59 protein-coding genes and 2 pseudogenes (2 of these 61 only partly in view) are annotated in these 54,711 nt (G+C 60.4%); 23 read left to right on the top strand and 38 right to left on the bottom strand.

All coding sequences use genetic code 11. The features are described from left to right. Together AC07VV_RS21160 and AC07VV_RS21165 are read left to right on the top strand one after the other, a co-directional pair. Positions 1-77: the 3' end of a glycerophosphodiester phosphodiesterase gene (locus tag AC07VV_RS21160; RefSeq protein WP_495037389.1), read on the top strand. 1,048 nt of this gene lie to the left of the window's left edge; only the last 77 of its 1,125 coding nucleotides appear in the window; its start codon lies off the left edge, out of view; it ends in the stop codon at positions 75-77. Beyond that, on the top strand, positions 77-760 hold the full coding sequence (locus AC07VV_RS21165) for a helix-turn-helix transcriptional regulator (RefSeq protein WP_495037390.1): 684 nt from the start codon (positions 77-79) through the stop codon (positions 758-760). Before AC07VV_RS21160 ends, AC07VV_RS21165 begins: the two co-directional genes overlap by 1 nt. Before the next feature lies 1 nt (position 761). Here the strand turns inward: AC07VV_RS21165 and AC07VV_RS21170 are convergent, their stop codons facing one another. Continuing rightward, positions 762-1,640 carry a sterol desaturase family protein gene (locus AC07VV_RS21170; RefSeq protein ID WP_495037391.1) on the bottom strand — a complete coding sequence of 293 codons (879 nt, stop codon included), beginning with the start codon at positions 1,638-1,640 and terminating at the stop codon, positions 762-764. Positions 1,641-1,793: 153 nt separating this feature from the next. Between AC07VV_RS21170 and AC07VV_RS21175 the strand changes: the two genes are divergently transcribed. Beyond that, positions 1,794-2,099: a PepSY domain-containing protein gene (locus tag AC07VV_RS21175; protein ID WP_065259299.1), complete on the top strand. Its 306-nt coding sequence runs from the start codon at positions 1,794-1,796 to the stop codon at positions 2,097-2,099. 60 nt (positions 2,100-2,159) lie between these two features. Here AC07VV_RS21175 and AC07VV_RS21180 read toward each other — a convergent pair whose 3' ends face one another. The 3 genes and pseudogenes from AC07VV_RS21180 to AC07VV_RS21190 form a co-directional block, all read right to left on the bottom strand. Next, entirely contained in the window at positions 2,160-2,603 is a 444-nt protein-coding gene (locus AC07VV_RS21180; protein ID WP_096818166.1) for a hypothetical protein, read from the bottom strand. A 112-nt stretch (positions 2,604-2,715) separates the two neighbouring features. Continuing rightward, positions 2,716-3,483, bottom strand: a complete 768-nt coding sequence (locus AC07VV_RS21185; protein ID WP_371859721.1) for a methyl-accepting chemotaxis protein — start codon at positions 3,481-3,483, stop codon at positions 2,716-2,718. 165 nt (positions 3,484-3,648) lie between these two features. Continuing rightward, positions 3,649-4,338, bottom strand: a pseudogene (locus AC07VV_RS21190) (methyl-accepting chemotaxis protein); the annotation flags it as partial. A 276-nt stretch (positions 4,339-4,614) separates the two neighbouring features. Here AC07VV_RS21190 and AC07VV_RS21195 point away from each other — a divergent pair. Together AC07VV_RS21195 and AC07VV_RS21200 are read left to right on the top strand one after the other, a co-directional pair. Next, on the top strand, positions 4,615-5,637 hold the full coding sequence (locus tag AC07VV_RS21195; RefSeq protein WP_495037392.1) for a transporter: 1,023 nt from the start codon (positions 4,615-4,617) through the stop codon (positions 5,635-5,637). Between the two features lie 253 nt (positions 5,638-5,890). Then, a complete protein-coding gene (locus AC07VV_RS21200) occupies positions 5,891-7,504 on the top strand; it encodes an inorganic phosphate transporter (RefSeq protein ID WP_096818172.1) in 1,614 nt (537 codons plus the stop codon). Positions 7,505-7,556: 52 nt separating this feature from the next. On the opposite strand, the gene AC07VV_RS21205 is transcribed toward AC07VV_RS21200, so the two are convergent. Then, a complete protein-coding gene (locus AC07VV_RS21205; RefSeq protein WP_007951094.1) occupies positions 7,557-8,453 on the bottom strand; it encodes a LysR family transcriptional regulator in 897 nt (298 codons plus the stop codon). A gap of 120 nt (positions 8,454-8,573) precedes the next feature. On the opposite strand from AC07VV_RS21205, the gene AC07VV_RS21210 reads away from it, so the two are divergent. Continuing rightward, entirely contained in the window at positions 8,574-9,329 is a 756-nt protein-coding gene (locus AC07VV_RS21210; RefSeq protein WP_495037393.1) for an SDR family NAD(P)-dependent oxidoreductase, read from the top strand. Positions 9,330-9,477: 148 nt separating this feature from the next. Here the strand turns inward: AC07VV_RS21210 and AC07VV_RS21215 are convergent, their stop codons facing one another. Beyond that, entirely contained in the window at positions 9,478-9,915 is a 438-nt protein-coding gene (locus tag AC07VV_RS21215; RefSeq protein WP_495037394.1) for a multidrug/biocide efflux PACE transporter, read from the bottom strand. An 88-nt stretch (positions 9,916-10,003) separates the two neighbouring features. Here AC07VV_RS21215 and AC07VV_RS21220 point away from each other — a divergent pair, with 88 nt between their 5' ends. Next, on the top strand, positions 10,004-10,858 hold the full coding sequence (locus AC07VV_RS21220) for a LysR family transcriptional regulator (protein ID WP_273535660.1): 855 nt from the start codon (positions 10,004-10,006) through the stop codon (positions 10,856-10,858). A gap of 4 nt (positions 10,859-10,862) precedes the next feature. Here AC07VV_RS21220 and AC07VV_RS21225 read toward each other — a convergent pair whose 3' ends face one another. Then, positions 10,863-11,696, bottom strand: coding sequence for a LysR family transcriptional regulator (locus AC07VV_RS21225; RefSeq protein ID WP_495037395.1), 834 nt, complete (start codon positions 11,694-11,696; stop codon positions 10,863-10,865). Between the two features lie 111 nt (positions 11,697-11,807). Between AC07VV_RS21225 and AC07VV_RS21230 the strand changes: the two genes are divergently transcribed. Next, positions 11,808-12,533 carry an SDR family oxidoreductase gene (locus tag AC07VV_RS21230; protein WP_119427906.1) on the top strand — a complete coding sequence of 242 codons (726 nt, stop codon included), beginning with the start codon at positions 11,808-11,810 and terminating at the stop codon, positions 12,531-12,533. Between the two features lie 11 nt (positions 12,534-12,544). Here AC07VV_RS21230 and AC07VV_RS21235 read toward each other — a convergent pair whose 3' ends face one another. The 3 genes from AC07VV_RS21235 to AC07VV_RS21245 are packed head-to-tail and all read right to left on the bottom strand — an operon-like array spanning position 12,545 to position 14,592. After that, the gene (locus AC07VV_RS21235; protein WP_495037396.1) at positions 12,545-13,789 is read right to left on the bottom strand and encodes an RNA polymerase sigma factor; all 1,245 of its coding nucleotides are present in this window, start codon (positions 13,787-13,789) and stop codon (positions 12,545-12,547) included. Continuing rightward, on the bottom strand, positions 13,782-14,126 hold the full coding sequence (locus tag AC07VV_RS21240) for a YciI family protein (RefSeq protein WP_007951101.1): 345 nt from the start codon (positions 14,124-14,126) through the stop codon (positions 13,782-13,784). The genes AC07VV_RS21235 and AC07VV_RS21240 overlap by 8 nt, the downstream gene beginning before the upstream one ends. Before the next feature lie 40 nt (positions 14,127-14,166). After that, positions 14,167-14,592, bottom strand: a complete 426-nt coding sequence (locus AC07VV_RS21245) for a YybH family protein (RefSeq protein WP_495037397.1) — start codon at positions 14,590-14,592, stop codon at positions 14,167-14,169. A 141-nt stretch (positions 14,593-14,733) separates the two neighbouring features. Here AC07VV_RS21245 and AC07VV_RS21250 point away from each other — a divergent pair, with 141 nt between their 5' ends. Together AC07VV_RS21250 and AC07VV_RS21255 are read left to right on the top strand one after the other, a co-directional pair. After that, positions 14,734-15,219, top strand: coding sequence for a GNAT family N-acetyltransferase (locus tag AC07VV_RS21250; protein ID WP_085683640.1), 486 nt, complete (start codon positions 14,734-14,736; stop codon positions 15,217-15,219). Between the two features lie 17 nt (positions 15,220-15,236). Further along, positions 15,237-15,842, top strand: a complete 606-nt coding sequence (locus AC07VV_RS21255) for a pyridoxamine 5'-phosphate oxidase family protein (protein WP_493065985.1) — start codon at positions 15,237-15,239, stop codon at positions 15,840-15,842. Between the two features lie 5 nt (positions 15,843-15,847). On the opposite strand, the gene AC07VV_RS21260 is transcribed toward AC07VV_RS21255, so the two are convergent. From AC07VV_RS21260 to AC07VV_RS21270, 3 genes are all read right to left on the bottom strand, one after another. Further along, a complete protein-coding gene (locus AC07VV_RS21260; protein ID WP_495037398.1) occupies positions 15,848-16,336 on the bottom strand; it encodes a GNAT family N-acetyltransferase in 489 nt (162 codons plus the stop codon). Between the two features lie 316 nt (positions 16,337-16,652). Then, entirely contained in the window at positions 16,653-17,147 is a 495-nt protein-coding gene (locus AC07VV_RS21265) for a GyrI-like domain-containing protein (protein ID WP_096818199.1), read from the bottom strand. Positions 17,148-17,216: 69 nt separating this feature from the next. Further along, positions 17,217-17,879, bottom strand: a complete 663-nt coding sequence (locus AC07VV_RS21270; RefSeq protein ID WP_096818201.1) for a LysE family translocator — start codon at positions 17,877-17,879, stop codon at positions 17,217-17,219. Between the two features lie 139 nt (positions 17,880-18,018). On the opposite strand from AC07VV_RS21270, the gene alaC reads away from it, so the two are divergent. After that, the gene (gene alaC / locus AC07VV_RS21275; RefSeq protein ID WP_102621307.1) at positions 18,019-19,227 is read left to right on the top strand and encodes an alanine transaminase; all 1,209 of its coding nucleotides are present in this window, start codon (positions 18,019-18,021) and stop codon (positions 19,225-19,227) included. 63 nt (positions 19,228-19,290) lie between these two features. On the opposite strand, the gene AC07VV_RS21280 is transcribed toward alaC, so the two are convergent. Then, entirely contained in the window at positions 19,291-20,643 is a 1,353-nt protein-coding gene (locus tag AC07VV_RS21280; protein WP_096818205.1) for a GntP family permease, read from the bottom strand. Between the two features lie 82 nt (positions 20,644-20,725). Next, complete coding sequence (locus AC07VV_RS21285; protein WP_007951121.1) at positions 20,726-21,259, bottom strand: gluconokinase; 534 nt, start codon at positions 21,257-21,259, stop codon at positions 20,726-20,728. 216 nt (positions 21,260-21,475) lie between these two features. Between AC07VV_RS21285 and gntR the strand changes: the two genes are divergently transcribed. Then, the gene (gntR, locus tag AC07VV_RS21290; RefSeq protein ID WP_495037399.1) at positions 21,476-22,507 is read left to right on the top strand and encodes an HTH-type transcriptional regulator GntR; all 1,032 of its coding nucleotides are present in this window, start codon (positions 21,476-21,478) and stop codon (positions 22,505-22,507) included. 70 nt (positions 22,508-22,577) lie between these two features. On the opposite strand, the gene AC07VV_RS21295 is transcribed toward gntR, so the two are convergent. Continuing rightward, a complete protein-coding gene (locus AC07VV_RS21295) occupies positions 22,578-23,450 on the bottom strand; it encodes a LysR family transcriptional regulator (RefSeq protein WP_495037400.1) in 873 nt (290 codons plus the stop codon). Between the two features lie 121 nt (positions 23,451-23,571). On the opposite strand from AC07VV_RS21295, the gene AC07VV_RS21300 reads away from it, so the two are divergent. From AC07VV_RS21300 to AC07VV_RS21315, 4 genes are all read left to right on the top strand, one after another. After that, positions 23,572-24,012, top strand: coding sequence for a PACE efflux transporter (locus AC07VV_RS21300; protein ID WP_096818211.1), 441 nt, complete (start codon positions 23,572-23,574; stop codon positions 24,010-24,012). A gap of 125 nt (positions 24,013-24,137) precedes the next feature. Then, positions 24,138-25,562, top strand: coding sequence for an MFS transporter (locus AC07VV_RS21305; protein ID WP_495037401.1), 1,425 nt, complete (start codon positions 24,138-24,140; stop codon positions 25,560-25,562). Between the two features lie 152 nt (positions 25,563-25,714). After that, positions 25,715-26,281 carry a hypothetical protein gene (locus AC07VV_RS21310; protein ID WP_495037402.1) on the top strand — a complete coding sequence of 189 codons (567 nt, stop codon included), beginning with the start codon at positions 25,715-25,717 and terminating at the stop codon, positions 26,279-26,281. Between the two features lie 175 nt (positions 26,282-26,456). Beyond that, positions 26,457-26,831, top strand: a complete 375-nt coding sequence (locus AC07VV_RS21315; RefSeq protein WP_495037403.1) for a hypothetical protein — start codon at positions 26,457-26,459, stop codon at positions 26,829-26,831. A gap of 97 nt (positions 26,832-26,928) precedes the next feature. Here AC07VV_RS21315 and AC07VV_RS21320 read toward each other — a convergent pair whose 3' ends face one another. The 6 genes and pseudogenes from AC07VV_RS21320 to AC07VV_RS21345 form a co-directional block, all read right to left on the bottom strand. Next, positions 26,929-27,468, bottom strand: a complete 540-nt coding sequence (locus AC07VV_RS21320) for a methyl-accepting chemotaxis protein (RefSeq protein ID WP_371320920.1) — start codon at positions 27,466-27,468, stop codon at positions 26,929-26,931. A gap of 9 nt (positions 27,469-27,477) precedes the next feature. Further along, positions 27,478-28,248, bottom strand: a pseudogene (locus AC07VV_RS21325) (PAS domain-containing protein); the annotation flags it as partial. Positions 28,249-28,765: 517 nt separating this feature from the next. After that, positions 28,766-29,779 (bottom strand): ABC transporter substrate-binding protein, encoded by a 1,014-nt coding sequence (locus AC07VV_RS21330; RefSeq protein WP_096818220.1) that lies wholly within the window; start codon positions 29,777-29,779, stop codon positions 28,766-28,768. Next, positions 29,776-30,321 (bottom strand): sigma-70 family RNA polymerase sigma factor, encoded by a 546-nt coding sequence (locus AC07VV_RS21335; protein WP_495037404.1) that lies wholly within the window; start codon positions 30,319-30,321, stop codon positions 29,776-29,778. Before AC07VV_RS21335 ends, AC07VV_RS21330 begins: the two co-directional genes overlap by 4 nt. 127 nt (positions 30,322-30,448) lie before the next feature. Further along, positions 30,449-31,240: a phosphate/phosphite/phosphonate ABC transporter substrate-binding protein gene (locus tag AC07VV_RS21340; RefSeq protein ID WP_495037405.1), complete on the bottom strand. Its 792-nt coding sequence runs from the start codon at positions 31,238-31,240 to the stop codon at positions 30,449-30,451. Positions 31,241-31,247: 7 nt separating this feature from the next. Beyond that, the gene (locus AC07VV_RS21345; RefSeq protein ID WP_495037406.1) at positions 31,248-32,189 is read right to left on the bottom strand and encodes a fatty acid desaturase; all 942 of its coding nucleotides are present in this window, start codon (positions 32,187-32,189) and stop codon (positions 31,248-31,250) included. Between the two features lie 336 nt (positions 32,190-32,525). Between AC07VV_RS21345 and AC07VV_RS21350 the strand changes: the two genes are divergently transcribed. Then, positions 32,526-32,945 (top strand): GNAT family N-acetyltransferase, encoded by a 420-nt coding sequence (locus AC07VV_RS21350; protein WP_102621298.1) that lies wholly within the window; start codon positions 32,526-32,528, stop codon positions 32,943-32,945. Here AC07VV_RS21350 and def read toward each other — a convergent pair whose 3' ends face one another. The 3 genes from def to AC07VV_RS21365 form a co-directional block, all read right to left on the bottom strand. Next, complete coding sequence (gene def, locus AC07VV_RS21355) at positions 32,946-33,485, bottom strand: peptide deformylase (protein WP_115078954.1); 540 nt, start codon at positions 33,483-33,485, stop codon at positions 32,946-32,948. It lies immediately after the preceding gene. Positions 33,486-33,487: 2 nt separating this feature from the next. After that, positions 33,488-34,438, bottom strand: a complete 951-nt coding sequence (locus AC07VV_RS21360) for a YihY/virulence factor BrkB family protein (protein WP_096818226.1) — start codon at positions 34,436-34,438, stop codon at positions 33,488-33,490. Between the two features lie 177 nt (positions 34,439-34,615). Next, a complete protein-coding gene (locus tag AC07VV_RS21365) occupies positions 34,616-34,807 on the bottom strand; it encodes a CsbD family protein (protein ID WP_096818227.1) in 192 nt (63 codons plus the stop codon). Between the two features lie 198 nt (positions 34,808-35,005). Between AC07VV_RS21365 and AC07VV_RS21370 the strand changes: the two genes are divergently transcribed. Further along, positions 35,006-35,383 (top strand): hypothetical protein, encoded by a 378-nt coding sequence (locus tag AC07VV_RS21370; protein ID WP_007951149.1) that lies wholly within the window; start codon positions 35,006-35,008, stop codon positions 35,381-35,383. A 48-nt stretch (positions 35,384-35,431) separates the two neighbouring features. Here the strand turns inward: AC07VV_RS21370 and fadD1 are convergent, their stop codons facing one another. Beyond that, positions 35,432-37,129 (bottom strand): long-chain-fatty-acid--CoA ligase FadD1, encoded by a 1,698-nt coding sequence (gene fadD1, locus AC07VV_RS21375; RefSeq protein WP_096818229.1) that lies wholly within the window; start codon positions 37,127-37,129, stop codon positions 35,432-35,434. A gap of 351 nt (positions 37,130-37,480) precedes the next feature. Next, positions 37,481-39,169, bottom strand: a complete 1,689-nt coding sequence (gene fadD2 / locus AC07VV_RS21380) for a long-chain-fatty-acid--CoA ligase FadD2 (RefSeq protein ID WP_493158067.1) — start codon at positions 39,167-39,169, stop codon at positions 37,481-37,483. A 249-nt stretch (positions 39,170-39,418) separates the two neighbouring features. Between fadD2 and AC07VV_RS21385 the strand changes: the two genes are divergently transcribed. Both AC07VV_RS21385 and AC07VV_RS21390 read left to right on the top strand, forming a co-directional pair. Then, positions 39,419-40,363, top strand: a complete 945-nt coding sequence (locus AC07VV_RS21385; protein WP_495037407.1) for an alpha/beta hydrolase — start codon at positions 39,419-39,421, stop codon at positions 40,361-40,363. Between the two features lie 42 nt (positions 40,364-40,405). Continuing rightward, a complete protein-coding gene (locus AC07VV_RS21390) occupies positions 40,406-40,876 on the top strand; it encodes a MaoC family dehydratase (protein WP_003227420.1) in 471 nt (156 codons plus the stop codon). A 69-nt stretch (positions 40,877-40,945) separates the two neighbouring features. On the opposite strand, the gene AC07VV_RS21395 is transcribed toward AC07VV_RS21390, so the two are convergent. Beyond that, on the bottom strand, positions 40,946-41,413 hold the full coding sequence (locus AC07VV_RS21395) for a ferritin-like domain-containing protein (RefSeq protein WP_495037408.1): 468 nt from the start codon (positions 41,411-41,413) through the stop codon (positions 40,946-40,948). A 206-nt stretch (positions 41,414-41,619) separates the two neighbouring features. Between AC07VV_RS21395 and AC07VV_RS21400 the strand changes: the two genes are divergently transcribed. Beyond that, entirely contained in the window at positions 41,620-41,856 is a 237-nt protein-coding gene (locus AC07VV_RS21400; RefSeq protein ID WP_003213031.1) for a DUF3820 family protein, read from the top strand. Between the two features lie 30 nt (positions 41,857-41,886). Further along, complete coding sequence (locus tag AC07VV_RS21405) at positions 41,887-43,068, top strand: aminotransferase class V-fold PLP-dependent enzyme (protein WP_495037409.1); 1,182 nt, start codon at positions 41,887-41,889, stop codon at positions 43,066-43,068. On the opposite strand, the gene AC07VV_RS21410 is transcribed toward AC07VV_RS21405, so the two are convergent. The 4 genes from AC07VV_RS21410 to zwf all read right to left on the bottom strand — a co-directional run bounded on the left by AC07VV_RS21410 (position 43,065) and on the right by zwf (position 46,845). Continuing rightward, entirely contained in the window at positions 43,065-43,781 is a 717-nt protein-coding gene (locus AC07VV_RS21410) for an intradiol ring-cleavage dioxygenase (protein ID WP_495037410.1), read from the bottom strand. The genes AC07VV_RS21405 and AC07VV_RS21410 overlap by 4 nt on opposite strands. A 214-nt stretch (positions 43,782-43,995) precedes the next feature. Beyond that, positions 43,996-44,661 (bottom strand): bifunctional 4-hydroxy-2-oxoglutarate aldolase/2-dehydro-3-deoxy-phosphogluconate aldolase, encoded by a 666-nt coding sequence (locus AC07VV_RS21415; RefSeq protein ID WP_011335602.1) that lies wholly within the window; start codon positions 44,659-44,661, stop codon positions 43,996-43,998. Positions 44,662-44,678: 17 nt separating this feature from the next. Continuing rightward, positions 44,679-45,392 carry a 6-phosphogluconolactonase gene (pgl, locus tag AC07VV_RS21420; protein WP_495037411.1) on the bottom strand — a complete coding sequence of 238 codons (714 nt, stop codon included), beginning with the start codon at positions 45,390-45,392 and terminating at the stop codon, positions 44,679-44,681. Continuing rightward, on the bottom strand, positions 45,379-46,845 hold the full coding sequence (gene zwf, locus AC07VV_RS21425) for a glucose-6-phosphate dehydrogenase (protein ID WP_495037412.1): 1,467 nt from the start codon (positions 46,843-46,845) through the stop codon (positions 45,379-45,381). The genes pgl and zwf overlap by 14 nt, the downstream gene beginning before the upstream one ends. A 226-nt stretch (positions 46,846-47,071) precedes the next feature. Between zwf and AC07VV_RS21430 the strand changes: the two genes are divergently transcribed. Beyond that, entirely contained in the window at positions 47,072-47,932 is an 861-nt protein-coding gene (locus tag AC07VV_RS21430) for a MurR/RpiR family transcriptional regulator (RefSeq protein WP_169842436.1), read from the top strand. Between the two features lie 100 nt (positions 47,933-48,032). On the opposite strand, the gene AC07VV_RS21435 is transcribed toward AC07VV_RS21430, so the two are convergent. The 6 genes from AC07VV_RS21435 to AC07VV_RS21460 all read right to left on the bottom strand — a co-directional run. Then, entirely contained in the window at positions 48,033-48,887 is an 855-nt protein-coding gene (locus AC07VV_RS21435) for a D-hexose-6-phosphate mutarotase (protein ID WP_495037413.1), read from the bottom strand. Between the two features lie 116 nt (positions 48,888-49,003). Further along, positions 49,004-50,353 (bottom strand): carbohydrate porin, encoded by a 1,350-nt coding sequence (locus tag AC07VV_RS21440; RefSeq protein ID WP_102621292.1) that lies wholly within the window; start codon positions 50,351-50,353, stop codon positions 49,004-49,006. Positions 50,354-50,455: 102 nt separating this feature from the next. Further along, positions 50,456-51,616 (bottom strand): ABC transporter ATP-binding protein, encoded by a 1,161-nt coding sequence (locus AC07VV_RS21445; protein ID WP_085709655.1) that lies wholly within the window; start codon positions 51,614-51,616, stop codon positions 50,456-50,458. A 2-nt stretch (positions 51,617-51,618) separates the two neighbouring features. Continuing rightward, positions 51,619-52,464 (bottom strand): carbohydrate ABC transporter permease, encoded by an 846-nt coding sequence (locus AC07VV_RS21450; protein WP_495037414.1) that lies wholly within the window; start codon positions 52,462-52,464, stop codon positions 51,619-51,621. Further along, positions 52,457-53,365, bottom strand: a complete 909-nt coding sequence (locus AC07VV_RS21455) for a carbohydrate ABC transporter permease (protein ID WP_085697145.1) — start codon at positions 53,363-53,365, stop codon at positions 52,457-52,459. Before AC07VV_RS21455 ends, AC07VV_RS21450 begins: the two co-directional genes overlap by 8 nt. A 93-nt stretch (positions 53,366-53,458) precedes the next feature. Continuing rightward, positions 53,459-54,711: the 3' portion of an ABC transporter substrate-binding protein gene (locus AC07VV_RS21460; protein ID WP_096818251.1), read on the bottom strand. The gene runs 49 nt beyond the window's last position; the window shows 1,253 of its 1,302 coding nt (coding positions 50-1,302); its start codon lies beyond the right edge, outside the window; the stop codon is at positions 53,459-53,461.

A 54,711-nucleotide genomic window follows, 5' to 3' on the forward strand; every position in this document is an offset into this window, starting at 1 on the left:
CCAGCGAACTGCTGAAGTTCTACAAACGCCCGGCCGCCGCCAGTGTGGATCAGGTGTTGAAGAACAACGGTTTCTGATGCAACCGGACACCCCGTGGACAGGCCGCCTCTGGCTGGGGCACGACTATGGCCTGATCCACGGGATGTCGGGGCGCACCGCGCCCCACTCCCACTACGCTCACCAACTGATTCTTGCGCCTGACCGGCCGTTGACTGTTCTGGTCGAGGGCACACCCGTCACCACTTCCCGACTGCTGATTACGTCCCAGACTCGCCATGCGATTGTCGAAGCACCGGACCCCGTGTTCACCGTGTACGCCGAACCGTTGCGGTTTGAGGCCCAGACGTTGCGCGATGCGCTGTTCGACGTTGAGTTGTCGCTGACCGCACTGGATCACGCCATTGGCCAATGCCCACGCCGCGAGCTGAGCGATCCGCGAATCGAACGCGCCCTCGCCACCGTCGATGCCTCGCTGTCGAGCAAAGTCGCCGCCAGCGCCGTGGCCGATTCCGCCCACGTGTCCATGAGCCAGTTGCAACGGTTGTTCGTCAGCCAGGTCGGCCTGCCCGTGCGGCGACTCGTCTTGTGGCGACGATTGCGACTGGCGATGGCTTTGATACTCGCCGGCAGCCCGGTGACCGATGCCGCCCACGCTGCCGGGTTTGCTGACTCCGCTCACTTCTCCCGCAGCCTGAAAAAACTCTTCGGTGTTACCGCGCGCCAGGCATTGCAACACATCGAATTGCGTCTGCTGGACTGACTCAACGTCTCAAGCCGTCCGGCACTTTCGGTTCCTTGCCCAGCGTTGCCGGTTCGAACGGATCGAGCAATTGCGCCACATAGTCCCGTGGAAAATCCGGGCGACTGCCGATGCCCAGATCGCCCGCGCCGATCCGGTAATTCTCCGTGTAAAAACCGGTGCCCAGCAGCCAGTCCCATAGCGTGAAGAACAGTCCGAAATTGACGTCTCCGGCGCGCCCGTACTTCATGTGGTGAAACCGGTGCAGCGGCGCCCAGGCGAAGATCCAGCGCAACGGGCCGACGCGCATGTCGACGTTCGAATGCTGCAGCAACAGTTGGATCGCAATGGCGAACGCCAGCAACACCGCCACCTCGGACGGAATGCCCAGTACCAGCAGCGGCAACAATCCTGCCGTCGCCTCCAGCAGTTGATGCAGCGGATGTTTCATCAAACCGTTGAAACCGTAGAGCCGCTCGACGCTGTGATGAATCGCGTGCAGCCGCCACATCCACGGCACGCGATGGCTGGCGTAATGCATCAGGCTCACGCAGGCATCGGCGATAAAGATCGCCAGGCCGACCTGCAGCCACAGCGGCCAGTTCAACGGCCATGCCCCGTCAATCGCCAGCAGAGCCACTAGCCCCGGCAACGCCAGCAGGCCGATGGCGTTCAGCGCTTCGTTGATCAACGCGTGGAGCATGTCCCGACGACGATCGCCGGCCGGGCGGTTCCAGTTCACTTCATAGGGCAGCAGCCATTCGGCCGCGAACGACACCGCCAATGCCATAGCAAACAGCGGCACCAACCACAGTAGCGAATGCCCCGCCAAGCCTATCCCGCCGCCAATAAATCCCCCCCAGAACAACGGCGCATACAACCACGAAAAGATGTGTTTCATGTCCACCTCCATTAATCGAAGGCTGAGCATGAAAGTTGCCCGCGAACGGCGATTGAACAAACGGCGCAAACACCCACGGCGTTTTTTAAGGGTGAATTAAGTTGCGGTGGCTAACCTGAACTCACTTGAACGAATCACCCAAAGGAATAACCGATGAAAACCTTGACTGCCCTGTTTACCGCTGCTGCCCTGACCCTCACCGCTGGCCTGGCCCAGGCTGACGTTCGCGTCGATCAGATCCCTGAGCTGGTCAAGTCCGGCAAGATCAAGCCACTGGAAGAGCTGAACAAGATTGCCCTGGCCCTGCACCCGGGCGCGACCATCGTCGACACCGACCTGGACAACCACTTCAATGGCTATGAGTACGAAGTCGAGCTGCGTACTGCCGATGGCAAGGAATGGGACGTGGATCTGGATGCGGCGACCGGCAAGGTCCTGAGCAACAAGCAAGATCACTGATTGCCCCACACGACAAAGCCGCACGATTTTCGGATCGCGCGGCTTTTTTGTGTCCGACAGTTATGCCGAGGTACTGACCAGCGAACCCGACGTACTCGAATCAGATTGCTGCAACGCCGCCAACAACGCCGCCGTCGCCGTCTGCAACGAAGCCGAAGTCGTAGCAATCTGCGATTGCGCAGCCGCAACATCCGCCGCCTTGGCATCCTGACTTTCCTGCTTCGCCTGAGCCGCTTGCAGCGCCTGTTGCTGTTCCTGCAATTGCTTTTGCAGCTCGGCGATCTGCTTGCGCAGCTCTTTCACCGTATCCGATTCATCGCTGCTGGAGCTGCTGTCACCCGACGGTGCAGCGCCGCCGCCCGCTGCCACTTTGCTGGTGTCGGCCTTCACACCGGTACTGGCCGCCGCCGTGGTCGAGGTGTCATCGCCCGTGTCGGCAATCGATGTTTTGCTGGTAGGCGTGGTGACGGTCTGATTGATGGAAACAGACGTGATGCTGACCATGGGAATTCTCCAATGACGGTTATGAATAACCGGCCATCGGCGGCGGTCTGCACGAATTGAGATCGACTGTGTACCGACTCGGTAACCGGGCCGGTACACAGTCACTGGCGGGTCAGACGCTCAGGCGAGCGGTGACGTCGTTCAGTTGGCCGGAGAGGCCGTGCAGGTTCTGGCTGGCGCTTTCGGTGCGCTGCACGTTGTCGAGGTTGGTGCTGGCAATCGAGGTGATCTCGGTCAGGTTGCGCGAGATGTCTTCGGCCACCGAGGTCTGCTCTTCAGCCGCTGTGGCGATCTGACGGTTCATGTCGCGAATCGCTTCCACCGCGTGGGTGATGCGCTCCAGCATGGCACCGGCCTGGGTCACTTGCTCGACGCTTTCATCGCTGCGGGTCTGGCCGCTGTCGATCGCGTGGGCCGCATCCACCGCGCCGGTCTGTACGCTCTGGATGATCTGGTTGATCTCGATGATCGACTCCGCCGTACGCTGCGCGAGGTTGCGCACCTCATCGGCGACCACCGCAAAACCACGCCCCGCTTCACCGGCACGAGCCGCTTCGATGGCGGCGTTGAGCGCCAGCAGGTTGGTCTGTTCCGCGATCCCGCGAATCACTTCCAGCACCTTGCCGATGCGACCGCTGTCGGCTTCCAGACGACGGATGACCGTGGCGGTGTTGGCGATTTCACCGCGCATCTGGGTGATGCTGTGGATGGTGCTCTGCATGACCTTTTCACCCTGCTGGGCGGACTGGTCGGCATCGTCGGCAGCACGTGCCGCGTCGGCCGCATGACGGGCGACTTCCTGGGCGGTGGCGGACATTTCGTTCATCGCCGTGGCTACCTGATCGGTGCGGTTGAACTGCTCGTTGGTGCCGCCGGCCATCACGGTAGCGATGGCGTTCAACTCGCCGCTCGCGCTGTCCAGATCCTTGGCGCTGCGCTGCAGATGGTTGAAGGTTTCGGCGAGGAAGTCGCGCAGGGTGTTGGCCGCGGCGGCCAGGTTGCCCAGCTCGTCCTGACGGTCGCTGGACACACGCTCGACCAGACGGCCCTTGCTCAGTTGGGTGACGTAGTCGATGAGTTTGCGGATCGGCTCGACCAGGTTGCGGTTGACCAGCCACAGGCTCAGCAGACCGATCAACAGACCGGACGCGAGCATCACCAGAATCCCCAGCATTACAGTGCGATCGGCGCCAGCACTGATCAGCGCCGACTGTTCGGTGCCCTGCTTGCGCAGTTCGCCCACCAGTTCGCTCATCTGGTCGCTGGCGGCGCGGTCGACGCCTTTGACGGCGGTGTCGCCCGCAGTCGGATCGGCACCGGCAGCTACGTAGGCATCGCGACCTTTCTGGTAGGCGCTGCCGAGCAGACGATGTTCTTCACGCAGACGTTCGATGCGGGTTTTCAGCGAAGGCTCAAGGCCTTTCTGATTGGCCAGCTCACCGAGGATGTTCTGCACATCGCGCTGGCGATCTTCGAACTGGCCCCAGTATTTGGCCAGGTCTGCCGGTTGTTTGCCGCGCAGCAGGACGTTTTTCCACTCCTGCACCTGCACCTTGAATTGCAGGTTGGCTTCGTCGATCAGTTGCGACGTGTGCAAGGGGCCGGCGATCAACTGGCTGTAGTTCTGCACGCCGTTGGACAGGAAATGAAAGCAGGCCAGCGCGATCAACAGCATCGCCAACAGACTGCCGCTCAGCAGGGCGAGAATTTGCGCTCTCAGGGATTTTTGCAACATCGCAGGTACTCATGACAGGGATGAGGCACGTCCGGTAAGACGTGAATTGTGGCCGGACATCCGTGTCGGCGAACCTTGGCTCTTGGCCGAAGGCGCGCAACCTAACTCATGCGTGATCGGCGTGCCAGAGGGCTTCTTGAGAAAAATCCGACCGCCGGTAAGGCATTGATTCTGGCGTCATTTAGCTGTCACCAAAACGTCATACTGCATTGCAATGATGCGGCTCAGGTGAATCTGCAAATCCCGCGACAGACGCCCTCCTCCCAGCGAGACTTCATGAACCACAGCCTCGATATCAGCCATCGCGATCCAGACCTGTTCGGCTTGCTCTACGGTTTTCGTTTTCGTCCCGGCGAGCGTGGTCGCGAAGTCGACTCGGCGACTGCTTTGCGCTGCCTGCAAGACGACAACGATGGCGATGAGTTTCTCTGGCTGCACCTGAACCTGGCGCACGCCGCTTGCGAGCGCTGGATGAAAAGTCATCTGCAATTACCCGAAGAGTTTTTCGAAGCGCTGCATGAAGGCTCGCGCTCGACCCGTATCGAGCATGTCGATTCGGCGTTGCTGGCGGTGGTCAACGACGTGGTGTTCAACCTCAGCAGCATGGTGTCGTCGGACGTGTCGACGCTGTGGGTCTGCGTGCGCAGCAAACTGATCGTCAGTGCGCGCCTGCAACCGCTGCACTCGGTGGACAAGCTGCGTTCGTCGGTGAAGGCCGGCGAGTGCTTTCGCTCGCCGTCGGAACTGCTCGTGCACCTGCTGCGCGACCAGGGCGAAGTACTGACCCAGATCGTGCGCAAGACCAGCATGAGCGTCGATCAGGTCGAGGACGAATTACTCTCCTCGCGACTGTCGACCAACCGCGCCGAACTCGGTGCCAACCGTCGGGTGCTGGTGCGCCTGCAACGGCTGCTGGCGCTGGAGCCGGGTTCGCTGCTGCGCCTGCTCAACAGGCCGCCGCCCTGGTTGCAGAAAGAAGACGTGAAGGAGCTGCGCAAGTCCACCGAGGAGTTCGCGCTGATCATCAACGACCTCACGGCCCTCGGCGAGCGGATCAAGCTGTTGCAGGAAGAGATCGCCGCCAACCTCAACGAGCAGAGCAACCGCACGCTGTTCACCCTGACCGTGGTGACGGTGCTGGCGCTGCCGATCAACATCATTGCCGGTTTCTTCGGCATGAACGTCGGCGGTGTGCCGCTGGCGACTGATCCGGAAGGGTTCTGGATTCTGGTGGCGCTGGTGGTGACGTTTACCGTGATCGCCGGGCGCTGGGCGTTTCGCAAGCGCGGGGATTACTGATCCACCTGTGGTGAGGGAGCTTGCTCCCGCTCGGCTGCACAGCAGTCGCAGAGCTCTTGGGGGCGGGTTGCCTTAAAGATTGCGATAAACGGCTCGGGGGCGCTTCGCGCCCCAGCGGGAGCAAGCTCCCTCGCCACAGTGCATCCGTATCAATGTCGGGCTAATCCGCCAAACACTGACCTGCCGCAGTCTCTCTGTAATATTTAGCAACGATCATGGGCGACACTCCTTCCCCGCTCAGGATTGTCCTCCCATGGCTACTCCCTCCCTGACCGCCAGCCCGGCCTCCGCCCCCAGCGGCAGGCCGGCGCTCGATAAAAAAACCGGCCCCTTCACTTACGTGGTGTTCTTCGCCGTACTGGCCATGGGGATGCTGTTCACCGCCTACAGCCTGATGCACGACATGCACGAGCTCGGCACGGTGGTCACCACCTGGACCCCGTTCCTGCTGCTCGGCGTGGCGCTGTTGATTGCGTTGGGCTTTGAGTTCGTCAACGGTTTCCACGACACCGCCAACGCCGTGGCCACGGTGATCTACACCCACTCGCTGCCGCCGAATGTGGCCGTGGTGTGGTCGGGTTTCTTCAACTTCCTCGGGGTACTGCTTTCGAGCGGCGCGGTGGCGTTCGGCATCATCGCCCTGCTGCCGGTCGAGCTGATTCTGCAAGTCGGCTCGTCCGCCGGTTTCGCGATGATCTTCGCCCTGCTGATCGCCGCGATTCTGTGGAACCTCGGCACCTGGTGGCTGGGCCTGCCGGCCTCGTCGTCGCATACGCTGATCGGTTCGATCATCGGCGTTGGCGTGGCGAATGCCCTGATGCACGGTCGCGATGGCACCAGCGGTGTGGACTGGGCCCAGGCGACCAAGATCGGTTACGCACTGCTGCTGTCGCCGCTGGTGGGTTTCGGTTGTGCGGCGCTGTTACTGCTGGCGCTGCGCGCGTTCGTGAAAAACCGTTCGCTGTACAAGGCGCCCGAAGGCAACACACCGCCGCCGTGGTGGATTCGCGGTCTGCTGATCCTGACCTGCACCGGCGTGTCGTTCGCCCACGGTTCCAACGACGGCCAGAAAGGCATGGGCCTGATCATGCTGATTCTGGTTGGCACCCTGCCGATGGCTTATGCGCTGAACCGCACCATGCCGGCGGATCAGGCGTTGCAGTTCGCCGCCGTGGCTGAAGTCACCCAACAGGCGCTGGTAAAAAGCGCACCGCTGCCGGCCCCGGCCGATCCGCGTCCGGTGCTCTCGGATTACGTGCGCAGCAAGCAAGCCACGCCGCAACTGGTCCCGGCCCTCGCCGCGCTGACCGGGCACATCGGTGAAGAAGTGAAAGGCTACGGTTCGCTGTCGAAAGTCCCGGCCGAAGCCATGGGCAACGTGCGTAACGACATGTACCTGGCCAGCGAAACCATTCGCCTGATGGACAAGAACAAGGTCGGCACCTTCGACGCCGACACCACCAACAAACTGCAATTGTTCAAACAGCAGATCGACAACGCCACCCGGTTCATCCCGCTGTGGGTGAAGATCGCCGTGGCGATTGCGTTGGGGCTGGGCACCATGGTCGGCTGGAAGCGGATAGTGGTCACGGTCGGCGAGAAGATCGGCAAGACGCACCTGACCTACGCCCAGGGCGCCTCGGCTGAAACCGTGGCGATGCTGACCATCGGCGCCGCCGACATGTTCGGCCTGCCGGTGTCGACCACCCATGTGTTGTCCTCGGGCGTGGCCGGGACCATGGTCGCCAACGGTGGCGGTTTGCAGATGAAGACCATCCGCAATCTGCTGATGGCGTGGGTGCTGACCTTGCCGGCAGCGATTCTGCTGTCGGGCAGCCTGTACTGGCTGTTCACCCAGATCTTCTGATCCAGCCGAATCCCTGTGAGAGCCTTTGCTCCCACAGGGATTCGGGTATGAATCAGAGCGTCGAACGAATCAAATCCCCCAGCCAATCCATGAACACCCGCACCCGCAACGGCAGATGCCGCTGCCTCGCGTACAGCAGTGAAATGCCCATCGCCGGCGCGGTGTATTGCGGCAGCACCGTCACCACCTCTCCGGTGTCCAGATAGGTGTTCATGCCGGTACGCGGCACCTGGATCAGACCGAATCCACCCAGGCACGCCGACTCGTAGGCATCGGTGCTGTTGACCGTCACGCTGCCGGCCATTGGCACGCGGTGGACCTGCCCGTCCTGCTCGTAGACAAACCCTTCCGAACGCGAACCCAGCACACCGACGTAATGCACCAGCCGATGCTGCGCCAGATCCTCAAGAGTCTGCGGCACGCCGTAGCGCTCGAGATACGCGGGGCTGGCGCAGTTGATCATGCTGAAGTCCCCAAGGTGTCGCGCCACCACCGACTGATCGGGCTGCGCGCCGATGCGCACCACGCAATCGAAACCTTCGGCAAGCAGGTCGACCCGGCGATCGGTGCTGCTGATTTCCAGCTCCAGGTTCGGATGGCGCGCCATGAATTCCGGCAACTTCGGCATGATCAACCGCCGCGACAGAATGTTCGGCATATCGACCCGAATCCGCCCGGTCAGCGACGCTTCGTCCTGACGGAACAGGTTCTCGATTTCGTCCATGTGCGACAGCAGATCCTTGCTGCGCTCATACAACGCAAGGCCGTCCTGAGTCGCCTGGACCTTGCGCGTGGTGCGTTGCAGCAGACGCGTGCCGAGCAGGCTTTCCAGCGCCTGCACCTGCTCGGACACCGTCGAGCGCGGCAGCCCCAGACTCTCCCCCGCCATCGTAAAACTCGACAATTCGCTGACCCGGACGAAGGTGCGCAGCAGTTCCAGTTTGTTCATGGGCCACCTGTTGATTGTTCGGACATACCGACCAGTGATTCCGGTTTCAGTCTGTTTATCACCTCACGGCGGATAAATAAACTGGGCCCCATCAACCGTCACTGCCCTCGAGGAAGACCCATGAATCGCAAAATCGCATTGATCACCGGTGCCAGCCGTGGCCTCGGCAAGAACGCCGCCCTGCACCTCGCTGCGCAAGGCGTGGACATCATCGGCACCTACAACAGCCGCGCCGATGAAGCGCAATCGTTGGTCGAGGAATTGAAAACACTCGGCGCCAACGCCGTGATGCTGCAACTGGATGTCGGCCGCAGCGAAGGCTTTGCCGAGTTCGCCGTGCGGGTCGGGCAAGCGCTGCAGCAGCTCGGGCAACCGCGCTTCGACTTCCTGATCAATAACGCCGGAATTGGTGTGCATGCGTCCTTCGCCGAGACCACGCCGGAGCAGTTCGACCTGCTGATGAACGTGCAGTTGAAAGGGCCGTTCTTCCTGACGCAGCAACTGCTGCCGCTGATCAACGATGGCGGGCGGATCATCAACATCTCCAGCGGTCTGGCCCGTTTCACCCTGCCGGGTTATGCCGCTTACGCTGCGATGAAAGGTGCGATGGAAGTGCTGACCCGTTATCAGGCCAAGGAGCTGGGTGCGCGGCAGATTGCCGTGAATATCCTGGCACCGGGTGCCATCGAAACCGACTTCGGCGGCGGCGCGGTGCGCGACAATTCGGCGCTGAACGCGATGGTCGCCAGCAACACCGCCCTGGGCCGTGCCGGGCAGCCGGATGACATTGGCGGCGCGTTGGCGTTGCTGCTGTCGCCGGGGGCGCAGTGGATCAACGGTCAGCGGATTGAAGCGTCGGGCGGGATGTTTCTCTAAACCTGAAAAAGTGGCGAGGGAGCTTGCTCCCGCTGGGGTGCGAAGCGCCCCCAAACCCGAGAACAGGGAAGTGTAGACAGACCACATTCTCGGGTTTTGCGACGGCTTCGCCGTCGAGCGGGAGCAAGCTCCCTCGCCACAACTGCGTTTATCCCTGGCAGACGCTGCGCATCACCAGCCGCTCGCGCACCACGTCATAACCCCAGTGATACACGTAGGTGTACGGCAGGAAGAACAGCAGCACGCCAATGTCGAGCAGGAACGCCTGCCACAGGCTGACCGACAGCCACCAGGCAATCAGCGGCACACCCATCACGATCAACCCGCCCTCGAACAGCAGCGCGTGCACCACCCGTACCCAGGCGTTGTGGGCGATGTTCCAGCGTTTGAGCAGGCGGTCGAAGAAGCCGTTGAACACCACGTTCCAGCCCAGGGCCAGCAACGCGATGGCCATGGTGACGGCGCCCATTTCGACCAGCGGTTTGCCCATGATCCACGCCAGCAATGGAGTACAGATCAGAATTGCCAGCAGTTCGAAACCGATGGCCTGGAAGATACGTTCAGTGATGGATTTGTTGGCAGTCATGGCCGAGTTCCTCTGTGAAGATGGTTGCCATGATCCAGCACCACACCGATACTTCATAACCAATAACCATCGATCAAGGCGATAGTTCATGGCCTCTCAGGAAGTGTTGCTCGCGTTTGTCCAGGCCGCCACTCAAGGCTCTTTTTCGGCAGCGGCGCGCAAACTCGGGCGCAGTCAGTCGACGGTGAGTGCGGCGGTGGCCAGTCTTGAGATCGATCTGGACTTGATCTTGTTCGACCGCAGCAGCCGCAAACCGGCCCTGACTCCGGCCGGTCACGTGATGCTGCAACGGGCCGAGGCGATTCTGTCGGCCACCAGCCGCCTGGAAATGACCGCCCGGCAATTGGCCCAGGGCGTCGAGCCGAAACTCACGGTGGCGATTTCCGATACTTATCAGTCCGACCGTTTCGAAGCCGCATTGGTGGGCTTCGAGCAGCGCTACCCGGATCTGGAGCTGGAATGCCTGATCGCCGAGTGCGATGACCTGATCGAACTGGTGCAACGCGGTCGGGCGCACCTGGCATTCGCCGAGATGCAGGACAACTACCCGCCGGACCTGGCGACCTCGACCGTCGCCGAGCGCACTGAAATCGCCCTGTTCGTCGGCCGTAATCATCCGTTGGCGACGCAGGAATCCATCGATCAAACAGTCCTTGAACAGCATCGCGAGCTGCGCCTTGCCACCATCGTCAATCCCTATGACAGTCGCGGCAAAGGCCGGGTGTGGTCGGCGCCGAGTTATCTGATGCTGCTGGAAATGGCCGAAAAAGGTTTCGGCTGGGCACCGCTGCCGCGCTGGCTGGTGGAGCGTTTCGGCAATGATTTGCTGGTTGAACTGAAGGTACGTGGCTGGCCGAAACCGGTGTTCGTCGATGCGCTGTGGTCGCGGCTGTACCCGCCGGGGCCGGCGGGGAGTTGGTTGCTGAGCAAGATGCTGGAGTGACAATTCAGGCGGCAATCGCCGGCGGCCGATTGTGCTGGAAATACTCATGCAACCCGCGCATCGCCGGCAATTCCAGCGCCTGTGCCGCATAACACAGCCCCACCCGCCGGGTCGGCGCCGGCAGGTGCAGCGCTCGCACGACGATGCGTTCATGCCCGCTCACCAGCGACTGCGGCAACATCGCCACACCGACACCCGCCGCCACCATGTGCAACGCCTGTTGCAGTGAACCGGCGTGCCCCGCCACCGCTTCCGGCGAACGTCCGTAAAGCGCCATCAAGCGTTGATGCGACGGATGTTGCGGGCAGGTGATCCAGTCCTCGATCGGCGCCCAGCCTGCCTGCGCGCTGGCCATCGGGTGATCGAGGGGTAGCGCCATCACGTAAGACTCTTCCCACAGCGGCAGAAACAGTTCGTCCTCACAGCACATTTCCTCGACTGCCAGCCGACCGTCGCCATGACAGCCTTCTTCCAGGGTCAGCAGCAGATTGGGCAACGCCTGATGGGCCATGCGCACAAAGGCTTCGATATGGCTGGCGGCGATGTCGCCCTCGATGCCGAGGGTCAGCGGCGCACGGTTTTCGCGGCCGCGAAACATCCGGCTCAGCGCCTCGGACTCGGCCACCATCCGTCGTGCCTGCGGATACAGCAGCCGCGCTTCGTCGCTGACTTCCACACCACGGGGCTGACGCAAAAACAGCGTCGCGCCGAGTTCTTCTTCCAGCTGTTTGATGGTCACCGACAACGTGGGCTGACTGATGAACAGCCGTTGCGCGGCGGCGGTGATGTTGCGCTCCTCGAACACCGCGAGGAAGGCTTTGAGATGGCGGATATCCATAGGAGATTCCGATGGCAGACAGAGGAATAAGGCATTTTTCAGCCTCCAGCGGGCTAAATATACTGCGTCACGAATCTGGTTATTTGTTTTTCTTATCTCAGGAGTTCAACCATGGGCAAGCCATTGATCATCATCACCGGCGCCAGCTCGGGCATCGGCGAAGCCACCGCACGGCGCTTGAGCGCTGCCGGTCACCCCCTGCTGTTGCTGGCGCGCCGTATCGAACGCCTCGAAGCGCTGGCACTGCCGAACACCCTCAGCCGCCGAGTCGACATCACCGACCGCGCTGCTTTGCTGGCCGCAGTGGCCGAGGCCGAAGCCCAATTCGGCCCGGCCGATGCGCTGATCAACAACGCCGGGGTGATGCTGCTGGGCGAGATGAGCAAACAGGACCCGGCGCAGTGGGACCAGATGCTCGACGTCAACGTGAAGGGCCTGCTCAACGGCGTGCACGCGGTGGTCGCCGGGATGATCGAGCGCAAGCACGGCACCATCATCAACGTCAGCTCGGTGGCCGGGCGCAAGACGTTCCCGAACCATGTGGCGTATGTCGGCACCAAATTCGCGGTGCACGGGTTGTCGGAAAACCTGCGTGAAGAGCTGTCGCCGCATAACGTGCGGGTGACCACAATTGCGCCGGGTGCGGTGGAGACCGAATTGCTGAGCCACACCACGGATGAGGCGATCAAGACCGGGTATCAGGCGTGGAAACAAGATATGGGTGGCACAGTGTTGAGTGCCGAGGATGTGGCGACGGCGATTGCTTATGCGTATGGGCAGCCGCAGGGGGTTTGTATTCGCGAGATTGTGATGGCTGCTACCCGCCAACAGGCCTGACTCGGCGTTTACTAAAGGGGATTGCGCAGCGTCAGCTCGCGCAATCGTCCCTCGATAAACCGCCGCTCCGGCTCCTGCCGCGTCAACTCCAGCGCCCGCAAATAAGCCGCCCGCGCCTCTTCAACCCGCCCCAACTGCCGACAAAACTCCGCCCGCGCCGAATGCGCCAGGTGGTAATCCTGCAACTCCCCACGGTCCAGAATTCCTTCAATCAAGGTCAACCCCGCCAGCGCCCCATCACGCTTGGCCACTGCCACCGCCCGATTCAACTCGATCACCGGCGACGGCACCGCCCGCAGCAACACCTCATACAGCCCGACAATCTGTTCCCAGTCCGTCTCCCCCGCCGTCGGCGCTTCGGCATGCACCGCCGCAATCGCCGCTTGCAGGCAATACGGCCCGAAGCGTCCGGTGGTCAGCGCCCGCTCCACCAGATCGCAGCCTTCGACAATCAGCTCGGTATTCCACAATCCGCGATCCTGATCATCCAGCAGAATCAGTTCACCATCAGGCGTCGACCGCGCCGACCGCCGCGATTCGTGCAACAGCATCAACGCCAGCAACCCCATGACTTCCGGGTCCGGCAACAACTCCAGCAGCAGACGCCCCAAACGAATCGCCTCGCGGGTCAAGTCTTCGCGAGTCACATGGGCGCCGCCGGACGCCGAATAACCTTCGTTGAACACCAGATAAATCACCCGCAACACACTGTCGAGGCGCTCGGGCAATTCGCTCAGGCTCGGGACTTGATAAGGGATTTTTGCATCGCGAATCTTCGCCTTGGCGCGCACGATGCGCTGGGCAATCGCCGCCGGGGCCGAGAGAAATGCGCGGGCGATTTCCTCGGTGGTGAGATCGCAGACTTCGCGCAGGGTCAGCGGCACTTGCGCGTCCGCCGCCAGTGCCGGGTGGCAGCAAGTGAAGATCAGGCGCAAGCGATCGTCTTCCACGTCTTCAACGTCCCATTCGGACTGTTCCAGCTCTTCCAGTTGCGCCAGCAACAAGGGCTGCGACGCCTTGAACCGTGCGCGGCGACGCAACACGTCAATCGCCTTGAAACGCCCGGTGGATACCAGCCAAGCCCGTGGATTGTCCGGCACACCGTCGCGCTGCCAGCGCTCGACCGCGATGAAGAACGCCTCGTGCAAGGCTTCTTCGGCGAGGTCGAAATCACCGAGCAGGCGGATCAGGGTCGCGAGGATCCGCCGCGAGTCTTCGCGGTAGACCTGCGCGACCCGGGCCGCGACCTCAGACATTCAACTGGCGCACGGGACGCACTTCGACACTGCCGACCCGGGCCGCCGGAATGTTGCCGGCGACCTGAATCGCTTCGTTGAGGTCCCGCGCGTCGATCAGGTAGAAACCGGCCAATTGCTCCTTGGTCTCGGCGAACGGGCCATCGGTGATCGACAACTTGCCGTTGCGCATGCGCACCGTGGTGGCGGTTTGCACCGACTCCAGCGCTTCGGCGGCGACCATCCGGCCGCTGCCCTGGATCGACTCGGCGTAGGCCCAGCATTCGGCGTCTTCCGGGCTGTCGGGCGACGAATGCAGCAGGCGCTCATCGCTGTAGACCAGGCATAAATACTTCATGGCGTTCTCCTGAATCGGACGGATCAACTATGGCTGAAGATCAGGGTTTCGCATCGAACAGGGTCGAGCCAGTCATCGGATCGAACGGCGCCGACCAGTGCTCGTGGGCGATTTTCCACGCCCCACCGACCAGCCGATAGCAGGCGGTGGCGCGCATCCAGCAACTCTGGGTTTCGCCTTGTTCATTGGTGCCGCCGCAATTGGCCACCCAGTGGGCGAAGGCGATGTTGTCCCCGGTCTCGATGGTGATTTCGTGGAATTCGAAGATGTGTGGGCCGGGGCACATTTCCATGCAGGCCACCCAGTGGGCGCGGTAGGCCTCCTTGCCCTTGAATTGCAGGGCCTTGATCGCATCGAACGAGAGGATGTCGTCGGCGTACAGGGTCATGACCCTTTTCACATCCTTGGTCATGACGGCCTGACGATAGGTGTCGATGATGGCTTGAATCTGCGCTTGCGTGCTCATGGGGTTCTCCGTGGTTTTTGTTGTGAAGACACCCTTTGTCGTTCGGCGACTGGCCGGATCGACAGCTGAAACAAAAAAATTCCAGAGAACGCAAAATCGCTAGAATCCGAGGCTCATCTTTGTAGGAAAAAGGAAATTCCCGTGTCAGCCCGACTCGTGCCTTACGAAAGCCTGAACGCCACCCAACGCCAACAGGTCGAGGCCATTGAAATCCACGCCGAGCAGATCAAATTCTCCGGCGACATCCACGGCGCCCTGCACACCCTGCTGTCGAAACCCGGCCCCGGCGTGAAAGGTTTTGCGTTGCTGGCCGAGGAAGTGCCGGTGGCCTTCCTGCTGCTCAAGCGCCCGCCGGTGTTGCCGGAATGGGCCGATGAGCACAGCGCAACCTTGCATGCGTTGCAGGTCGATCACCGGGCCCAGGGCAAGGGTTATGGCAAGGCTTGCCTGCTGGCGCTGCCGGACGTTGCGCGCCAGGCCTGGCCGGAAATCAAAGGGCTGGAACTGTCGGTGGACGCTGACAACGATGCTGCGATTGCGCTGTATGCCAAGTACGGTTTCGTCGACAGCGGCGAAGCGTACAAGGGGCGCATTGGTTACGAGCGGCGCATGGGCCTGTTCTTTTAATCGTCGAGGGAGCAACGATGATCGATTCAATCGAAGCACTGGAAGCTATTTACGGATTGCCTCACGAACGAGCGGTACGCAAGCAGATCGGCTTTCTCAACGAGGACTATCAGGCGATGGTCCGGGTTTCGCCGCTGGTGATCGTCAGCTCGGTCGGTGCCGACGGCATCGACGGTTCTCCGCGCGGCGATGCGCCGGGGTTTGTGCGGATTATCGACGAGCGCACCCTGGCTTTGCCGGATCGCCCGGGCAACAACCGCATCGATACACTGCGCAACGTGCTGCACGATCCGCGGGTGTCGCTGCTGTTCATCATTCCGGGGATTGGCGAAACGTTGCGGGTCAACGGTACGGCAACCATCAGTGCTGATCCGGAGTTGCTGGAGAGCTTTGCGGTCAACGGCAAACCGGCGCGCACGGTGTTGCTGGTGACGGTGGAGGCGGCGTTCTTTCATTGCTCGAAAGCGTTTGTGCGTTCGGATGCGTGGAATCCGCAAACTCATCTACCGCGCTCGGCGCTGCCGACGGCGGGTGCGTTTCACAAGCGCCTGAACGAAGGTCAGTTCGATGCCGAGGCCTACGACCGTGAGGCCCCGGCGCGGGTGCGTGAAACGCTCTACTGAAGTCTTTAGAGGGTCAGGATCATCTCGTGCCACGCCATCCCGCCGTGGTCGGACTCTGATGGCTTGATGTAGGTAAAACCGAATCCGGCGTACAGCGGGATGTGCCGATCCTTGCACATCAGGTGAATCGTCGCTTTGCCCTGAGCGCGCATGCGCTCGATGAATTCGCCCAGCAGACGCTTGGCCAGGCCCAGGCCTTGATAGTCCGGATGCACCACCACCGACATGATCACCACGTTCGGCCCCGCCGGATCGTGGCCGATCAGTTCCTTGAACGCCTCGTCGGACATCTGCACCTCGAACGCCGCGCCGGAGTTGATGAACCCAGCCACCTGCCCGTCCACTTCGGCGACGATGAAACCGTCCGGCCAGGTGGCAATGCGCGTAGCGATCTTCTCGCGGGTCGCGGCTTCGTCGCCCTCGTAGGCGAGGGTTTCGATGGCGTAGCAGCGGTCGAGGTCGGCGGCGGTGACGTGGCGAATGACGGTGTTCATGGCAGCTCGAAATCAGTGGAAACAGGGCCGCCAAGGATAAAGGAATAAGGTGTTCATATCGATCTGCACGGGGGGCGTAAAGCCTGCGTATAAGCGCTTTTCTTCGGATTCGGGACGGTCTATTCCTGAACACTGTCTCTGATCACCCGAAGGGGAACAGTTTATGAGCAGCATGGAAATCGGTTTGTTGATGGTGTTGGGTATCAGCTTTTTCGGCTTCATCACCCTGGGCATCGACCTGTTGCGGGCACGACGGATCAAGGGCAAGTAAGGCTTGATCGGCAGCGCGAAACAGGTTCGCGCTGCCGGTTGCCAATCAGGTTTTCTTTTCGACCGGGACGCAGATTTCCAGCTTGCCGGTATTGGTTTTCGGATTGAAATCGGCGCTGTAGCGTTCCAGCTCCGGGGCGTTGAGGCCCTTGTATTCAGATGCCGGCAGCCAGGTTTTGTAGATGTACTCGATGGTCTGCGGCAGAAGATCCAGCGAACCCTTGTGTTCGAATACCGCGTACTGGCGCGGGAGGATTTCGATCCACGGATACTTTTCCTGCGGGAAGTCATCCAGCTTGCGGATTTCGACCCCGGCCATGTAATCGAAACCGCCGTTGCCGTCGAAATTGCTGCAGACGCCGTAGGTCACTTCGCCCTTCTGCCCCGGAATATTTCCGATGTGCGGGATCAGTTTTTCCCACAGCGCGGGGATGTCCTGGACGGTCTCTTTGGTGAAACGATCGCGAAAACCTGCAATCAGCAGGAAGTGTCCATGTTCGAAGCGAGGTTCAGCCACTTCGACGCGTTTTTGCTCATCCATGACTCGACTCCTTGGAACGAAAAAAGTGGGTTCGGCTGGGAGTATAGAAGCCAAACCCGATTCGCACATTTACAGCGTGTGCAGGGCCTCGACGGCACCGGAACCGACGAATTCGTTATAACCGGATACGATCACGTAGACCGCGAAATAGCAGAAGATCGCCGCCGATGCCATGTAGGAATAGCGCAGCAGTTTGTCACCCAGCAGTTTGCCGCCATGGCTCGCCGCAAAGCACAGACCCGCCGACCACAACAGCCCGGCACACAGGAAGCCGCCGAGGAACAGCGCCGAACTCAGAGGACCGCCGCCACCGGAACGGGCGATCAACGTGCCACCCACCGCCGCGAACCAGAGGATGGCGCTCGGCGACGACATGGCGAGAAAAATCCCACGGAAGAATTCCTTGCGATGGGAGTTCTGGCCGACCTCCGCCGTCTCCGCCAGCAGCGCTTCGTGGTGGATCGCCGAATAGATCATCTTCGCCGCGAAGTAGATCAACAGCGCCGAACCGCCGATCCACAACACCCAGCGCACGGTTTCGTATTGCAGCAAAACGGTCATTCCGGCCAGGGCAAGAACGGCGTAGATCAAGTCGCCGACGCAGGTGCCGAGGCCCAGCGCGAAGCCCTGAAAATAGCCGCGCTGCATGGCCAGGGTAATCATCGCGATGTTGGCCACGCCGATGTCCAGGCACAGCGAAAGGCTCAGCAAGAAGCCGCTGGTGAATTCCATTAACCGTTTTCCTTGGGAAAAAATTGTTGTCGTGCACGCTGGACAGTCTGCCATCGCTGCCCTTATCTTCCGCCACAGGTCACCGCAGTGACCAGCGTCGCTCGGACGGTTCCGGGCGCTTACGTTATCCGAGGCAACAATGGCTGAACAAGGTTCGCCGCGCCGCTTTGCGCGCATAGATCGACTCCCCCCTTACGTTTTCAACATCACTGCCGAGCTGAAGATGGCCGCCCGACGTCGTGGCGAAGACATCATCGACTTGAGCATGGGCAACCCCGACGGCGCCACGCCGCCGCACATCGTTGAAAAACTGGTGCAGGTTGCACAACGCGAAGACACCCACGGTTACTCCACGTCCAAGGGCATTCCGCGCCTGCGTCGGGCGATTTCCAACTGGTACAAGGAACGCTACGAGGTCGATATCGACCCGGAAAGCGAAGCCATCGTCACCATCGGTTCCAAGGAAGGCCTGGCGCACCTGATGCTGGCGACCCTGGATCAGGGCGACACCGTGCTGGTGCCGAACCCGAGCTACCCGATTCACATCTACGGTGCCGTGATTGCCGGCGCCCAGGTACGGTCGGTGCCACTGGTGCCGGGCGTGGACTTCTTCGATGAGCTGGAACGGGCGATTCGTGGCTCGATCCCGAAACCGAAGATGATGATTCTGGGCTTCCCGTCCAACCCTACCGCGCAGTGCGTGGAACTGGATTTCTTCGAACGGGTGATCGCCCTCGCCAAACAGTACGACGTGCTGGTGGTGCACGACCTGGCCTACGCCGACATCGTCTACGACGGCTGGAAAGCCCCGTCGATCATGCAGGTGCCGGGCGCCAAGGACATCGCGGTGGAGTTTTTCACCCTGTCCAAGAGCTACAACATGGCGGGCTGGCGCATCGGTTTCATGGTCGGCAACCCGGAACTGGTCAACGCCCTGGCGCGGATCAAGAGCTACCACGACTACGGCACTTTCACCCCGCTACAGGTGGCCGCGATTGCTGCGCTGGAAGGCGATCAGCAATGCGTACGCGACATCGCCGAGCAATATCGCCAGCGTCGCAACGTGCTGGTCAAAGGCCTGCATGAACTGGGCTGGATGGTCGAAAACCCGAAAGCCTCGATGTACGTCTGGGCGAAGATTCCCGACGCCTACGCGCACCTCGGCTCGCTGGAATTCGCCAAGAAGCTGCTGGCCGAAGCCAAGGTCTGCGTTTCGCCGGGCGTCGGCTTTGGTGAGTACGGCGACGATCACGTGCGCTTCGCGCTGATCGAGAACCAGGACCGGATTCGTCAGGCCGTACGCGGGATTCGCGGGATGTTCCGGGCGGATGGCCTGGTCACCAAGTAACTCGCGAATGTCGCCCACAAAAAAACCGCATCGCTGCGGTTTTTTTGTGTCTCGCGTTCGAGGTTAAACGAACAGCGACAGCAGCAGGATAAAGCCCAGCGCAACCACCGACAGGATGGTTTCCATTGCGGTCCAGGTCTTGAAGGTTTCCGCCACGGTCATGTTGAAGTACTGCTTCACCAGCCAGAAACCGGCGTCGTTGACGTGGGACAGGATCAAGGAACCGGCACCGGTGGCCAGCACCAGCAGCTCACGGTTCACGCCCGGGATCATCCCCACTACCGGCACCACAATGCCCGCGCCAGTGATGGTCGCCACGGTGGCCGAACCGGTCGCGATACGGATCACCGCTGCCACCAGCCACGCCAGCAGGATCGGCGAGATCTGTGCGCTGACCGCCATGTGGCCGATCACGTCGCCCACACCGCTGGTCACCAGCATCTGCTTGAAGCCACCACCGGCACCGATGATCAGGATGATCGCGGCGGTTGGCGCCAGGCTGGCGTCGAGCCATTTGAGCATCTGCTGAGAACCGATGCCCTGCTTGGCGCCGAAGGTGTACAGCGACAGCAGCAACGCCAGCAGCAGCGCCGAGATCGGGTGACCGATCATGTCCATCCAGGTGCGGAAGAAATGACCGTCCGGCAGCGCCACGTCGGCGAAGGTTTTCAGCAGCATCAGGAACACCGGCAACAGCACGGTGACCAGGGTGATGCCGAAACTTGGCAGTTTGGCCGAATCGGTTTCACGGGCCAGTTGATCGACCAGTTCCTGGTTCGGATGACCCGGGATGTGCTTGGCGATGAACGTACCGAAGATCGGGCCGGCAATGATGGCGGTCGGCAGCGCGACGATCAGACCGTAGAGAATGGTCTTGCCGATGTCGGCACCGAACACGCCGATGGCCAGCAGCGGGCCCGGGTGCGGCGGCACCAGACCGTGCACGGCAGACAGGCCGGCGAGCAGCGGGATACCGATCTTGATGATCGACACGCCGGTGCGGCGAGCGACGATGAACACCAGCGGAATCAGCAGCACGAAGCCAATTTCGAAGAACAGCGGAATGCCCACCAGGAACGCGGCGAACATCATTGCCCACTGCACGCGCTCTTTGCCGAACGCGCGAATCAGGGTCTGGGCGATCTGATCGGCACCGCCGGATTCGGCCATCATTTTGCCGAGCATGGTGCCCAGCGCGAGGATGATGCCGACGAAACCGAGCACGCCACCAAAACCGTCCTGGAACGCCTTGATGATGGTGCCGATCGGCATGCCGGACGTCAGGCCGAGGAACGCGGCGGCGATGGTCAGGGCAATGAAGGGATGGAGCTTGAACTTGGTGATCAGGACGATAAGCCCGATCACCGTGACCACTGCATCAAGCAGCAGGTAGGCGTCATGGGACATGCCAAACATTGGGGGTGTCTCCTGGTTTGTTGTTGTTATTAAAGCGGGTTAATCAGAAGTCGAAAGGACAGCGCTATCTTCGCAATCACACTCATACCGCCTGTTTCAGGCCATGGGCCTGCCACCAGACGTGGGCTTGCGACGCCAGTTCTTCAACGCTGTGGATCGAAGCATTCAGGGCCAGGGTCAACGGCTCGCCCTTGGGCGATTCGAGGGTGGCGAACTGGCTTTCGATCAAGGTGGCCGGCATGAAGTGGCCCGGACGATGGGACACACGCTCGGCGGCGACTTCAGGCGTCAATTCGAGGAACACGAAGCCCAGGCCCGGCAAGGCGCTGCGCAGACGTTCGCGGTAAATGTGCTTGAGGGCCGAGCAGGTCAGCACCGGGCGTTCGCCCAGGGCGTCGACGCGGCGCAGTTCATCGCACAGGCTGTCGAGCCAGCCGGCACGGTCTTCGTCGTTCAGGGGGATCCCCGCGCTCATCTTTTCGATGTTCGCGGCCGGATGGAAAGTATCGCCTTCAATGGCAGTGGCGCCGCTCAATTGGCACAGGGCCTCGCTGACGCACGTCTTGCCGCAACCGGCAACGCCCATGATGACCAGGGCGGTGATGGGATGATTCATGAAACACCTCAGCGCGCAGACAGCGCTACCTTTGCTAACTATGACTCTAGTGCACAGGCAGAAATTGCCGACGCCTTCTTGTCGTTTTTTTGGGTTGCAGCAGGTTGGGTCCCAACGCCAAAAAGCGAGGATCAGGCAGGACCTCGCTTACGCATTTGCAGCTGCATAAGGACAGCGCTACCTTAGTGCCTTGATTTTTGTTTGGCAAGCCGCCCGATGACCACCCCTAAAAACGATAAAAACACCCGCACCACCGGCCGTCCCACCCTCAATGAAGTCGCCCGGCTGGCTGGCGTCAGTCCGATTACGGCTTCGCGCGCCTTGCGCGGGGTCAGCACCGTCGCCACCGAACTGGTGGAAAAAGTGCAGAAAGCCGCGCTGGAACTCAACTACGTGGTCAACCCCGCCGCCCGCGCCCTGGCCTCGGCCCAGAGCCATTCGGTGGTGGTCCTGGTGCCTTCGCTGGCCAACCTGTTGTTCATCGACACCCTGGAAGCCATTCATCGGGTGCTCACGCCCAAGGGCTTCGAAGTGCTGATCGGCAACTTCCACTATTCCCGCGATGAAGAGGAAAACCTGCTGCGCAACTACATGGCCTATCAGCCACGGGGTTTGCTGCTGACCGGTTTCGACCGCACCGAAAGTTCGCGGCGGATGATCGAGGCCAGTAACATTCCCTGCGTGTACATGATGGAACTGGACAGCGCCGCCGGAGTGAACTGCGTCGGCTTCTCCCAGCTCAGCGCCGGGGAAACGGCCGCCGAACATTTGCTGTCCCGTGGCCGCAAGCGTCTGGCATACATCGGCGCGCAGCTCGATCAACGCACCCTGCTGCGCGGTGAAGGCTTTCGCAAAGCACTACAGAAGGCCGGTCGCTACGACCCGGATCTGGAAGTGCTGACCCCGCGTTCTTCGTCCGTCGGCTTGGGCGGCGAGTTGTTCCTGCAACTGCTGGCGGCGCATCCGGACGTCGATGCAATCTTCTTCGGCAATGACGACCTGGCCCAGGGCGCCCTGCTCGAAGCGCTACGCAACGGGATCAAGATCCCCGAGCAAGTGGCGATCCTAGGCTTCAACGACCTGCCGATGTCGGAACACATGGTGCCGCGCCTGAGCAGCATCAACACCCCGCGCGAGGCCATCGGCCGACGTGCGGCGGAGCAGATGCTGACGCTGATGGCCGGCAACAGCGTGGCGCGACCGGTCGAGGACATGGGCTTCGAACTGAAGGTGCGCGAAAGCACCTGACCTCCGCGTTCGGCTCTGGAAGGGACGCGGAGCGTCCCGGGCTGCATTCCCACGCAGAGCGTGGGAATGATCACCGGCCGAGTATTTCAACCAATGCCGCCGCCCCCTTCTGCAACGGCTGGCTCTTGAGCCACACCGCGTGCACCGGCAGCACCAGGCCGTTCTCGATGTTGCGGAAATTCAGCCGTTTCAATCGCCCCGAATCGAGCCACGGCTGCACCACCGACAACGGGAAATTGCCCCAGCCCAACCCCGCCTCGACCATCTCCAACGCCATCTCCAGGCTGTCGGTGCGCCAGTGGGATTCGGCCACCAGTGGCCGGGTTTCGCTGATCGGCAAGTCGCGACTGCCGACGACGATCTGCCGCACATGCACCAGATCCTCGAGAAACAGATCCTGCCCCTGCAACAGCGGACTGTCCGCCGCTAGTGTGGCGATCATCCGCTCACTGCCGACAAACTGAAACCGCTCCAGCACGTTCACGCTCAACCCGGCGAACGCCAGGCACACGCTGACCCGGCCACTGTGAAGCATCGCCAGCACGTCATCCTGCGGCGCGCTCAGCACTTCGATGTCGAGCAGCGGATGACGCTCGCTGATCACCTTGATGGCCGCCAACAACCGTCGACGATCGATATCCGCCGCCACGCCGATCGACAACTTGCTCTCCAGCCCCAGCGACAACTGCACCGCATGCACCTGCAATTGCTTGAGCTGATCGGCGATCAGTCGCGCATGGGGCACCAGCGACAGCGCCATCGCCGTGGGTTGCGGTTCGCGGTGACTGCGATCAAACAGCGGGTAGCCGAGTTCGGCCTCCAGATTGCCGATGGCCATGCTCACCGCCGACGGGACTTTGCCCAATGCCCTGGCTGCGGCGGAAAACGAGCCGCGCTCGATCACGGCGAGAAACAGCTCGATGCTTTCGCTGTTGAAATTCACATCATCTACCTATCAATAAAACTGAAAGCTACTGACTTTTTCTGTCATCACCATTGAAGCTATCTTTCGTCGCCTTCGCCAGCTCCACTGGCCACAAGTCGCAAGAAAGAGGCAATTCCCCATGCAAGGCGTCAAACGCAAACTGGTCTACGTGTCGCTCTATGAAGTGATCGGCATGACCTTCTCCGCGCTCGGCCTGGCCCTGTTGTCCGGCACCTCGCCCGGCAGCACCGGCCCGCTGGCGGTGATCATCACCACCATCGCCGTGACCTGGAACTTCATCTACACCTCGCTGTTCGAGCACTGGGAAAGTCGTCAGGTCTCACGCACCCGCACGGTCAAACGCCGCATCGCCCACGCCGTCGGTTTTCAACTGACGCTGATCGTGTTCCTGATTCCGCTGATCGCCTGGTGGATGAACATCAGTCTGGTGCAAGCCTTCCTGCTGGATCTGGCGCTGATCGTGTTCATCCCTTGCTACACCTTCGCGTTCAACTGGCTGTTCGATAAGGTGTTCGGCTTGCCGGCCTCGGCGCTGCCGGATCCAGTGCCCGCAGCATGAATCGCTAATTGGTAAGCGGATATTGCAAGAAATCGGCGGTTTTCCCATGCCAACCGCCGATATAAACAATCCTTGATTTCCGATAGCAGGCTAAGCTTTTCCATCATAAAAAAATGGATCGGCCCATGACTGCACACGCCCCCGCCGCCGCGCAAAGCGATGGCATCGACCCGATACGCGCCGCACAGGTTTCCGCCCGCATCGACCGTCTTCCGGCGGTCGCCACGATCTGGCGGCTGGTGGCGCTGCTGTCGATCGGTGGTTTCTTCGAACTCTACGACCTGTTCCAGACCGCCTATATCAGCCCCGGCCTGATCCGCGACGGCATCTTCGCCACCGGCAATCAGGGCGTGTTCGGTTTCTCCGATCAGGCCGCCTTCGCCTCGGCGACATTCCTCGGCCTATTTCTCGGCGCCAGCCTGCTCAGTCCGTTGGCGGATCGCTTCGGGCGGCGGGCGATCTTCACTTTCGCGCTGGTCTGGTACACCGTGGCCACGGTGCTGATGGGCGTGCAGAGTTCGGCGCTGGGGATCATCTGCATGCGTTTTCTGGTGGGCATCGGCCTCGGCATCGAGCTGGTGACCATCGACGCCTACCTCTCGGAACTGGTGCCCAAACGCATGCGCAGTTCGGCGTTCGCCTTCGCATTTTTCGTGCAGTTCCTGTCGGTGCCGGCGGTGGCGCTGATGTCCTGGTGGCTGGTGCCGCAGGCGCCGTTCGGGGTGTCCGGCTGGCGTTGGGTGGTGCTGGCCAGTGCGGTGTTTGCGCTGTTCATCTGGTGGCTACGCAAACGCCTGCCAGAGTCGCCGCGCTGGCTGGCCCAGCATGGCCGCTTCGATGAGGCGAACCGGATTCTCGATGGCATCGAGGCGCGCTGCGAGAAAGATCACCGTCAACCACTGGATGCGCCGGAAGCCGTGGCCGTCGACGTCGAAGGCAAGGGCCGTTTCGCCGATATCTGGCAGCCACCGTACCGGCGCCGGGCACTGATGCTGATCGTCTTTCACATCTTCCAGGCCATCGGTTTCTTCGGCTTCGGCAACTGGCTGCCAGCGTTGCTTTCCGGTCAGGGCGTCAGCGTCACTCACAGCCTGATGTACGCGTTCATCATCACCCTCGCCTACCCGCTCGGGCCGTTGCTGTTCGTCAAATTCGCCAACCGCTTCGAGAACAAGTGGCAGATCGTCGGCTCAGCCTTGGGCGCCATGACCTTCGGCACCTTGTTCGCGTTGCAGACCAGCGCCTTCGGCCTGATCTTCTGCGGGGTGATGATCACCTTCTGCAATGCCTGGCTGAGCTTCAGTTATCACTCCTATCAGAGCGAACTGTTCCCCACCAACATCCGCGCCCGGGCGGTGGGGTTCTGTTACTCGTTCAGTCGTTTGTCGACGGTGTTCAGCAGCCTGTTGATCGGTCTGTTCCTCGACCACTTCGGCACGCCGGGCGTATTGGCGTTCATTGTCGTCAGCATGTTGATTGTGATGCTGACCATCGGTTATTTCGGCCCCCGCACCCGCAACCTGGCGCTGGAAAACATCGCCCATCGCTGACGGGCAACGGTCATCTTCTGCCGCCAGACGGCAAAGGATGACCGCTTCCGAAAACTGGAAATTCCTTATCCTGCTGAATTCATGGGACTTATTCTGACGGCACGGTAATTGCTGCTTTACCGCCGACAGCAATTACCACAAGGTCCTTCATCATGTTGGTCAGTTCGAAACAGGCGAATTTGATTCATCTGCCCAAGCGCATCACCGAAGACGCCACCGCTTCGGCGGCTGCCGGTCTGCAAGGCGGGCTCCACGGCGCGATGCTGCAATCGCTGCAAAACCAGACACAGGCGCAAACCACTGACGCCACCAACCAGATTCAAAGCTCGGCCACGCAACTCGCCACCCAGCAGGTCAGCGAAGCTACGCGCATCAGCGACAACGTCGATGAAGCGTTCGCCAAGACCCGCGTCGGCCTGCAGACTTCTGACGCTTCGCAGACCAAGGCCACCGGCACTTCCGCCACCGACGAGTTCAAGGACTACATGAGCAAGTCGCCGGAACAGCGTCTGCGCGACAGCATCCTCAAGGAAATGGGTTTGACCGAAGACGACATCAAAGCCATGCCGCCAGAGAAACAACTGGCCATCGGCAAAGAGATCGCCGATCGCCTGCAGGACAAGATGAAGCTGGCCGAAGCCGAGAAGCAGAACAAACAGGACGCCAACTCGACGAAGATCAGCGACGAGTCGGCAGACAAGTTCCTCGCGTCTCTCTAGTGAGATGGCACGAAACTCCGTATGGGTTTCGTGCCTCCTTCACCTTGACCGCCCATCGAAAAAGGCTTTCTACCTGTCAGATCTGACAGTACCAAAGCTTCGCTGACTCTGCGTTCATATTGCTGAGAGCACATCCCGTGCTTGTCGACACCAAAGCAATGAACAGGAGTTCATCATGGCTAACCAATACAACGGTAATTGCGACGGTAAATTCTCTATTGAGGGGGATCCAATCGGGGAACAATTCACCTCAACGAGCGTCATTTTTTCGCAAGCACTCTTCGACGCTATTGAAAGGGAAAAGAACTTTAGGCTTTTCCACGGGAAGGATCTTGGTCCGGGCACTCACGACATCGTTGTGGGTGAAAATGGCGCGACAGCGACCTTCCGTAACTCAGTAGCCTTCTTAGACCTCAGCGGTACTTATCAAGTGACAATCAGCTCAAACAGGCTGAAGCAGGAAGGAAAGTTCGAGCTTCAATTCAACGACACCCAAGGTAACGTCGTTGAATTTAAGGGTAAATTTATTGCCACTCACACGCCCGTTTGACGGCTTCCGAAGTCCATAAGCAGAAAAGGGCAGTCGATACTGCCCTTTTTTCTGTGCCACATTCAGACTAGTTGAATATCCCTTTCACCTTAACTCGTCAATTCAACTGCAACGTCTCATTGAACTGACTGATCGCATCCACCACATGCCGCGAACCCTGTTGAATCTCCCGGATCGCGTCCCCCGCCTCGTTCGCCAGTTCCACCCCGAGCCCGGTGCGGCTCAGGCTCGACTGCATGCTCGACACCGCACTCAGTGACAACTCATGGTTCTTGCGCACCACATCGACGATCTCCAGGGTTGCCTGACTGGTCCGCGCCGCGAGGCTGCGCACTTCATCCGCCACCACCGCAAAACCACGTCCGTGCTCACCCGCCCGCGCCGCTTCGATGGCCGCGTTGAGTGCCAGCAGGTTAGTCTGGTCGGCAATCCCGCGAATGGTCTGGACGATGGTGCCGATGATGTCCGACTGTTTGCTCACCGCATCGATGCTCAGTGCCGCTTCGTTGAGGTCGCGGGAAATGTCCTGAATGATCTGCACCGTCTGCTGCACGACCTGTGAGCCTTTTTGCGCGCAGGCGTCGTTTTGTACCGAGGTGCTGTGGGCCGATTCCGCAGCGGTCTGCAACGTGGTCATCTGATGGGTGATGTCGCTGGCGAACTTCACCACTTTGTACAACCGGCCCTTGGCGTCGAACAACGGGTTATACGAGGCTTCGAGGTAAACGGTCTGCCCGGACTTGTTCTTGCGTTCGAAGCGGTGCGAGTGATATTCGCCGCGATTGAGCGAGGCCCAGAACGCCTTGTATTGCGCGGACTCGGCTTCGGCGCGATGGCAGAACAGGCTGTGGTGATGGCCGACAATTTCGTTGAGTGAATACTGCATGGTCTTGAGGAAGTTTTCGTTGGCCGAGATCACATTGCCTTCCGGGGTGAATTCGATCACGGCCATCGAACGGCTGATGGCGGCGAGCATGCTTTCCTCTTCTTTTTCCTTGTTCACGCGCGCCGTGATGTCCGATGCCACTTTGATCACGCTTCTGACTTGTTTGTCCGGGCCATACACCGGCATGTAACTGGCCTCGAGCCAGATCTCCCGACCACTTTTGTTCAAGCGCAGGAAAGTCCCGCTGATCGGTTCGCCACGGGCCAGGTCACGCCACAACTTGGCGTACTCCTCGCTGCGATAAAACGCCTCTTCACAAAAGACCCGGTGATGTTTGCCACGCACTTCTTCGGCGCTGTAACCCATGGTCTTGCAGAAGTTGTCATTGGCATCCAGAACGATGCCGTCAGGGGTGAATTCGATCATCGCCATCGAACGGCTGATCGCCTCCAACTTGGCGTTGGCTTCGGTCAGGGCACAACTGAAGCGTTCGATTTCCTGCAGGTCAGCCTTGTGATGTAGGTTGAACATGTCTCTATCACCTTCCGCGCGGTCTTTTGATTTGATGAAAGTTCAGGTCTTTCAGAATCCACCACTACGTTCCACAGAACAGGCACACGCATTCCTCCACAGGAGGAAGTTGTCAGGTGATCAACGATGATTAATCAAAGAGTCCATGCAGCGACGCTCTAATCAAGACATCCTTCTCTTGATAGCCCGCGGGCGGGCCATTCCTAACGTGCAGAAGAACTTCCATTTAAAAACATGCTCCTTGTCGGTTCAGTGTCGGTGCCTTGGATTGCGCACTCTGGCAGCTTTGTTCATGACTAACCGAATGCCGTCGAGGCGCATTGGATGGCGGTCGACATAGTTAGTTACGTGTGAGCATAGACAGCGCAAAGCCTTGCGCAAGGCCACTAGTCGGCCAGTACCACAGGGAGTTTGGACAAAAAACGGACAAGAATCGGTTCAGCGGGCGGGATGTTTGTTGCCATTGCGACAGACTCGCAATGGCAACTTTTGAAACGACACAATTATCGGAAAAGTACTACAGACTCCCACTGACTTTATTTGCCACTTCACCCGGCACCCACGACTTCCAGACTTGCGGTTGATCGCGCAGGAAGGCTTCGGCGACCTGACGTGGCTGCTGACGTTTCTCGCTCATCCCGGCCAGGGTCTGGTTCAGCAGATCGATCGGCAAATCGACCTTTTCAAAGAACGTCACCAGTTCCGGATACTGCGCCTTGAACGGTGCCGACACGCCAATCGCCAGGCTCGCCGGCATCGAGCGGGTGCCTTTCGGATGGGGGTTGTTGGCATCGGCCAGGGTTTTCCAGGCTTCGGCGTCGAACGGCGGCTCTTCCAGCTTCACCAGTTTGAACCGACCGAGCAACGGTGTCGGCGACCAGTAGTAGAACAGCACCGGTTTGCCGCGTTTGATCGACGACGCCACCTCGGCATCCAGCGCCGCGCCGGAACCGGTGCGGAAGTTGACGAAGCTGTCGTTCAGCGCATAGGCCTTGAGCTTCTGGCTGTTGACGATTTCCGAGGTCCAGCCGGTCGGGCTGTTGAGGAAACGCCCGCGACTCGGGTCTTCCGGGTCCTTGAACACATCCTTGTAGCGCGGCAAATCGGCCACGGATTTCAGCTCCGGCGCCAACGGTTTGATCCCGCGCTCGGGGTCGCCCTTGATCACGTATTCCGGCACCCACCAGCCTTCGGTGGCGCCCTTCACCGTGTCGCCGAGGCCGAACACCTTGCCCTCGGCGGCAGCCTTGACCCACGCCGGACTGCGCCCGGCCCACTCTTCACCGATCACTTGAATGTCGTTTTTCGCCAGCGCCGCTTCCAGGCTGACGGTACTGCCCGGCAGCGTATCGGTCGGGTAGCCGTAGCCTTTCTCGACGATCAGGCGCAGCACTTCGGTGATGAAACTGCCGCTTTCCCAGGTGATGTCACCGAAGTGGATCGGCGCGGTTTTTTCCGCGGCCACGGCGTGGCCGGCAGTCAGGGTCAGGGCCAGCAGCGAACTGCCGAGCAGGGTTTTGATCGATCTCATGCGGACCTCTTGTTCTGGGAGGAAATCAGGGTTTGGTTGGCGCTGTGACGGTTGCACAGGGCCTGGGAACGGGTCATGTACATGCTCACCGAACGCTGGGAGATGCCCAGTTCGGCAGCGATTTGCGGGTAGGTCAGACCGTCGATGCGCGCCAGCAGAAAGGTCGAGCGCACCTTGCCCGGCAGGCGCTGGAGCGTCCGGTCCAGATGCTTGAGGCTCTGCGACAGGTCTGCCAGATCTTCGGGAGACGGCGCGTGATCGAGGTCACTCTGTTGCAGTTGATGCAGATGCCGACGCTCCAGATCGCCCCGCCGCCAGCGCTCATACAGCAGCCGCTGGGCGATGGTGGTGAGCAACGCGCGGGGTTCGCGGATGGCGGTCAGGCCTGGTGCTTCGAGCAGTTGCGCGAAGGTTTCGGCGGCGATGTCTTCGGCGCTGGCTGCATCATTCGATTGCCGACGCAGACGTGCACACAACCACTGGTAATGGTCGCGAAACAACGTATTCACATGATTGCGATGGGATGAGTCGGCGCCGGACATGGGGGCTCCTTGGTCAAGGGTCGCTGAATGTCCGGTCGTCCGGTGGCGCGATCCTAGCAAGGTGCCTTATGCGTTAAAAATACTTAAAAAGAATTTTTATATTCCATTAGTGAATTAGTGGAAATCGCTAACGCAAGCGGCCGTATCCCAGTTCTTCGGCCTCGCGTTGATAGTCCAGCAGGACGAGGTAATCGCTTTCGCTGGCAGGCAGGACTTCGGGCAGGCCGAGGATGCGGGCAACGTCGGGCAAGTCTTGCAGGCTGCGGTTCATCGCCCGGCGCAGCTGTTCGATCTGCGTGTCCGAAGCACTGGCAACGGTGATGAAAGGCAAGGTCGGGCTGAACGCACTGCGCGCCACCACCCGCAGGCCATTGACCTCTTCGGCGGCGTGCTGCGCCAGGTAGGCAAAGGTCACGCTGTCGATGGCCGCCAGATCGGCGCGATCTTCGCGCAACCAGCGCAGGCTTTCGCGATGGCCGCCACTGAGGCCGACCGAAGCGAAAAACCGACCGTCCCGCTGCAGTGGCGCCAGTCGCTGGCGCAACAGGTTCATGCCGCTGTTGGAGTCTTCGCTGTTGATCACCCCGCGACTGTCGAAGAACTCCGCCAGACTGCGGCGCGGATCATCGGCGCGGGCAAGGATCAGGCTGCAATGATTGCCGGCAGTGGCATCCGGCAATTCATAGCGCGGACGGCCGACAATCCTGACCTGGCCACGCAGCGCGGTCATCAGCGGATAGCCGCAGGTCTGGGTCAACAGCAACTGCGGCGACAGCCAGAGGTCGGGCAGCGACAAGCCTTCGGCCTTGAGTCGCGAGCGGCCCAGGTGATCGAGAATCCGCGCCAGCCACTGTTCGTTCGCCGCGCGGATCGGCTCGGGTGCGATGTACATCAACAGCTCTGCGTAACCTGACGTCATGGTGGCCTCAAATAAACGGATGCTGCGGACTGTCGATCGGTTTGATGCCGTGCCGGCGCCACAACTGTCCATAACCTTGCACCAGAAAACCGCCACTGCGTTCGACCCATTGCTCCCGGCGCATGCGGTAGGCCTTGGGCAAGTCGTACCACGCAAGCTTCGGTAAATCGTGGTGCACCAGATGAAAATTCAGGTTCAGGAACAACCAGCGCCACGGCCATCCGGCTTCGTTGAGCACCGTGCGCTGTTCCGGTTGTGCGTGTGGCCGGTGTTCATAGTAGGAACGAACCATCGCAATCGACAGCGCCGGCACGCTGATCAAAAACAGGTAATGCCCCACCGGCAATACGCTGTAGCGGGCGATGAAAAACAGCATCAGCAACGTTAGGGTTCCGTGGGTCAGCCACATCAGCCAGGCCTGGCGCTCGCGGTTTTTCAGGCGTTGCAGTTCCTCATTGGCCAGCGCCAGCAATGCCAGCGGTGCGCCAAGGATGAATCGGCCGAGCACGGTCTTGTTCAGCCAGTGCAGGCTGCGTTCGAACAGCGAACTGCCCTGCCAGCGCTCGGCGCTGAGGTAACGGCTTTCGGGGTCGACGCCGGGAATCGTCAGGTCTTCATCGCGATGGTGCTGCAAATGGCTGTCGCGATAGAGGGTGTAGGGATACCACACCGCAAACGGCGCATAGCCGAGGACCTTGTTCACCAGGATCCAGCGCGTCGGATGCCCGTGGAGCAACTCGTGCTGCACCGACAGCCACAGCACCAGCAACGGAATCAGCAACAACGTGCTCCACCAGAGGCCCAGCCATTCGCTGCCCAGCACAATCGCAAACCAGCCGCCGTACACGCCAATCAGCAACAGCCAGGTCGGCCAGTCGGTGCGGGCGGTGAAGCGTTGGCGCAGGGCTTCGATCTGTTGGCGATGGGCATCGTCGAAATAATGGGGCATGGCGTGGCTCGGAACGAGGGTCTGATCGTTCTGTGCAACACCAGCGGAAAATCTTGCAGATTATTTTTGCGAGGTTTTTACGGGCGAGACAGGAGCCCGGGAACCAGGCTCCTGAAGGAGGTGATCAATGACCGAAGATGTCGACTTTTTTCGCCCTTTTCTCGTGGCGTTTCTCGATGGCGGTCTTGGCCGGTTTCTTCTTCGCGGCTTTCTTCGAATCCATACCTTTGGACATGATGCGTACTCCACTCAGAGGGGATGTGAGTTCAGGTATACACCTATCCCGGCGAGCACGTTGTTTTATAATCCGCGGCTTTTGCACCGGTAGTCCGATTCATGACCGACATCCGTTACAGCCAGCTCGACGACCTGTCCTGGCCCTTGATGAACAAGTTCTACCGCCAACATCAATCGTCGATGAAAGCGGTGCGCGAGGCGCAATTGTGGGTGGCAAGGCGCGAGGAAATCGTGGCTGCGTTATGTCTGCGGCTGGTGTCAGGCGGGTATTGGCTGACCGGGTTGTTCGTCGACCCGACCTGCCGCGAACAGGGCATTGCCGCACAATTGATTGCTGAAGCGGTGAAGGACGTCGAGGCACCTGTCTGGTTGTTCTGCCACCCGGACCTGCGCGGATTCTACGAGCGGCGCGGCTTCACTTTCGACCCCGCCCTGCCCCAGGCGATGGCCGAGCGCTTGAGCCGTTATGCGCGGAGCAAGCCGATGATTGCCATGGAGCTGGCGCCGCGCGCGGACTAATCAGTCGTCAGCGTTGGGGTCGAGATCCGGGAACATCACTTCGGTGTAACCGAACTTGCTGAAATCGGTGATGCGCGACGGGTACAGGCGACCGATCAAGTGATCGCATTCATGCTGCACCACCCGCGCATGGAAGCCCGATGCAACGCGCACGATCGGCTCGCCCTTGGGGTCGACACCTTCGTAGCGGATCTGCTGATAACGATCTACCGCGCCCCGCAGGCCGGGCACCGACAGGCAGCCTTCGAAGCCCTCTTCCATCAAGGGACTCAACGGCGTGATCAGCGGATTGATCAGGATCGTCTGCGGCACGGCTTCGGCGTCCGGGTAGCGTTCACTGTGCTCGAAACCGAAGATCACCAGTTGCAGGTCGACGCCGATCTGCGGCGCGGCCAGGCCGACACCGCCGACGCTTTCCATGGTCTGGAACATGTCGTCGATCAGTTGCCAAAGCTCAGGGCTGTCGAGCATCTCGGCGGGCACCGGCGGGGCAATGCGCAGCAGGCGTTCATCGCCCATCTTCAGGATTTCACGGATCATGATCAGGCTTCGTCTGTGTTCGGGTTGAGCGAATGATCGCGCCCAAGCCCGGAAACGTGTTGTTTGGGATGTTCATCGAGTTCGCCGGGGACTTTCTCGCCCGGGTCCTTGCCCTCGCTGGACATGTGTTCGATCACCGCATTCATCTCCGCGCCCAGCAACAGCACGGCGGCGGAAATGTAGAAATACAGCAACAGCACGATGATCGCACCGATGCTGCCATACATGGCGTTGTAGTTGGCGAACGTCTTGACGTAGAACGCGAACCCCAGGGACGCGATGATCCACACCACTACCGCCAGCACCGAGCCCGGGGTGATGAAACGGAATTCCTGTTTGACGTCGGGCATCACGTAATAGATCAACGCGACGGCGACCATCATCAGGATCACGATCACCGGCCAGCGAGCGATGGTCCATACGGTGACGATGAAGTCTTCCAGCCCGACCTGCCCGGCGATCCAGCCCATCACCTGCGGCCCGAGCACCATCAGCGCGGCGGCGGCCAGCAGCATGCCGGCAATGCCGACGGTGTAAATGATCGACAGCGGGAAGCGCTTCCAGATCGGCCGGCCCTCGACCACGTCGTAGGCGGCGTTCATCGCGCTCATCATCAGGCGCACACCGGCGGACGCGGTATACAGGGCGACGACGATACCCACGGACAGCAGACCACCCTTGGATTGCTGCAACTGGTCGATCACCGGGTTGACCTGCTCCAGCGCCTGGGGCGGCAACACCAGCTCCGATTGCAGGCGCAGCCAGGAGAAGAAGTCCGGCAGGTGCAGGAAACCGATCAGGGCAATCAGGAACAGAATGAACGGGAACAGCGAGAACAGCATCTGGTAGGCCAGTGCCGAGGCATAGGTCGACATCTCGTCATCCATGAACTCGGTGACGGTGCGCACGATGACCCGGTGCAGGGGCAGGCCTTTCATGTCGGGGAAAATCATTCGCGTCTCCTTTCGCCGCAAAACAGGTTGAAGTCGTGGCGACTCAGGGGCCGTTTTTCTCTCATCAAAGTAGCTTACTTGGCGACTTTGAAACACTGTGATCCGTGACTGTATGTGAACGGGACACGAAAACGGCCATCCTTGGATGGCCGCTTCGTTGTTTCGTTCAAGGCTGGATCAAGCCTTGTCGACGCCTTTCTTGATCGCGTCCTTGGCTTTGCCCACCGCTTGCTGGGCCTCGCCTTTCTTCTCTTGCAGTTTGCCTTCGACTTGCAGTTTGGTGTTGTCGGTGGCTTTACCGATGCCCTGCTTGACGTTGCCGACCGCTTCGTTGGCCATGCCTTTTACTTTATCGCCTGTGCTACTCATGGTGTTTCTCCTTGGTGCATTGAAGGGGAAAAGTCAGTACGTAACGATTGACTGGCCCGGTTTGCGCCAAGTTTCATTTATTTTCAGGGCTTCATTTCGTCGCGGCGTGCAGGTTGCGCTTTATGTTTGCGAGCATTGCCCCGAGAATGCCCACCATAAGGGCGCCAGGCGCCACAGAACCGATCCCGCAGGAATGTTATGAAACTCGATAAAAAGCAGGCCATCGCCCGTCGCAACCAGGAACTGGGCGGTGCCGTGCTCGGCACCAACAACTGCCACTTCGCCGAACTGAACCGCAACCGCAACATCTGGTGGTTCGATCTGCCGGTGTCGCGCCTGGCCATCGGTCAGTACGAGTGGATTCACCTGTTGATGCACACCCCGGCCACCGACGAACTGCTGCACCTGAAAGTGCCGACCGTGTTTCTGCGCGAGAAGCTCGAAGGCCTGGTGATCCGCAACGAAGGCAAGCGCAAGGCTGCCCTGAGCCTGGAACTGAGCGCCGACAAGGACTCGTACCTGCAGGACATGCGCCCGGCAGGCACCAACGTGAACTTCGCGCCGTTCCGCCAGTAAGCAGATACTGCTCCAACAAAAAGCCCCGCATCGGCGGGGCTTTTTATTTTATGCGGCGTTCTTCGCCTTGATCTTCTTCAGCTCTTCGTCGCGCAACTCGCGGCGCAGGATCTTGCCGACGTTGGTGGTCGGCAGCGCATCGCGGAATTCCACCGAACGCGGCACCTTGTAGCCGGTGACGTTGGCGCGCATGTGCTCCATCACCGTTTCCTTGGTCAGCGTGACGCCTGGTTTGGCGACGATGAAGATCTTGATCGCCTCGCCCGACTTCTCGTCCGGAATACCGATGGCCGCGCACTGCAGCACGCCCGGCAGGGTCGCCAGCACGTCTTCCAGCTCGTTCGGGTACACGTTGAAACCGGAGACCAGGATCATGTCTTTCTTGCGATCGACAATGCGCATGTAGCCATCCGGCTGAATCAGCGCGATGTCACCGGTCTTCAGCCAGCCTTCGCTGTCGAGCATCTCGTCGGTGGCTTCCTGACGCTGCCAGTAGCCCTTCATCACTTGCGGGCCCTTGACGCACAGCTCGCCGATTTCGCCCAGCGGCTGCTCGACACCGGCGTCGTCGATGACTTTGCACAGGGTCGACGGCACCGGAATGCCGATGGTGCCGATCTGGATGTTCTGGATCGGATTGACCGTGGCCACCGGGCTGGTTTCGGTCATGCCGTAACCTTCGCAGATCGGGCAACCGGTGACGGCTTTCCAGCGCTCGGCGGCGGCCAGTTGCAGGGCCATGCCACCGGACAGGGTGACTTTCAGCGCCGAGAAATCCAGCTTGCGGAACCCTTCGTTGTTGCACAGGGCCACGAACAGCGTGTTGAGGCCGACGAAACCGCTGAACTTCCACTTCGACAGTTCCTTGACCATCGCCGGCAGGTCGCGCGGGTTGCTGATCAGGATGTTGTGGTTGCCGATCAGCATCATCGCCATGCAATGAAAGGTGAACGCATAGATGTGGTACAGCGGCAGCGGGGTGATCAGGATCTCGCAACCTTCATTGAGATTGGAGCCCATCAGCGCCTTGCACTGCAGCATGTTGGCGACGAGGTTGCGATGGGTGAGCATCGCGCCCTTGGCCACACCGGTGGTGCCGCCGGTGTATTGCAGCACCGCGACGTCGCCGCTGTCCGGGTTGGCTTCGGCGACCGGCTGACCCTGGCCCTTGCTCAGCACGTCGTTGAACTTGACGGCTTTTGGCAGGTGATAGGCCGGCACCATTTTCTTCACGTACTTGATGACGCTGTTGATCAGCAGACGCTTGATCGGCGGCAGCAGATCGGCGACTTCGGTGACGATGACGTGTTTGACGCCGGTTTTCGGCACCACGGCTTCGGCCAGGTGCGCCATGTTGGCCAGGCACACCAGCGCCTTGGCACCGGAGTCATTGAACTGGTGTTCCATTTCCCGCGCGGTGTACAGCGGGTTGGTGTTGACCACGATCAGCCCGGCACGGATGGCACCGAAGACGGCGACCGGGTACTGCAACACGTTGGGCAGTTGCACGGCGATTCGATCACCGGGCTGCAAATCGGTATGCTGTTGCAGATAAGCGGCAAACGCACCGGACAATTCGTACAGTTCACCGTAGGTGATGGTCTTGCCCAGGTTGCTGAACGCCGGTTTGTCGGCGAAGCGTTGGCAGGATTGCTTCAACACTGCCTGAATATTCGGGTACTCGTCTGGATTGATGTCGGCAGCAATTCCAGCGGGGTACTTATCCTTCCAAAAGTCTTCGATCATGGAAGCCCACTCCTCAGCAACGCGAATTCAGCACCGCATTTGATGCGATTATTATTGGTGTTTGTTTATTGGTGAGTCTGGCTTTTTACAAGGCCGAGAAGTCACAAAGCGCGCCGAGAGTAGCAGCTTTGCCAAGGGTCGACTAGAGCCAAAAGCGGCCCCTACAGTCATTTTAATGACTCAAGAACTACTGGCAGTCATTTTAGAGCAAAAATCCTATAACCCTCTAAAAGCCCCGGAATTCCGGGACAAAAAGCAAAAGATCGCAGCCTTCAGCGGCTTCAAGGAAGCCACCAGAGGCTGCGATCTTCGGGCCTCAACGCGAATGCGTCAGGCGCAGTCATTCAGCGATCAGGCGATATCACGCAACTCTCGCCGCAGAATCTTCCCGACAGGCGTCATCGGCAACGACTCACGCAGCACGATGTGTTTGGGCACCTTGTACGCGGTGAAATTCTCTTTGCAGTAAGCCTTCAGCTCTTCCAGGCTTACGCCGGTTTCCCGCGCTACCACAAACAGCTTCACCGCCTCTCCGGAACGCTCGTCAGGTACGCCGATCACCGCGCAGTTGGCGACTTTCGGGTGGGCCATCACCACGTCTTCGATTTCGTTCGGGTACACGTTGAAACCGGAGACGATGATCATGTCCTTCTTGCGGTCGACGATGCGCACGAAACCGTCCGGGTCGATCACCGCGATGTCGCCGGACTTGAACCAGCCCTCGGCATCCAGCACCTCGGCGGTGGCCTCGGGTTTCTGCCAATAGCCCTTCATGATCTGCGGGCCCTTGATGCACAGTTCGCCGCGCTCGCCCAAAGGCTGTTCGACACCGTCGTCATTGATGACTTTCAGCCGGGTGCCCGGCACCGGCAGCCCGACCGTGCCGATTCGTGAAAGATCGCCGTAAGGGTTGGTGCAGGCCACAGGCGAGGTTTCGGTCAAGCCGTAGCCTTCGGTGATGCGGCAACCGGTGATCTGCTCCCAGCGCTCGGCGGTGGCCTTGACCAGCGCAGTGCCGCCGGAGTTGGTGAGCTTGAGCGTGGAGAAATCCAGGGTCTTGAAGTCCGGATGATCCATCAGCGCGACGAACAGCGTGTTGAGCCCCAGCAGCGCCGAGAACTTCCAGTTCTTCAGTTCCTTGATGAAGCCGCCGATGTCTCGCGGATTGGTGATCAGCACGTTGTGGTTGCCGGACACCATCATGCACATGCAATTCGCGGTGAAGGCATAGATGTGGTACAGCGGCAGCGGCGCGATCATCACTTCCTGCCCTTCACGCAACAGCGGTTGGCCGTCGCTGCCGAACTGGCCGAGACAGGCGCGAACCTGCTGCATGTTGGCCACCAGATTGCCGTGGGTCAGCATCGCGCCCTTGGCCAGGCCGGTGGTGCCGCCGGTGTATTGCAGGACGGCGATGTCGTCCAGGCCGACCTTCAGCGGCTTGATGCCCAGGCCCCGGCCCATGCGCAAGGCGCTCTTGAAGGAAATCGCCTGGGGCAGCGAGTACGCCGGGACCATTTTCTTCACTTTGCTGACCACGGTGTTGACCAGCCAGCCCTTGGCGGTGGGCATCAGGTCGCCCATCTTCGCTTCGATCAGGTACTGGATGTCGGTGTCCGGCAGCACTTCCTGGACCTTCTGGCCGAACATGTTCAGGTACACCAGCGCCCGGGCACCGGAGTCCTTGAACTGGTGACGCATCTCCCGCGCGGTATACAGCGGGTTGGTGTTGACCACGATCAGCCCGGCGCGCAGCGCGCCGAACACGGCAATCGGATAATGCAGGACGTTGGGCATCTGCACCGCGATGCGATCCCCCGGCACCAGATCGGTGTGGGCTTGCAGGTAACCGGCGAACGCGGCGCTGTAGCGCTCCAGCTCGGCATAGGTCAGGGTCACGCCCATGTTGCTGAACGCCGGGCGATCAGCGAATTTCTTGCAGGAACGCTCGAACACCTCGATCACCGACTTGAATTCACCCACGTCGATGTCCAGGGGTACGCCCGCCGGGCGTTTGTCATTCCAGAAATCAGGTTGCATTGTTCTTGTCCTCTTTACCTGAGCCGATCCGGGGCCGCTTCGCTGTCATTTTTCTCTTGTCCTTGAAAAAGCCGAAAGCAAAAAGCGGGGCTTCACGGACACTAGCAGCTATGGTCATTCAGGCAAATATGGGCGACGTCCTCATTGATCGTGTGAATCTTCCAGCCGTGGCGTGAGCTGATCGGACGCGCTATACAATGCAACCTCTGCTGGCCCCTGCAGCAAAAGCATGCAGCAAAAGGAATCGCCATGATCCACGACACTTTCTGGCTGGACGCGAGTGACCGCAGCCGCCTCTTCGTCAACCAGTGGCTGCCGAACGCGCCGCTGAAAGCGCTGATTCTGCTGGCTCACGGCATGGCCGAACACAGCGCTCGGTATGCGCGGCTGGCCGAGTCGTTCTGCGCCGAAGGTTACGGTGTGTACGCGCCCGATCAGCGCGGGCATGGCAAAACCGCCGATCATGGGACGCTCGGGCATTTCGCCGACGACGATGGCTGGTGCAAGGTGGTCGGCGATCTCGCGAGCCTCAACCAGTTCCTCGGCCAGCGTCATCCGGGCGTGCCGATCGTGCTGCTCGGGCACAGCATGGGCAGTTACATAGCGCAGGCTTATTTACTGCATCACAGCGCCAGCCTGCACGGCGCGATTCTCAGCGGCTCGAATTTCCAGCCGGTGGCGCTGTACCGCGCGGCCCGGCAAATAGCCCGGTTCGAAAAACTGCGCCAGGGCGCCAAGGGCCGCAGCGCGCTGATCGAATGGCTGTCGTTCGGTTCGTTCAACAATAAATTCAAACCGGCGCGCACCGCGTTTGACTGGCTGAGTCGCGATCCGGCCGAAGTCGACAAGTACGCCACCGATCCGTTGTGCGGCTTTCGCTGCACCAATCAGTTGTGGATCGACCTGCTCGGCGGGTTGCAGCAAATCAGCAAAGCGTCCAATCTCGCCCAGATCGACCCGGGCCTGCCGCTGCTGGTGATTGGTGGCGAATGTGATCCGGTGAGCGAAGGCAAGCGTCTGACTGATCTGGCCAATGCCTTGCGCTCGGCCGGCAGCCAGAACCTGCAACTGAAGATCTACCCGCAGGCGCGGCACGAATTGTTCAACGAGACCAACCGCGACGAAGTGACCGCCGATGTGCTGGCCTGGATCGACCAGGCGCTCAGCCATCGCCGCCCTCACCGCAGCGAATAATTTTTTGTGGATTCATTTAATCCGTCACAGGAATCAAGACCGATGACCCAGGTTACCAACATCCCTTACGAAGCCCTCGAAGTCGGCCAGACCGCCAGCTACAGCAAGACTGTCGAAGAGCGCGACATCCAGCTGTTCGCCGCGATGTCCGGCGACCACAACCCGGTGCACCTGGACGCCGAGTTTGCCGCCGCCAGCATGTTCAAGGAGCGCATCGCCCACGGCATGTTCAGCGGCGCGCTGATCAGTGCCGCAGTGGCTTGTGAACTGCCTGGGCCGGGCACCATTTATATCGGTCAGCAGATGAGCTTCCAGAAGCCGGTGAAGATCGGCGACACCCTGACCGTACGCCTGGAGATTCTCGAAAAGCTGCCGAAATTCCGCGTGCGCATTGCCACTCGCGTGTTCAACCAGCGCGATGAGCTGGTGGTGGACGGCGAGGCCGAAATCCTGGCTCCGCGCAAGCAGCAGACCGTTACCCTGCCGACCTTGCCGGCCATCAGCATCGGCTGATCAATCTCGGTTAAATCCGGACACAAAAAAACGCCAGACTAGCTGGCGTTTTTTGTTGGCCCCGAACGCTTAAGAGCGTGCGCGAGCCTGGTTACGCAGGGCTTTCACTTGATCGTGATTGCGTTGCACGCCGTGGTACTGGCGTTCGACCAGATCACGGATGCCGACCAGGTTGTGCTTGTTGATCTTCTCGATCGCTTCACGATAGGCCTTCAGGGCATGGTCTTCACCGCGCTCGGCTTCGTTGAGCACTGCCTCTTCGTCCTTGCCGGTGAATACGGCTTTGACGTCGACCCAGCGACGATGCAAGTCGCCGCTGACGCTGGTGGAAGTTTCCGGATCGCCGCCCATTGAACGCACGGTCGCCTGCAATTCGGCGGCAGCCGTAGCGCAGTCGGCGGAGCGTTTCACGAACAGGGTTTTCAGTTCAGGGTGCTTGATGTCTTCTGCACAGGTCTTGAACCCTTCCTGACCGTCCTTGCTGGTTTCGATCAGGTCGTTGAGGACGGAGATGGCTTCTTTATTCATGTCAGTCATTTTTTCAATTCCTTGCGTTGGTGAAAGATGCAAGGAGTGTTGCAGTGGTCGTGCCAGCTTCTGATAAAGAATTTAATTGTTATTTTTCAATAAGTTATAAATAAATCAGAAATCTGTATGCCTGTTATTTGCATGATCTGTCATTTGGCCTGCATGCAGAATGCCTGTATTTTCCAAAGTGTTTTTAACGCCAGACGATTTCAACGATGAACCCTGAAAAACTCGAACTGCTGATCACCCGCGAAATGCCCTTCGGCAAATACAAGGGACGGATCATCGCTGATCTTCCCGGCCCGTACCTGAACTGGTTCGCCCGTGAAGGTTTCCCCCACGGCGAACTCGGCGGCCTGCTGGCGCTGATGCAGGAAATCGATCACAACGGCCTGTCGGAGCTGCTTGAACCGTTGCGCGCCAAACATGGCAAACCCGCCCCGCGCCACTGAGGCGTTACCCTGATCCGAGTCGAGTCGACCATGCCCGATAACACCCGCCGCGCCCGAGACGAAGCCTTCTGGCAAACCTTCGCCGACCGTTACGACCGCCACCCTGGCCCCGTGAACCTGGAAAACGGCTACTTCGGGCGCATGTCGCGCACCGTGGTCGAGGACTATCAGCGCCACATCGAACTGATCAACAACAGCAACTCGATCTACGTGCGCCAACGCTTTGAACAGCACGACAGCCTCGACATCCGCGCGCAGCTGGCCGAATTGATCGGCGTGCGTGCGCAAAGCATCGCCTTCACCCAGAACGCCACCGCCGGCCTGCAGTCGCTGATCCGCAACTACAACCGTCTCGAACCTGGCGATCAGGTGCTGATCTGCGATCTGGAGTACGACACGGTCAAGGGCGCCATGCGCTGGCTGGCCCGCCATCGCGGGGTCGAAGTGATCGAGATCGAGCACACACACCCGGCCAGCTTCGACAGCCTGCTGGCGACTTACCGCGAAGCCTTCATTCGCTATCCGAAGCTCAAGCTGATGGCGCTGACTCACGTCACCCACCGCACCGGACTGGTGATGCCGGTGCAGGCCATCGCCTCGCTGGCCAAGGAGCATGGCGTCGATATCATCCTCGATGGCGCCCATGCCCTCGGCCAGATCGAGTTCGATCTGGAAGCGCTGGGCATCGCCTTCGCCGGGTACAACCTGCACAAATGGATCGGCTCGCCGCTGACCCTGGGCTTTCTGTATATCGCCCCGCAGCGCTTGGCCGACATCGACCCGGACATGGGCGAGATGCATTTCCCGATCAACGACATCCGCTCACGCACACCCCACAGCACGCCGAACATTCCGGCGCTGATGACCCTGCCGCTGGTGTTCGAGGAACACCGCTCGCTCGGTGGCGCGGCGGCCAAGGGCGCACGGGTCAATTACCTGCGCAACCTGTGGGTCAGCGCCGTGCGCAATCTGCCGGGCATCGAAGTCACGACCCCGGACGATCCGCGTCTGTATTGCGGCATCACCTCGATGCGTTTTACCCGGCATGCCGACCAGCAGGCGATGGTCGAACGCCTGCTCAACGACTACAACCTGTTCACCGTCGTGCGCAACGGTGCAGCCTGCGGACCATGCATCCGCATCACGCCGTCGTTGACCACCACGGCGGCGGAGATTCAGTCGCTGATTCTGGCGCTGAATGAACTGCGTTAAACCGTGTACTTGTCGAAGTCCTCGGGCTTGATCTGCGACGACACCGCGAAGGTGTCGATGCCGATCGTGAGGTGACCGAAGTAACCGTCCTCGTGAGAGTCGCGGCCGATCGGCCAGACGCTCAGGGTCGAGGCTTCCCCACCCATGTTGGCGTAATAGACATCGTTGGCATTGCACACAGGCTCCGAGCCGCGCCCGCGATACGCCTTGGCGTTGAGCACCCCGCGAGAAACCACCTCGGGAAAATACAGCTGCCCGACCCAGGCCACATTGCGCTCGTCCAGGTATTCGTTGCCGGCGACGATGCGCACCGCCACATGAATGTGCAGGGCACGTCCGGCATAAAACCCCGGATAGATCGTGGTGAAGCGCACCCTGCCCTTGTGATCGCTGAACTGACCACCGCGCAGGTAGGTGTCGTCGTCGGTTCGCGGGATTGAACCGATGTCTTCGACATCGACTTCCTGGTCCGGGTTGACCCGACTCCAGCCGGAATAGGCGCCCCGTGCGTTGCAGTGCCAGATATCCACCAGTGCCCCGCTGACCGGTTCGGCGGTCATGGCATCGACGATGGTAAGGCGCAACAGCAGAGGCAGGCCCTCGGCACCTTCGCTGATGTTGCGGCGCAGCAGTTTGGGATTGCGAAAATACGGCCCGGCGACTTGCTCGGGGGCCAGTTGATAAACCGTTGGAACTGAAGGCTGGTTATCCATGACGCGTTCTCTCTTCCATAAGATGAACGCAGGTTAACGCCACACACCAAGCCAGGTGCGGTAACTATGTATCTCCAGATAACGTATCTCGAGATAACGAAGGCTTTTTGCGGGCAAAAAAAAACGGTGCACCGACCAAGCGCACCGTTAAAGCCGTAGAACACACAACGAAGTGTCAGGTTGCAACTATTGCAAAAGCATCAATTCAAAAACATCAGTCCAGCAGCGCCAAAGCCTCGGCAGTGCATTCCTGAATACGGGCCCAGTCGCCGTTCTTGATCCACTCAGGATCCAGCATCCAGCTACCGCCCACGCACATGACGTTTTTCAGCGCCATGTAGCTCTTGATGTTGGCCGGGCCGACGCCGCCAGTCGGGCAGAATTTCACTTCGCCGAACGGGCCGCCGAGGGCCTTGATGGCTGCGACACCGCCGCTGACTTCAGCCGGGAACAGCTTGAAGCGGCGATAACCCAGGCCATAGCCTTCCATGATGCCGGAGGCGTTGCTGATGCCCGGCAGCAGCGGGATCGGGCTTTCGACGCTGGCTTCCAGCAGGTCACGGGTGATGCCCGGGGTGACGATGAATTGCGAACCGGCGGCTTCGGCCGCGGCCAGCATGTTGCGGTCGAGCACGGTGCCGGCACCGGTCACCAGCTCCGGACGCTGTTCGCGCAAGATCTGGATCGCCTTGAGGCCGAACTGCGAACGCAGGGTCACTTCCAGCGCGGTCAGGCCACCGGCGGCCAGGGCGTCGGCCAGCGGCAGCACGTCCTGTTCGCGGGCGATGGTGATCACCGGAAGGATCCGCGCCTTGGCGCAGAGGCTGTCGATCAGGGCAACTTTGTCCGCCATGGAAACGGTCGGGGATGGGGTTGTCATAGCGGCTGTTCCTTGGCTCATGGGCACCAGTAAATCTCTAACGTAGGTTGCAGAAACGCGCGAACCGGCATGGCGGCGACGTCGTTGGATGCCAGTGCGGCATTCAGGGTGGTCAGTTTCGACTGACCGGAAATCGACAGAATCTTGTGCCGCGCCGAAGCCAGCAGTGCCCGGCTCATGGTCAGGCGTTGACGCGGCACGCTTGGCGCCAGCATCGGCCAGCAGCGACGGGTGCCATCGGCTTGCAGGGCTTCAGTCAGGTTCGGGCTGTCCGGGAACAGCGACGCGGTATGACCGTCATCGCCCATGCCCAACACCAGCACGTCGATGGGCGGCAACTCGGCGAGCAACCGATCGGCCTGCTCCGCAGCCTGCTCGACGTTGGCCGCCGCGCTGTAAAGGCTGAGGAATTGCGCCTTGGCCGCCGGGCCCTTGAGCAGATACTGCTTGAGCAGACCGGCGTTGCTGTCGGCGTGCTCGACCGGCACCCAGCGTTCGTCGGCCAGGGTCACGACGACCTTCGACCAGTCCAGTTCCTGCTTGGCCAGGTGCTGGAAAAACGCCACCGGGCTGCGACCGCCGGATACCACCAGCACAGCGTTGCCGCGCGCTGCCAATGCGTCGCTCAACTGCTTGGCGACATTCAGCGCCAGGCCTTCGGCGAGCAACACCGGGCTCTTGAATTCGTGGGCATTTACGCCCGCGGGCAGTTTCACATCAGATATCGCCATACCACGACCTCCCGTCCCGCGTGATCAATGCAATGGAGCTCATCGGCCCCCACGACCCGGCCGCATACGGCTTGGGCGCGTCACCGGACTTTTTCCACCCGGCGATCAACTGGTCACACCACTTCCACGCGGCTTCGATTTCATCTTTACGGACAAACAGGTTCTGATTGCCGTTCATCACTTCCAGCAACAACCGCTCGTAGGCGTCGGGGATCCGCGCGCTGCGCCAGGTGTCGGAGAAATTCAGTTGCAACGGGCCGCTGCGCAGCTGCATGCCCTTGTCCAGGCCTTGATCCTTGGTCATCACACGCAGGGAAATGCCTTCGTCCGGTTGCAGGCGGATGATCAGTTTGTTGCTGATCTGCAGGCGCTGCTCCGGGGCGAAGATGTAGTGCGACGGTTCCTTGAAGTGGATGACGATCTGCGACAGTTTCTGCGGCATGCGCTTGCCGGTGCGCAGGTAGAACGGCACGCCGGCCCAGCGCCAGTTGCGGATGTCGGCACGCAGGGCGACGAAGGTTTCGGTGTCGCTCTGGGTGTTGGAATTCGGTTCTTCGAGGTAACCCGGTACGGATTTGCCTTCGCTGTGGCCGGCAATGTACTGGCCGCGCACCACTTGAGTGGTCAGGCCTTCCGGGCTGATCGGCGCCAGGGCCTTGAGCACTTTTACTTTTTCGTCACGGATGCTGTCGGCGGACAGGTCGGCCGGCGGGTCCATGGCGATCAGGCAAAGCAGTTGCAACAGGTGGTTCTGGATCATGTCGCGCAGCTGGCCGGCCTTGTCGAAATAGCCCCAGCGGCCTTCGATACCGACCTTCTCGGCCACGGTGATTTCCACGTGGGAGATGTAATGCTGGTTCCACTGGGTCTCGAACAGGCTGTTGGCAAAACGCAGGGCGATCAGGTTCTGCACCGTCTCCTTGCCCAGGTAGTGGTCGATGCGGTAGGTACGGTTCTCCGGGAAGAACTGCGCCACGGCGTCGTTGACCTTGCGCGAGGATTCGAGGTCCGAGCCAATCGGTTTTTCCAGCACCACGCGGGTGTTTTCGGCCATACCGACTTTCGCCAGGTTCTCGCAGATCGCGCCGTACACCGCTGCCGGAGTGGCGAAGTAAGCAATCATGCGTTGTTTGGTGCCGGCCAGTTCGGCCAGCGCCACGTAATCTTCAGCCTTCAGGAAGTCGACGTGCAGATAGGTCAGGCGCGCCAGAAAGCGCTCGGCCACGGCCTCGTCCAGTTCCTTGCCCACGTAGCGGCGCAGTTCGGCAGCAATGAATGCCATGTGCTGCTGTTCAGTGCCTTCTTCACGGGCCAGCGCGATAATACGCGTGTCCTCGTGCAGCAGGCCGGCGCCATCCAGGTGATAAAGGGCAGGAAACAGCTTGCGCAGGGCCAGATCGCCCAAGGCGCCGAACAAGGCGAAGGTGCACGGTTCAACCGTAATCGAAGGCATGATGTTTGTTCTTTTATCAAGTTAAGCTACAAATACCTTTTTTCAAGGCATCACTCAAGGGAAAATGTAGTAATAACCACAACATTTTCGCAAAATACAGATTCCGAGTGGTGGTCGGTCGGAGCCATCAGTAGGATAGGCCACCGTCACGGGCCACATCAAAGGCCCAATTTGCATAGCCGCGCGCTTATCGGCGCCGGTGAATCTAGGAATTCTTATGGACCGCGTGCGAAATTTACTGGAACAAATCCAGAGTCGCCTTGAAGAGCTGAACAAGGCCGAACGCAAAGTCGCCGAAGTGATCCTGCTCAACCCACAGCAGGCCACCCGCTTCAGTATCGCCGCCCTCGCCCAGGCGGCGTCGGTCAGTGAACCGACGGTCAACCGTTTCTGCCGTTCATTCGGCGTCAGCGGCTACCCCGAACTCAAACTGCAACTGGCCCAGAGCCTGGCCAGCGGTGCGGCGTATGTCAGCCGCGCAGTGGAAGCCGACGACAATCCCGAAGCCTACACACAGAAAATTTTCGGCAGCGCCATCGCCTCGCTCGACAGCGCTTGCCAGGCACTGGACCCGAACCTGATCAGCCGCGCCGTCGACCTGTTGATCCAGGCCCGGCAGATCCACTTCTTCGGCCTCGGCGCCTCGGCCCCGGTGGCTTTGGATGCGCAGCACAAATTCTTCCGTTTCAACCTGGCGGTGACCGCCCACGCCGATGTGCTGATGCAACGGATGATTGCGTCGGTGGCGCACACTGGCGAGCTGTTCGTGATCATTTCCTACACCGGGCGCACCCGCGAACTGGTGGAAGTGGCACGCATCGCCCGGGAGAACGGCGCTTCGGTACTGGGTCTGACCGCCGAGAACTCGCCACTGGCCAAGGCCAGCACCCTGAGCCTGAACATTCCGCTGCCGGAAGACACCGACATCTACATGCCGATGACCTCGCGGATCATTCAGTTGACGGTGCTGGATGTGCTGGCGACGGGGATGACCTTGCGTCGCGGGGTGGATTTCCAGCCGCATCTGCGCAAGATCAAAGAGAGCTTGAATGCGAGCCGGTATCCGGTGGGTGACGAGTTCAACTGAAGATCAAAAGCCCCTCACCCTGATCGTTCCCACGCTCTGCGTCACCGGACGCGGAGCGTCCCTAGAGGCATTCCCACGCAGAGCATGGGAACGATCATCGTTAGGCCGCAGCCCAAGCCTGCAAACTCAAATGCGCCTTCTCCCCCGGCGCCAGATGCAAGCTGTCGGTGCCCCCCGCCGCCGCTTCAACACAGACAAATTCCGAGATCTCATCCCAAGTCACGCCCAACAACGGCCGCGCCCCCGGATGCCAGACAACCGTGTCCGCACTTTCACCGGTATCGATGCACAACTCGCGCTGCCAGGCGTGATCCTTGAGTTGCAATTCACCGTCATGCTGGAACACGCGCTGACAGCCGCCATCGACCCGTAACTCGCCTTCCTGCTGACAAATCTCACGGTTCAACTGATCGTAACCCTGCGCCCCTTCGAGCCCAGACAGCGCTATCTCACTCACATCACCAATACGCCAGTAAGCGTGCAAAGCCTGGCTCAACTGGCACGGCATGTCGTCCTGATGCTCGGTGCTCAGGCGCAATTCCATGCGTTCACCCAGGTGCGCGTGCAAGTCCACCTGCCAGTCGCACAGCTGCAATTGCCAATGCAGGCGCACGCCGTCATCGGCGGTGCTGCTATCGAGTAACTTCCAGTCCAGCAATCGCGCCCAGCCGTGGGACGGCCACGCGTTTTCGCTCGGATGACGGCCATACCACGGCCAGCAAACCGGCACACCGCCACGGATCGCGCCGACATGCGGCCACTTTGCCGCGCACCACAGCCACGGTTTTTGCCCGCGCGGCTGAAAGTGCAGCAATTGCGCGCCCTGACGACTGAACACCGCCTGACACAGCGGATGGTCGATCACCAGCACATCGCGCATCTGATAGCGCTCCCAGGCGAACACCGGTCGTTCGCGCAAGGATTTGAAGAAGCGTTGCAGCGGATGCTCATGCATGGGCCACGGTTCCAGATTCAACTTTCATGGGCTGCGACGCCCCTTTGCAAAAAAAAGCGGACAGCCTGGGCTGTCCGCAAATATGCGCACATAGAGAGGAGCTTATCGCAGACGCGTTAGAACGTAGACTGAATTTTCAGGCCAGCGACCAAAGCGTTGTCCACTTGATCCACACCACCCGGGTGAGTGATGTATTGCAGGTTAGGACGCACGGTCAGCCAGTTGGTGACGTGGAAGCCGTAGTTGATCTCGTAGTTGTATTCGGTCTCGCGAATCGGCGAGAACACCGGATTGTCGTAGTCCGAAACACCGTTGGAAGCGTTCAGCAGCTCGGCGTTTTTCTTCACGTCGTCGTTGACATGGATACGCGCGGCACCGATACCGACGTCATCCTTCGGACGGGCGTCGAACGGGCCTTTGTAGACAAACATCACCGACTGATAGTTGTCGATGAAGTTGGTGTCCTTGTCGTGGAACGTGGCGTTGGCCGCGATGTTCAGACCACGGGAAGCGTCGCCGTTGTGGCTGGTGAGTTGCTGTTGCGCAACGAACCAGTAGCCGTGTTTGCTGCTGTGGGTGCGGTAGGCGTTACCGGTGGTTGCTGCGTCGTTGCCGTTGATGTCTTCACGGACGTCGTTGGCATCAGCCGTGCTCTTGTAGTAACCGACGCGGTATTCGCCCGGCAGGCTGTTGACCTTCGGCGACCAGACCAGCTCGACCGGCAACACGGTACCGGCGGTGCCGCTGCCGCTGAGCTTGAAGCCGTTGCCGTGTTCCAGCTGCGACGGGTTCTGGTTGTACGCGCCGATCTGCGCGTAGAGCTCGTCGTTGATGTTGTACTTCACGCGGATCGCGGCCTGGCTGACGGGCCAGTTGTACCAGATGTTGGTCGCCCAGTTACCGACTTGCGAGCCGCAGAACGCCAGGTTCTGGAATTCGCACGGGAAGGTGTTGAAGTCTTCGCCTTCACCGAAGTAACCGGCCTTGACGTCGAGTTTGTTGTCGAAGAACTGGTGCTGAATCCACAGTTGGGTCAGACGCACCATGTGGCCACGACCGTAGACTTCCTGCGAGGAAGACAGGGTGCCGGCACGCGGATCGCCAACGCGGTCGTTGGAGATGTTCTGACCGTTACGGTTGGTCAGCTGGATCTTGGCTTGAGTGTTGTCCCAGCCCCAGAGTTTTTGCAGGTCCAGTGCCACGCCCAAACCGAACTGGTCGCTGTAGCGGCCGGTCTTGTCGTCGTTGTAGCCGCCATGCAGGTTGGCGCCCATTTCCCCAACGTAGTCGGCCTTGATGTCGATGCCTTGCTCGATCAGCTTGGTCCGCTCACCACCCCAGTCGCCCGTCATCCACTTGGAATCGGAGCTGAATGCATCGGCGGCCATGGCATTGCCGGCCAGAACCAATGCGGCCGCAGCTGACATTTGGCAGATCAACCGGGCATTGACGTGTTTCTTTTTCATCCCTACATCCTCGTCTTTATTGTTATTAACTGTTTTTTTCCAACGCGGTTTACATCCCCTGCAGAAATGAGCCTGTTGCAGGCTCACCCCCACATTGATTTCTTACCGACCTTTGAACTGAGCGACGTTGGCGCTGTGCGCTTCAGTCTTCGGCAGACCGGCAACGCCCAGGCGCTCGCCGCTCTTGGCGTCGAACAGCAGCACTTTCGACGGATCGAATTGCAGGGTCAGGGTCTCGCCCACCTGCGGCGCCACGTCCGGGGCCAGACGGCAGCAGACCTTGGTGTCGTTGAGGTTGACGAATACCAGCGTGTCCGGACCGGTCGGCTCGGTGACCTGCACTTCAGCCTTGATGCTCGGCAGGCCGTTGCCCTCGCCGTTCGCCAGAGCGATCTGCTCCGGACGCAGGCCGAGGATCACTTCGCGGTCTTCGAGACCGGCGTCCTGCATCGCCATCGGCAGCTCGCAACGGGCCTGGCCGCTGTCGAGCAGCGCCACCAGACGGCCGTCCTTGCGCTGCAGGCGCAGCGGGATGAAGTTCATCGGCGGCGAACCGATGAAGCTCGCCACGAACAGGTTGGCCGGGTCGTTGTAGATCTCTTTCGGCGTACCGAACTGCTGGATGATGCCGTCCTTCATCACCGCCACCTTGTCGCCCAGGGTCATCGCTTCGATCTGGTCGTGGGTCACGTAGACCGTGGTGGTTTTCAGGCGCTGGTGCATCAGTTTCATTTCGGTGCGCATCTCGACGCGCAGCTTGGCGTCGAGGTTGGACAGCGGTTCGTCGAACAGATAGATCTTCGGTCGGCGCGCCAGTGCACGGCCCATCGCCACGCGCTGTTGCTGGCCACCGGAGAGCTGGCCCGGCTTGCGATTGAGCAGGTGCTCGATCTGCAACAGCTTGGCCACGCGGGCGACTTCTTCGTCGATGGCCGACTGGCTCATCTTGCGAATCTTCAGACCGAACTCGATGTTCTCGCGCACACTCATGGTCGGGTACAGCGCGTAGGACTGGAACACCATCGCGATGTCGCGATCTTTCGGGCTCATGCCGCTGACGTCCTGGTCGCCGATCATGATCGCGCCGCCGGTGATGGTTTCCAGGCCGGCAATGCAGTTCATCAGGGTCGACTTGCCGCAGCCCGAAGGCCCGACGAGGATCAGGAACTCACCGTCCTTGATCGACAGTTCGATGTTCTTCAGGGTGTCCGGCAGGCCGGCACCGTAGGTCTTGTTTACATTGCGAAGTTCGAGCGTAGCCATGATTACCCCTTGACTGCGCCGGCCGTCAGCCCGCGCACGAAATACTTGCCTGCGACCACATAGACCAGCAGGGTCGGCAGCCCGGCGATCATCGCCGCCGCCATGTCCACGTTGTATTCCTTGGCCCCGGTGCTGGTGTTGACCAGGTTGTTCAGCGCCACCGTGATCGGTTGCGAATCACCGCTGGAGAACACCACACCGAACAGGAAATCGTTCCAGATCTGGGTGAACTGCCAGATCAGGCAGACCATGATGATCGGCGTCGACATCGGCAGGATGATCATGCGGAAGATGGTGAAGAACCCCGCACCGTCCAGGCGTGCCGCCTTGATCAGCGCATCCGGAATGCTCACGTAGTAGTTACGGAAAAACAGCGTGGTGAACGCCAGACCGTAGACCACATGGATGAACACCAGGCCCGTGGTGGTGCTCGCCAGACCCATCTTGCCGAGGGTGAACGACGCCGGCAGCAGCACGGTCTGGAACGGCAGGAAGCAGCCGAACAACAGCAGGCCGAAGAACAGCTGCGAACCGCGGAAGCGCCAGAACGACAGCACGTAGCCGTTCAACGCACCGATGGCGGTGGAGATGATCACGGCCGGAACGGTGATCTTGATCGAGTTCCAGAAGTAACCGTCAACGGTCGCCCAGGCTTTCACCCAGCCGATGCCGCTGACCACGGTCGGCCAGCTCAGCAGGTTGCCGGTGGAGATGTCTTCCGGAGTCTTGAAACTGGTCAACAGCATGACCACCAGCGGTACCAGATACAGCAGGACCGCGAGGATCAGCACCGCGTAGATCGCGATGCGGCTCAGGCTGATGGCAGGTTTGGCAGCGAGACTAGTCATGACGCTTGGTCCTCAGCTCGGAGTACAGGTAAGGCACGATGATCGCGAGGATCGCACCGAGCATAAGAATCGCACTGGCCGAGCCCATGCCCATCTGCCCACGGCTGAACGTGAACGAGTACATGAACATCGCCGGCAGGTCGGAGGAATAACCCGGGCCGCCGGCCGTCATGGCCGCCACCAGGTCGAAGCTCTTGATCGCAATGTGCGCCAGGATCATCACCGCACTGAAGAACACCGGACGCAGGCTTGGCAGCACAACCTTCCAGTAGATGCGCGGCATGCTCGCGCCGTCGATCTGGGCGGCACGGATGATCGACTGATCAACGCCACGCAAACCGGCGAGGAACATCGCCATGATGAAGCCCGAAGCTTGCCAGACCGCCGCGATCACCAGGCAATACACCACGCGATCAGGGTCGATCAGCCAGTCGAGACGGAAGCCTTCCCAGCCCCAGTCCCGCAGCAATTTGTCCAGGCCCATGCCCGGGTTGAGCAGCCATTTCCACGCGGTACCGGTGACGATCATCGAGAGCGCCATCGGGTACAGGTAAATGGTGCGGATGAAGCCTTCACGACGGATTTTCTGGTCGAGGAAAATCGCCAGCGTCACACCGATCACCAAAGTGATGCCGATGAACATGCCGCCGAACACGGCCAGGTTCTTGCTCGCCACCCACCAGCGATCGTTGTCGAACAGCCGAGCGTATTGCGCCAGCCCTGCCCACTTGTAGTTCGGCAGGAAAGTCGACGTGGTGAACGACAGGACAAACGTCCAGAGGATATAGCCATAGAAGCCCACCAGAACGATGAACATGCTCGGCGCCAGCACCAGTTTCGGTAGCCAGCGCTGCAATGCGTCGAACGGCGAGGCCTTGCTGAACACAGCAACAGAACTCATGGGAAGATCCAGTAAAGAAGATGAGGGACCGCTGCAAGCTGCCAGCCTCAAGCCGATGCGCGACTTGAAGCTGGCTGCTGCTCTACGCTGGTGTTACTTGGCAGCCTTGATGGCGGTGCCGAGTTTCTTCGCAGCGTCGGCCGGGTCGGCTTTCGGGTCGTTGATGTAGTTGGTCACGACATCAAAGAACGCACCCTGTACGGCCAGCGTGGTCGCCATGTTGTGCGCCATGCTCGGCTGCAGGCCGCCATTCTTGGCGTCAGCCAGGAAGTCCTTGGCAGCGGTCTGGGCGCAGGAGTCGAAACCGTACTTGCCCATGTCGGCGAGCATGTCGTTACGCACCGGGATCGAGCCCTTGTTGATGCTGAAGACTTTCTGGAAGTTTTCACCCAGCACGACTTTGGCGATGTCCTGCTGACCGGCCGCGGTGCCCGCGTCCTTCTGCTTGAACACAGCCAGGGAATCGATGTTGTAGGTGAACGCCTTGTCGGTGCCCGGGAAGGCTACGCACTCGTAGTCCTTGCCGGCGACTTTCTTGGCGGCGGTCCATTCGGACTTGGCCCAGTCACCCATGATCTGCATGCCGGCCTTGCCGTTGATGACCTTGGCCGCTTCCAGGTTCCAGTCCTGGCCTTTGCCGTCCTGGTCCATGTAGGTCGCGACTTTCTTCAGCTCGGTCAGGGCCTTGACCATTTCCGGGCCGGTCAGGGTGGCGTTGTCGAGGTCGACCAGGGCTTTCTTGTAGCCATCAACACCCATCACCGACAGCACGACCGCTTCGAACACGGTGCTGTCCTGCCAAGGCTGGCCACCGTGGGCCAGCGGGATGAAACCCGCAGCCTTGAGCTTGTCACCGGCGGCGTAGAATTCTGCGAGGGTAGTCGGGGCTTTTTCGATACCGGCTTTCTTGAAGACTTCCGGGTTGATCCACAGCCAGTTCACGCGGTGAATGTTCACCGGCACGGCCACGTAATCACCTTCGAACTTCACGGTGTCGGAGACTTTCTTGTCGAGCAGGCTGTCCCACTTCTCGGACTTGGAAACGTCCTTCAGGACATCAGTGTCGAGCAGACCGGTGGACGCCCACTCCTGGATATCCGGGCCTTTGATCTGGGCCACGCCCGGCGGGTTGCCAGCGACGGCACGGCTTTTCAGCACGGTCATGGCAGTCGCACCGCCACCACCGGCGACAGCGCCGTCTTTCCAGGTGAAACCGTCTTTTTCCACTTGTGCCTTGAGCACATCGACGGCGGCTTTTTCGCCACCGGACGTCCACCAATGCACGACTTCCACCGAACCTTTGGATTCGGCAGCGGAAACACTCAGGGGCAGCACAGCGAGCGGGA

This window comes from Pseudomonas sp. GW821-FHT02C04 (genome assembly GCF_059421845.1).

What these genes read in the sequence shown, in the direction of transcription:
- AC07VV_RS21165 (WP_495037390.1), top strand. Translation starts at nt 77, where the DNA reads ATGCAACCGGACACCCCGTGGACAGGCCGCCTCTGGCTGGGGCACGAC.
- AC07VV_RS21170 (WP_495037391.1), bottom strand. Translation starts at nt 1,640, where the DNA reads ATGAAACACATCTTTTCGTGGTTGTATGCGCCGTTGTTCTGGGGGGGA.
- AC07VV_RS21175 (WP_065259299.1), top strand. Translation starts at nt 1,794, where the DNA reads ATGAAAACCTTGACTGCCCTGTTTACCGCTGCTGCCCTGACCCTCACC.
- AC07VV_RS21180 (WP_096818166.1), bottom strand. Translation starts at nt 2,603, where the DNA reads ATGGTCAGCATCACGTCTGTTTCCATCAATCAGACCGTCACCACGCCT.
- AC07VV_RS21185 (WP_371859721.1), bottom strand. Translation starts at nt 3,483, where the DNA reads ATGGCCGGCGGCACCAACGAGCAGTTCAACCGCACCGATCAGGTAGCC.
- AC07VV_RS21195 (WP_495037392.1), top strand. Translation starts at nt 4,615, where the DNA reads ATGAACCACAGCCTCGATATCAGCCATCGCGATCCAGACCTGTTCGGC.
- AC07VV_RS21200 (WP_096818172.1), top strand. Translation starts at nt 5,891, where the DNA reads ATGGCTACTCCCTCCCTGACCGCCAGCCCGGCCTCCGCCCCCAGCGGC.
- AC07VV_RS21205 (WP_007951094.1), bottom strand. Translation starts at nt 8,453, where the DNA reads ATGAACAAACTGGAACTGCTGCGCACCTTCGTCCGGGTCAGCGAATTG.
- AC07VV_RS21210 (WP_495037393.1), top strand. Translation starts at nt 8,574, where the DNA reads ATGAATCGCAAAATCGCATTGATCACCGGTGCCAGCCGTGGCCTCGGC.
- AC07VV_RS21215 (WP_495037394.1), bottom strand. Translation starts at nt 9,915, where the DNA reads ATGACTGCCAACAAATCCATCACTGAACGTATCTTCCAGGCCATCGGT.
- AC07VV_RS21220 (WP_273535660.1), top strand. Translation starts at nt 10,004, where the DNA reads ATGGCCTCTCAGGAAGTGTTGCTCGCGTTTGTCCAGGCCGCCACTCAA.
- AC07VV_RS21225 (WP_495037395.1), bottom strand. Translation starts at nt 11,696, where the DNA reads ATGGATATCCGCCATCTCAAAGCCTTCCTCGCGGTGTTCGAGGAGCGC.
- AC07VV_RS21230 (WP_119427906.1), top strand. Translation starts at nt 11,808, where the DNA reads ATGGGCAAGCCATTGATCATCATCACCGGCGCCAGCTCGGGCATCGGC.
- AC07VV_RS21235 (WP_495037396.1), bottom strand. Translation starts at nt 13,789, where the DNA reads ATGTCTGAGGTCGCGGCCCGGGTCGCGCAGGTCTACCGCGAAGACTCG.
- AC07VV_RS21240 (WP_007951101.1), bottom strand. Translation starts at nt 14,126, where the DNA reads ATGAAGTATTTATGCCTGGTCTACAGCGATGAGCGCCTGCTGCATTCG.
- AC07VV_RS21245 (WP_495037397.1), bottom strand. Translation starts at nt 14,592, where the DNA reads ATGAGCACGCAAGCGCAGATTCAAGCCATCATCGACACCTATCGTCAG.
- AC07VV_RS21255 (WP_493065985.1), top strand. Translation starts at nt 15,237, where the DNA reads ATGATCGATTCAATCGAAGCACTGGAAGCTATTTACGGATTGCCTCAC.
- AC07VV_RS21260 (WP_495037398.1), bottom strand. Translation starts at nt 16,336, where the DNA reads ATGAACACCGTCATTCGCCACGTCACCGCCGCCGACCTCGACCGCTGC.
- AC07VV_RS21265 (WP_096818199.1), bottom strand. Translation starts at nt 17,147, where the DNA reads ATGGATGAGCAAAAACGCGTCGAAGTGGCTGAACCTCGCTTCGAACAT.
- AC07VV_RS21270 (WP_096818201.1), bottom strand. Translation starts at nt 17,879, where the DNA reads ATGGAATTCACCAGCGGCTTCTTGCTGAGCCTTTCGCTGTGCCTGGAC.
- alaC (WP_102621307.1), top strand. Translation starts at nt 18,019, where the DNA reads ATGGCTGAACAAGGTTCGCCGCGCCGCTTTGCGCGCATAGATCGACTC.
- AC07VV_RS21280 (WP_096818205.1), bottom strand. Translation starts at nt 20,643, where the DNA reads ATGTTTGGCATGTCCCATGACGCCTACCTGCTGCTTGATGCAGTGGTC.
- AC07VV_RS21285 (WP_007951121.1), bottom strand. Translation starts at nt 21,259, where the DNA reads ATGAATCATCCCATCACCGCCCTGGTCATCATGGGCGTTGCCGGTTGC.
- gntR (WP_495037399.1), top strand. Translation starts at nt 21,476, where the DNA reads ATGACCACCCCTAAAAACGATAAAAACACCCGCACCACCGGCCGTCCC.
- AC07VV_RS21300 (WP_096818211.1), top strand. Translation starts at nt 23,572, where the DNA reads ATGCAAGGCGTCAAACGCAAACTGGTCTACGTGTCGCTCTATGAAGTG.
- AC07VV_RS21305 (WP_495037401.1), top strand. Translation starts at nt 24,138, where the DNA reads ATGACTGCACACGCCCCCGCCGCCGCGCAAAGCGATGGCATCGACCCG.
- AC07VV_RS21310 (WP_495037402.1), top strand. Translation starts at nt 25,715, where the DNA reads ATGTTGGTCAGTTCGAAACAGGCGAATTTGATTCATCTGCCCAAGCGC.
- AC07VV_RS21315 (WP_495037403.1), top strand. Translation starts at nt 26,457, where the DNA reads ATGGCTAACCAATACAACGGTAATTGCGACGGTAAATTCTCTATTGAG.
- AC07VV_RS21320 (WP_371320920.1), bottom strand. Translation starts at nt 27,468, where the DNA reads ATGACCACGTTGCAGACCGCTGCGGAATCGGCCCACAGCACCTCGGTA.
- AC07VV_RS21330 (WP_096818220.1), bottom strand. Translation starts at nt 29,779, where the DNA reads ATGAGATCGATCAAAACCCTGCTCGGCAGTTCGCTGCTGGCCCTGACC.
- AC07VV_RS21335 (WP_495037404.1), bottom strand. Translation starts at nt 30,321, where the DNA reads ATGTCCGGCGCCGACTCATCCCATCGCAATCATGTGAATACGTTGTTT.
- AC07VV_RS21340 (WP_495037405.1), bottom strand. Translation starts at nt 31,240, where the DNA reads ATGACGTCAGGTTACGCAGAGCTGTTGATGTACATCGCACCCGAGCCG.
- AC07VV_RS21345 (WP_495037406.1), bottom strand. Translation starts at nt 32,189, where the DNA reads ATGCCCCATTATTTCGACGATGCCCATCGCCAACAGATCGAAGCCCTG.
- AC07VV_RS21350 (WP_102621298.1), top strand. Translation starts at nt 32,526, where the DNA reads ATGACCGACATCCGTTACAGCCAGCTCGACGACCTGTCCTGGCCCTTG.
- def (WP_115078954.1), bottom strand. Translation starts at nt 33,485, where the DNA reads ATGATCCGTGAAATCCTGAAGATGGGCGATGAACGCCTGCTGCGCATT.
- AC07VV_RS21360 (WP_096818226.1), bottom strand. Translation starts at nt 34,438, where the DNA reads ATGATTTTCCCCGACATGAAAGGCCTGCCCCTGCACCGGGTCATCGTG.
- AC07VV_RS21365 (WP_096818227.1), bottom strand. Translation starts at nt 34,807, where the DNA reads ATGAGTAGCACAGGCGATAAAGTAAAAGGCATGGCCAACGAAGCGGTC.
- AC07VV_RS21370 (WP_007951149.1), top strand. Translation starts at nt 35,006, where the DNA reads ATGAAACTCGATAAAAAGCAGGCCATCGCCCGTCGCAACCAGGAACTG.
- fadD1 (WP_096818229.1), bottom strand. Translation starts at nt 37,129, where the DNA reads ATGATCGAAGACTTTTGGAAGGATAAGTACCCCGCTGGAATTGCTGCC.
- fadD2 (WP_493158067.1), bottom strand. Translation starts at nt 39,169, where the DNA reads ATGCAACCTGATTTCTGGAATGACAAACGCCCGGCGGGCGTACCCCTG.
- AC07VV_RS21385 (WP_495037407.1), top strand. Translation starts at nt 39,419, where the DNA reads ATGATCCACGACACTTTCTGGCTGGACGCGAGTGACCGCAGCCGCCTC.
- AC07VV_RS21390 (WP_003227420.1), top strand. Translation starts at nt 40,406, where the DNA reads ATGACCCAGGTTACCAACATCCCTTACGAAGCCCTCGAAGTCGGCCAG.
- AC07VV_RS21395 (WP_495037408.1), bottom strand. Translation starts at nt 41,413, where the DNA reads ATGACTGACATGAATAAAGAAGCCATCTCCGTCCTCAACGACCTGATC.
- AC07VV_RS21400 (WP_003213031.1), top strand. Translation starts at nt 41,620, where the DNA reads ATGAACCCTGAAAAACTCGAACTGCTGATCACCCGCGAAATGCCCTTC.
- AC07VV_RS21405 (WP_495037409.1), top strand. Translation starts at nt 41,887, where the DNA reads ATGCCCGATAACACCCGCCGCGCCCGAGACGAAGCCTTCTGGCAAACC.
- AC07VV_RS21410 (WP_495037410.1), bottom strand. Translation starts at nt 43,781, where the DNA reads ATGGATAACCAGCCTTCAGTTCCAACGGTTTATCAACTGGCCCCCGAG.
- AC07VV_RS21415 (WP_011335602.1), bottom strand. Translation starts at nt 44,661, where the DNA reads ATGACAACCCCATCCCCGACCGTTTCCATGGCGGACAAAGTTGCCCTG.
- pgl (WP_495037411.1), bottom strand. Translation starts at nt 45,392, where the DNA reads ATGGCGATATCTGATGTGAAACTGCCCGCGGGCGTAAATGCCCACGAA.
- zwf (WP_495037412.1), bottom strand. Translation starts at nt 46,845, where the DNA reads ATGCCTTCGATTACGGTTGAACCGTGCACCTTCGCCTTGTTCGGCGCC.
- AC07VV_RS21435 (WP_495037413.1), bottom strand. Translation starts at nt 48,887, where the DNA reads ATGCATGAGCATCCGCTGCAACGCTTCTTCAAATCCTTGCGCGAACGA.
- AC07VV_RS21440 (WP_102621292.1), bottom strand. Translation starts at nt 50,353, where the DNA reads ATGAAAAAGAAACACGTCAATGCCCGGTTGATCTGCCAAATGTCAGCT.
- AC07VV_RS21445 (WP_085709655.1), bottom strand. Translation starts at nt 51,616, where the DNA reads ATGGCTACGCTCGAACTTCGCAATGTAAACAAGACCTACGGTGCCGGC.
- AC07VV_RS21450 (WP_495037414.1), bottom strand. Translation starts at nt 52,464, where the DNA reads ATGACTAGTCTCGCTGCCAAACCTGCCATCAGCCTGAGCCGCATCGCG.
- AC07VV_RS21455 (WP_085697145.1), bottom strand. Translation starts at nt 53,365, where the DNA reads ATGAGTTCTGTTGCTGTGTTCAGCAAGGCCTCGCCGTTCGACGCATTG.